The following is a 56,843-nucleotide window of genomic DNA, read 5'->3' as shown; positions in this document are numbered from 1 at the left end:
TTGTGGCTTGTCGCGCGGTTCCCCGCGCCCCTCAAATGGGCCCTTCGGGCCCTCCTAGGGGCGCGGGGCTGTATCGATTTGCGGCTCCGCCGCGTGGGCACGAGCAACCCAGCACGGTCCGCAGCCGAACCGCTCAGCTCAGGTGGAGCTGCTGACCGGGGAAGATCAGGTTCGCGTCCTTCACGACGTCCTTGTTCAGCTCGAACAGCTTCTGCCAGCCGCCCTTGACGCCGTGCGCGTCCGCGATGGAGCCGAGGGTGTCGCCGGACACGACCTTGTACTCGCCGTCGCCCGTCTTGACCGGCGCCGGGCGGGACTCGCCACGGGACGCGGGGGCCGACTCGCGCTGCGGGGCCGGTGCGGCCTTCGGCGCGGCCTTCTTCGGGGCGGCCTTCGGAGCCGCCTGCTTCGAAGAAGAGGACGAGCCCGACGTGTCGACGTTCGGGGACGCGCCACCGGACGTCAGGTTGCCCGCGCCCGCGCAGCCCCAGGCGCCCGGACCCTGCATCGCGAGCAGCTTCTCGGCGGTGGCTATCTGCTGGCCCTTGGTGGCCAGGTCGGCGCGCGAGGCGTACTGGGTGCCGCCGGCGGCCGCCCAGGAGGACTGCGAGAACTGCAGGCCGCCGTAGTAGCCGTTGCCGGTGTTGATGGACCAGTTGCCGCCGGACTCGCACTGGGCGACCGCGTCCCAGGTGGCGACGGAGGCGGCGGAGGCCGAGCCGGTCGCCATCAGCGGGGCGGCGACGGCCGCGCCGGTGACACCGGCGAGCGTGGCGATACGGGTGGCCTTGCTGGGGCGACGGTGCTTGCCCTTGCCGGAAAGCAGCATGGAGTGTCTCCTCACCGACGCCTGCGAGGTGAGCTGTCGGGTTCGGGCGAGTGAGTGGCCCGGTCGCGCCTTTCGGCACGTCTTCACCCCAAGCCGGTCCATGGCCGTCTCGTACGTCGCGCCGTATGGCGTGCGTCCTTCAACGGCCGGGCCCGGCACTTACCTTGGGTCCCCCGCTCCTGCCTACGGCGCGTCAAGCGTCGACTGTTCCCCCGCGACCGACGGCAGGATTCGGCGTTTCCGGTCGGAGGGGCTCGTGGTGACGAGCGCTCCGACCGTAAACACACCAACCCCCGATGTTCAAAGGGGCACATCGGGGAGAAATCGCCCGCGGCCACCCTTCCGTATCGCCTGTTTCCGCAGGTGAGGGGCGTCCCGTACGTACCGGACGTACGGGGCACACCAGTTGGCGGAAAGAGACTCATGTCTCACTTGCGCAGAAGTGGACATACGCCCCTGAACTACCCGTGAGTGATGGTCGGGTTGTCCGTCTTTGTCGGGTTCAGGTCAAGGCTCTGGCCGGGCAGGATGAGGTCCGGGTCGGAGCCGATCGTCTTCTGGTTCGCCTTGTAGAGCGCCGACCAGCCGCCCTCGACCTTGTGCGAGCGCGAGATGTCCCACAGGCTGTCGCCGGCGCGGACGGTGTAGTCGCCGGGCGCCGTCGTGGCGTCGCCCGCCGTACGTGAGTCGGCGTCACCTCGCGAGGCGCGGGGCTGCGACTCATGGGTGTCGTCCGTGGTGCCCGGGACGGTGGTCGCGGGCGCGCCGGTCTCGGCCGGGTCGGGAGCGCCGCGGTGCTTGCCGGGCGTCGAGCCGGAGGGCGTGGTGGGCGCCGGGGTCTTCTTGGCGGGCGCGGACGGCGTCGAGCCCGTCTTGCCGTCCTTGTCCGTCGACGGGGTCGTGGACGGCTTCGGCGCGGTGGAGGCGGAGTCGGAGGGCGTGCTCGGCGCCGGAGTCTTCTTCGCGGGCGCGGACGGCGTCGCGTCGTCGTCCGGGGTCGTGGGCGCCGGGGAGGGCGTCGCGCCCGGGTCGACGGCCGGCGTACCGCCGCCGCTGGTGAGCCCGGAGACCTCGGTGCAGCTGGTGAACGCCTTCGGGCCCTTGGCCGCGAGCACCTTCTCGCCGATGGCTATCTGCTGCGCGCGGCTGGCCATGTCGGGCCGCTCGGCGTACGCGGTGCCGCCGTACGTCTCCCAGGTCTCCTGCGAGAGCTGGAGCCCGCCATACAGGCCGTTGCCGAAGTCGGCGCTCCACGAGCCACCGCTCTCGCACTCGGCGACCCGGTCCCAGGTAGTCGCCGAGGCCGCGTTCGCGCCGCTGGCCGCGAAGAGCGGCAGCGCGAGGGCGGAGCCCGTCACCCCTGCCGCGACGACGAGGGCGGGAGCCTGGCGAGGTCGTCGGTGACGTCCGTTCCCGGAGCGCATGCTGTGGCCTTCCGTGTGACTACGTCGGTGACTGCGGAGCCGGTTGGTGAACCGGTTGCCGAGTCGAGGGGTGAACGTAGCCCTACTCGAACGCTTGTCACAAGTCGATGCACCCGCGATAACGCGAAAGTCACAGTTTTGACGGACCGTCAGGTTACCGGCGGTGCGACGGGGGTGTGAACTCGACCGGGAGTGTGCGCAGTCCGCGCATGATGAGTCCGCCGCGCCAGCGCAAATCGGCAGGATCCGCCCCTAGCTGCAGGTCAGGAAGGCGCCGCAGCAACGTCGCGAGCGCCGCCTTCGCCTCAAGCCGGGCCAGCGGCGCACCCAGGCAGTAGTGGATGCCGTGCCCGTATCCGAGGTGCTGGTTGTCGCGGCGGCCGAGGTCGAGCCTGTCCGGATCCTCGAACCGGTCCGGGTCGCGGTCGGCGGAGGCGAGGACGACGAGCACCGGGTCGCCCGCCGCGATGTCCTGGCCGCCGATCCGCAGCGGACTCGTGGCGAACCGCCAGGTGGCGAGCTCCACCGGGCCGTCATAGCGCAGCAGTTCCTCGACGCCGGTGTCCAGCAGGTCCGACTCGCCCGCCGCGAGCGAGGCTTGCAGCCGCTCGCGCTGGTCGGGGTTGCGCAGCAGCGCGTACATCCCGTTGCCGATGAGGTTCACGGTCGTCTCGAAACCGGCGAACAGGAGGATGAAGGCCATCGCGGCGGCCTCGTTCTCGGTGAGGTGCTCGCCGTGGTCGCTCGCCCGGATCAGACCCGAGATGAGGTCGTCGCCGGGATTCTCCCTTTTACGGTGGATGAGTTCCAGCAGATAGCCGCGCATCTTCTTCACCGAGCGGGCGACACCGCCGCGCGGGCCCCCGCCGTGGCGGATCATCATGCCCGCCCAGTCGCGGAAGTCGTCCTGGTCCTCGCGGGGCACGCCGAGCAGGTCGCAGATCGCGTAGATGGGGAGCGGGAACGCGAACTCATGGATGAGGTCGGCCTCCCCCTTCTCCGCGAACCGGCCGATCAGACCATCCGTCAGTTCCTGTACCCGGGGCGCGAATTCGGCGACCGTACGGGGAGTGAACGCCTTCGACACGAGGCGGCGCAGCCGGGTGTGGTCCGGCGGGTCGATGTTCAGCAGATGGGTCATCAGGTCGGCCTTGCGCTCGCCCGGGATGCCCGTCTTGCCCTTGGCGTGCGCGGGCTCATCGTGGTGCGCGGGGTTCTTGGAGAGCCGCTGGTCGGCGAGCGCCTGCTTGGCGTCCGCGTACCGGGTCACCAGCCACGCCTCCACACCGCTGGGCAGCTTGGTGCGATGCACCGGCGAGTGCTCGCGCAGCCAGCCGTACGCGGGGTAGGGGTCGGTGGCGAACTCCCAGGTGAACATTTCCGGAGCGGGGTCCTCGCCGGACGGGCAGGAACGAGGAGCGGCATCCGGGGCCGAGCCATGAGCGGGCGCGACCGGGTCCTGGCCGGACGAGCCGGGGTTCTGGTCGGCCGAGGCCGGATCCTGGCCGGGCGGAGTCGAGGGCTGCACAGCCGTCAGGCCTTTTCCGCCGTGCGGATCGCGTCCCGGTACGCGCGGGCCGCCGCGCGCAGGGCCGCCTCCGGGTCCGTGCCGTCGGCCTCGGCCGCGACCGCGAGGGCGAGCAGGCGGTAGCCGATGCCCTCGCCGGTGGGCAGCGGGACGTCCAGGCCCGCCATGCGCACCCGGGACGCCAGCTTCGCGGCGAGCGCGAGGCCGGGCTGGCCGACGGGGACGCCGTCGGTCACCGACTCGCGCTGCTTCTCCGCCGCCTTCTGCCGCAGCCAGTGCTCCTTGACCTCCTCGGGCGTCTCGGCGCGCTCGTCGCCGAAGACGTGCGGGTGGCGGTGGATCAGCTTCTCGACGATGGTCCCGGCCACGTCGTCGACCGAGAACGGCTCCTCTTCGTCCTCTTCCGCGATACGCGCGTGGAAGACGACCTGGAGCAGCACGTCCCCCAGCTCCTCGCGCAGCTCGTCGCGGTCGCCCTCCTCGACGGCCTCGACCAGTTCGTACGCCTCCTCAAGCGCGTACTTCGCCAGCCCCTTGTGGGTCTGCTGCGCCGACCACGGGCACTCGCGGCGGATGCGGTCCATGACCTGGACCAGGTCGAGCAGCCGGGCGCCCGGCAGGTCGTACGAGCCGGGCAGCAGCTCCAGGTCCGGCATGGAGACCCGGCCCGAACCGGCGAGCCGGGCCAGGCCGTCGGTGAGCCGCCGGTCGCCCTCGCCGGACTGCAGGACCACCACGGTCCGACCCCCGGCGCACTCCTCCACCAGCTCCTGCGCGGCGGGCGCGGCCGTGGTGACCTCGACGCCCGCCTCGCGCAGATACGGCAGCTGAGGGTGCGCGGGGTCGGCGCAGAGCACCCGGTCGGCGGCGCGCAGCGTCTGCCACGCGGGCCAGGACAGCAGCCCGGGCGCCACGCGGTGGCTGGCGGTGAGCAGGACGACGCGGCCGGGTTCTTCGAGAGTCACCTCTCGAACCTACCCCGACCCGTCCGGCCCCGATCCGTCACCCGGTGGCGGCGGCGTCCTGGGCCGGCTGGTCCGGCTTGGTCTTGGTGACCTGGGTCAGCCACGGCGTCTTGTAGTCGGTGAGCTGGATCGCCTTGTTGTCCCAGGTGCCGTACCGCGGGTTGACGTCGATCTTCAGCGCCTTCGACGCGTCCGCGAGCGTCTTGGTGACGGCCGCCTGGCCCTGCGGGGTGCCGAGGTCCGCGCCGGTCGCGGCGGCCAGCTTGGTCAGCTGGACCTGCTCGCGCACCGCGTCGTCGATCTGGTCGGGGGCGACCCCCCGCTGCTGGAGGAGCATGTCGGCGAACGCCTGCGCGCCGCCGGCCTGCTGGGCCATCGCGGCCCGGGCGTCCTGGAGCTCCTTGCGGCTGACACCGACCCCGGCGTCGGCGGCGGCCCGGTCGAGCACCTTGTCGAAGATCAGCCCGTGCAGCTTGGCGCGGCTGAGCTGGCCGGTGTTCTTGATCAGCTGCGCGGCCTGGGGCGAGGCCTGCTGTGCCGTACGGACGTCCTTGACCTGGTCCTGGAGCGCGGAGACGGCGATCCGGTCGCCTCCGACGACGGCCGCGGCGCCCGGGTGGGCCTCGCTGCCGCAGGCGGTGAGAAGTGGGCCCGCGCCGAGGAGCGCGACGGAGAGGGCGAGTGCGGTGCGACGGCGGCGGTGCAAAGGAGCCTCCCGGCGGATCGTGCGACAGTGCAGCGACCTGATGACCTTGCGGTGATCGATGTTAGGGCCTGTCCGGTGGATCTGGCCGCCTTCCGTCCGGAATGCCTTTCGGCGCTGGTGAGCGGGGGCGCGGTGCGTCCAGCTGCAAGGCGGAGGAGGGCGGCATGGCGGAGCCATGGCAACCGACGACAACGCCGCAGATGGGCGTGCCACGCCCCCGCGTCCCAGGCCAGATCCACCGGACAGGCCCTAGGCAGTCTCAGTGGCCCGGGCCACTGATTCGCCCAACGATTCGGCCGCCCCGGGGGTCTCGGGCCGCAGCATGATCGTCCGGGAGAGGACGAAGGTGACCGGAATCGCGGCCGCCGCGGCGATCAGCGGCGCCCAGGTGCTGCTCATGCCAAGCACGCCGACCAGCACGTACATCCCGGTCGTGGTGATCACGAAGTTGGCCGCGTTGGTGAGCGGGAAGAGCAGGAACTTCCGCCAGGTGGGCCGGGTGCGGTAGGTGAAGTACGAGTTGAGGAAGAACGAGCCGACCATGGCGAGCAGGAACGCCGTGACATGGGCCACGACGTACGGCACCCAGGACAGGAAGAGCAGGTAAAGCACGTAGTACGTACCGGTGTTGACCACCCCGACGAGGGCGAAGCGGACTATCTGGGTGGCGGTTCCCGGCTTCATCGGCGGGCGAACTCCCGGTCGGGGTGCTGGCGGTCGGGCTGCTGCGGGACGGCAGGGGTCTGGGCCTGGGTGTTCGTCGCCTGGACCAGGAAGTGCGGACGGCGCTTGACCTCGTAATAGATACGGCCGACATATTCGCCGACCACGCCGAGCATGACCATCTGGACTCCGGCGAGCGCGGTGACCACCACGAGCAGGGTGACATATCCGGGGGTGTCGACGCCGTTCACCATGGCGACACCGACGATCCACGCGGAATACGCCGTGGCGATCCCGAGCAGCAGCATGCCCAGATAGACGGCTGCCCGCAACGGCTTGTTGTTGAACGAGATCACCCCGTCCAGGCCGTAGTTCAGCAGCTTTCCGAACGTCCAGGCGGAACGCCCCTGTTCCCGTACCGCATTCTCGTAACCGAACGTGACGGTGGGGAATCCGACCCAGGCGAAGAGCCCCTTGGAGAAGCGGTTGTACTCCGTGAGTTCGAGTACCGCGTCGACCGTCCTGCGCGAGAGCATGCGGAAGTCTCCCACGCCGTCGACCAGTTCCACATCGACCAGGCGGTTGATCAGCCGGTAGTAAAGGCGCGCGGTGAGCGTGCGGGTGACGCGGTCGCCCTTGCGGGTGCGCTGGGCGATCACCTGGTCGTGGCCCTGGTCGTGCAGCTCCATCATGCGGCCGATCAGCTCCGGCGGGTGCTGGAGGTCGGCGTCCATGATCACCACGGCGTCGCCGGTGGCGTGCCGCAGCCCGGCGAGCATCGCCGCCTCCTTGCCGAAGTTCCGGCTGAACGAGACATAGCGGGCGCGCGGATCGCGGGCGGCGATCTCCTGGAGCAGCGGGAACGTACGGTCAGCGCTGCCGTCGTCGACATAGAGAAGTTCGAATTCCGCGTCCAGCCGGGAGATTTCCTTGGTCACCTGATCATGGAAGCGGCCGATGATCTCCTCTTCGTTGAAGCAGGGCACGACAATCGAGATGAGCACGGTTCTCCCCCGTCGATACGGAGTACGGCTGTGGCAGTCAACGAAGAACAGCGGGGCCAGACGTCGGGGGCGGATTCACCGAATGACGACGACGCGTCGATTAAGTGAACTGAACCTCTGGACCGCTGATTTACGTGCACCGGTCCGGCATATTCGAGGGCAGCGAACAGCAGAGGATCCCGAAGACGATGCCGACTCTCGAAGCCGTCCAGCTTCCCCACGCCGCCCCGGCCGTGCCCGCCGGGCCGGGCCGCCCCCGTGCGCGGGCCGCCGGGCTCGCCGCGCTGATCACCGTGGTCGCGGTCTGCGCCGCCGACGCCGTCGCCCGGACCTTCCCCTTCGGGCGGCACACACGCAGCGTCAACGACCTGGGCAACCAGTTCGTGCCGTTCCACGCCCACCTGTGGGACCTGCTGCACGGCCGCGCCCACGGCGGCGCCCTGGTCAACTGGCAGTCCGGCTACGGGACGTCGTTCCTGCCCGACGTCGGTACGTATCTGGGCAGCCCGTTCGCCCTGCTCGTCGGCCTCTTCCCGCGCGACGAGATCGACCTCGCGGTGTACGTGATCACGGTCCTGAAGATGGCGGCGGCGGCCGTCGCCATGACCGTGCTGCTGCTCGCGCTGCGGCCGGGGGCGGGGCGGCGCTGGGTCGCCGGGGTGCTCGGGGCCTCGTACGCGCTGTGCGGCTGGTCGGTCGTCGAGGCCACGTACAACACGATGTGGCTGGACGGGCTGATCGCGTTCCCGATGCTCTGCCTGGTCGGCGAGTGGGCGAGGACCCGGACGCGGTGGCACTGGCTCATCGGCCCGGTCGTGGTGGCGCTGGCCTGGATCGCGAACTTCTACACCGCGTACATGGCGACCATCGGGGCCGGTCTGGTCCTGCTCCTTCGGCTCTTCCTGGAGGAGACGGAGGTACGCGCGCGGGTGGGGGCGCTGGTGCGCGCGGGCCTTTCGACCGCGCTCGGCATCGGGCTCTCGGCGCCCATCCTGTTCACCGTGTTCCTGGGCACGAAGCACGCGTATCCGGGCTGGAGCAAGGAGTTCGCGCCGGTCCCGTGGAGCGACTTCCTGGCCCGGTGGCTGCCCGCCACCTACAGCTTCTCCAGCCCCGCGCTCTTCCTCGGCACCGGCGCCCTGCTGCTCGCCTGCACCCTCGCCTTCAACTCCAGGGTGGAGAGCCGGGAGCGGTACGCGTGGACGGGGCTCGCGCTGCTCGTCGCGCTCTCCTTCCAGTGGAAGCCGACGCACCTGGCCTGGCACGCCTTCCAGACCCCCAACGGCAGCCCGTACCGCCAGACGTTCGTGCTCAGCGGCATCCTGGTGATCGCCGCCTGGCTGTCGGTCGCCAACGGGCTGCCCGGGCGGCGCGCGCTGCTCGGCGGCGGCGGGGTGCTCGCGGTGATCGCGCTCGGCGCGGCCTTCAGCGATCTGGTCTCGGCCTGGTCGTATCCGATGTTCGCGGGCGGGCTCGCGCTCGCGCTCGGCGGTCTGCTGCTCGCCGCGCGGGCCCGGGGGCGGCGGGGTGTGGTCCTGGTCGCGGTGCTGCTGATGGCCGGGGCCCAGACCGCGCAGGCCGCGGTGACCGTGGCGTACGGCGACCGGGAGCGGCTGCACCGGCTCGACAGCTACCCGGCGTGGGGCACCGCCCACGACCAGCGCGAGGCGGCGGTGAGCAGGGCCGACGGCTGGCCCGCCTACCGCACCGACCCGGGCCGACGGCAGATCACCGGCAACGACCCGCTCCTCATCGGCGGCGAGGGCTCCTCGTACTACAGCAGCCTCACCCCGGACGTCCTGACGAAGACGATGACCGCGCTCGGCGGCGGCTGGACCTCGCGCGGCCGGTCCGTGCAGAGCCTGGACAACCCGGTCACCGATGCGATCTTCGCGGTGGGGGCGCGGGTGCACACGGAGAAGGGGCATGCGCCGACGCTCACCCGCGCCCCGGTGCCGCCGCTGGTGACGGTTCGGGGCGCCAACAGGAGCCCGAAGTACGGGAGTTCACCGTTCCGGAATCAGGAGATGCTGCTCGGGGCGCGGGTGTACTCGCTGCCGCGTACGGTCGCGCAGGGGTGTGCGGCCGGGCAGGAGGTGTTCCTGTGGGCGCCCGAGTACACCGGCTGGGCACGGCTCGGCACCGGCAAGTGGGTCGAGTTCCGGGGCGGCGCCCCCAAGCGCCGCGCGGCCCTCGCCCCGCTGGGTGTCTCCACGGGTGCGTCGTCCGGGGTGGCCCTGAAGCCCGCGTACAAGAAGGCCAAGATCGGCTGCCTGGACCGGAGCGCGCTGACGGCGGCGGTGGACCACCTCCGTGCGACCGGGGCCACGGAGGTGAAGGTCACGGACAGCGGCGTCCGGGCCACGCTGCCCGCCGGGGCGCGCGGCACGGCGGTGTTCGCGATGCCGCGCGTCGCGGGCTGGCGGTGTGCCGCCGACGGGGGCGCGTCGAAGCCCGCGAAGTCGTATCTCGGCCTGGTGTCGGTCGAGTTGACGGGCAAGGCGTCCCCCTCCACCGTCTCCTGCACCTTCCGCCCGCCGGGCCTGAAGGCCGGGTCGGCGGCGGGGGCGGCGGCGCTGGTGGGACTGATGGGGGTGGGGGCGTTCACGGTCGTACGCAGGCGGCGGTCCACCTCCTGATCGGTACGCGAAAAACGGCGGGTCGGGGACGGATATCCGCCCCTGACCCGCCGCGTCCCGCCCGCTACTTGGCGACGACCGCCACGAGCGAGTCCCACGCGTTGTGGTCGACGGTGAGCGTCACGCCGCCGTACGTCTCCTTCTTCTCCACCGCGTACTGGTGGCCCCGGCGGTGGCCCGCCCACTTCGTGCCGAACGGGTAGTCGGTGGTCGTCGACGCCGTGCCGTCGTACGCCGCGTACCAGATCGCGTCCGGCATGTCGGTGCCAGGCGACTCGGCGGCGACGGCGGTCGCGCTGGAGGAGACGAAGCCGTAGAAGCCTGTGCGGTACGCCTTGGCGTGCAGGGCCTTGTTCCAGGCGCGGGTGTAGGTGAGCACGGTCTGCTTGCAGGAGGTGTTCGTCTTGTCGAAGCCCTCCATGTCCAGATAGACCGCGCCGCCCGGGCGCATGCCGAGCGCGGACGCCTTGGCGGCGGCGTCCGCACCGTCGGCGGCGCCCAGCGAGGCAGCACTGGCGGCGGTCATCTTCTCCGGGTTGCTCCCGGACTTGCACGGCGGCTGGGCGCCCACGTACAGCGGGATCAGCTTCCAGCCCGCCGCCGAGACCGACTTCGTCCAGGAGGCGGTGAGCTGCGGCTGGGCGCAGCCGCGGTTCTTACCGCCGATGTAGACGGCGGCGGCCCCGTACGGCGAGGCCGTCTTCCACGCCTTCATCTGCGCGAGCGTGGGCGCGGTGCAGGTGTCGAAGGCGCGGCCGGTGAAGGCGGCGGGCTTGGCGAGCGCCACCGGCCGGGCGGGGGCGGCGGGCGCGGCGGCTCCGCTCGACGAGGAGGCCTGGGCGGTGAGCGCGCCGGCCCCGAGCAGGAGGACGCCGCCCGCAGCCATGGCGAGGGTGCGGTGCTTCTTGGATATGCGGTGCTTGGGCAACGGATCCCCCGGTTCCTGTCTGCGATACGGCGATGCCCGGGCCGCCGCCGGGAGTTCCGGGTGAAGGCCGGGCACCGGGGAGAAGACTACGTTCCGAAGGCGCAGGTCAGGAGCGGGTCGCAAGCCCCGAAACCCGGACCAACTGGTCGATCCGGTGGCGGATCTCGGCCGCCCTGGCCGGGTCGCCGGTGCCGTACGGGCTCTCGAAGTACGGCAGGACCGCGCGGTATTCGGCCAGCGCGGCGGCGGGGTCGCCGAGCTGTTCCAGGCAGAGCGCCGCGTCATGGCGGAACGCCAGGGCCTGTGTGTCGGCCGGGCCCGCCTCGGCGGCGCGCTCCTCGGCGAGGCGGCGCAGCGCGGGCAGCGCGCGGCCGTACTGGCCGTCGTCCATCAGCGTCGCCGCGTACTGCTTGCGCAGGATCCGCACCACCGGGGAGCCCTCGCCGTGCCGTTCGGCGGCGGCCGGGAGGATCGCGCCGAGGATGTCCACGGCCTGGGTGATCCGTCCCTCGCCGAGGAGCCGCTTGGCCTCGTCGACCGCGCCCGCGACATCGGGCTGGGCGGGACGGGGCGCGGGCGCCGGGGGCGGGACCGGGGTCGCCGCGCGGTCGGGCCAGGGGGCGTGCGGGCGCAGGAACGGGCGGGTCGGGTCGAGCGGGCGCCCGGACGGCGCCCCGCGCATCGGCAGCAGCGGGGCCAGCGCCTCGTACACCTCCTGCGCGGAGCCGGGCCGGTGCGCCGGGTCCTTGGCGAGCAGCCGCAGCACCAGCGCCTCCAGCGGCTCGGGCACCTCGGGCCGCACCTGGCGGACCGGCAGCGGCGGCTCGTACAGATGGCGGTGCAGCACACCGAGCGCCGTGGAACCCGCGAACGGCACGTTTCCGCTGAGCAGTTCATGGAGCAGCACACCGAGTGCGTACAGATCGGTGTACGGGCCCACCGCGCCGCCCATCGCCTGCTCGGGCGCCATGTACGCCGGGGAGCCGATGGGCGAGCCGGTGCGGGTGAGGCGGGTGGTGTCATGGTCGAGGACGGCGGCGACGCCGAGGTCGAGCACGGTGACTGTGCCGTCGGGCCGCACCATCACATTGCGGGGCTTGAGGTCCCGGTGCACGATCGGCACCGCGTGCACCGCCGAGAGCACCGCGCACAGTTGCGCCGCGACCGCCACCGCCCACGGCCAGGGGTACGGCTCGTGCTCGGCCAGATGGTCGGCGAGGTCGGCGCCCTCGACGTGCTGCATGACGAGATAGAGGTCGTCCCCGTCGCTGCCCGCGTCATGCACGGTGACCAGGCCCGGGTGGTCGACCTGCGCGGTCACCCGGCACTCGCGCACGAACCGGCGCCGCGTCTCGTCGGCGGCGCTCGCGCCCGCCACCACGTCGGGCCGGAGCAGCTTCACCGCGACCCGCCGGTCCAGACGCTGGTCGTACGCGGTCCACACCTGGCCCATCCCGCCCTGGCCGAGCAGCCCCGCCAGCTCGTACCGCCCGGCGATCACGCGCCCGGCGATCACCTGCCCTCCTCCTGGCGCAGCAGGCTGCTCAACTCGTCGAGCTCGGCCTGGACCTGGTGGATGCGCGGGGACGGCGGCATCGGGGGGTAGGACGGCGGCGGCTCCGGGACACGGCGCTGGTGGAAGTGGATGTCGGCGATCAGGTAGTAGACGACCACCGCGAGGCCCTGGAGCAGCAGGACCGCCATGCCCAGGTTGGAGACCCAGGTGTCCTTGAAGTGGGTGTGCAGCATCGACAGACAGCCGAGGTTGACCGTCAACTGGGCCCAGAACAGGGCCCAGTCGCGCCGGGTGCGCCGCACGATGGCGAGCCGCAGCATCGCCGTCCACGCCAGCAGCCCGAGGGTGAGCACCACCAGCACGGAGAAGACCACCCGAACGGTGATCACCTTCACGCTCGCGGGGCTCTGCATCTGTGCTCCTGACAGGGCGGTACGTACATGGCTGACCAGAGCGTAAAGGTGACGCCCGGTCAGGTCCACCCAGGTCAGAGGGCCTGGGGCGGAACTGATCGGTCCGGATCTACTCGGGCCGTACGACCCCGTCCGTGAGCCCGTCGTGCAGCCCCTGCACCAGTTGCTCGCCGAGCCTGCCGGCGAGCCGCAGCGCGTCCTCGAACGCGGCCAGGGCGCGGAACCGCTCGCCGTAGCCGCGCTGTTCGGCCAGCGGCAGGCGGGGCAGCTGGAGGCGGCGCACATCGAGCCGGGACGCGGTCGTCATATAGCTGCTGGCCTGCCGGTTGTTGGCGGTGGAGCGCAGGAACCCGACGAGGAACCAGGGGTCGAGGGCCGCCGGTTCGGGCCGCAGCAGCTGGAGCCCCCGGCCGAGCGCGGCCCCGGCGGTGGCCTCGTCGACGACGCGGGCGACGGCGCCGCCGCCGAGCACCGGGACGACGACGTCGCCGGGTGCGGTGAGGACCGGCTCCTCGGCGGGGCCGTCGGGCAGGGTGCCGGAGGGGGCGGTGCCGTTGAGGACGTCGTACTCGGTGAGGACCGGCACGCCGGACACGGAGGTGCCCGCGCCACCCGAGCGCAGCACCAGGGCGCCCGCGCGGGCGAGTTCACCGACCGTGGTCAGCGGAAGCCGGGCGCCCGGGTGCGGGGCTGCGGGTGCGGGCGGGGGCGTGAGCTCGGCGGTGCGCCGCAGCGTCGCGCCCAGCTCCTCGCGTACGGCGTCCAGCGCGTCGGCGCCGCCCGCCGCGGCCGGGGGCGGCAGATGGCGTGCGGGGGCCAAGTCGACGTCGTCGTCGAGGAGTTCGAGCACCGGGACCGACCGGCTCAGCCCGGGCTGCTCCCCGGCGGTGCCGTCCCGCTCAAACGGCGCCCAGGCGTCCAGGACCGCGCTCTGCACGGCCTGCCAGGGCAGCTTGTCGCGGCCCGCCTCGGCCGCGCCCGGCAGCCCGGCGGCGTCGACGAGCAGCAGCTCGGGCGCGGGCGGGCTGCCCGCACCGGGCCTGCGCAGCACCCAGAGGTGGAGCGGGATGCCGTACGGGGGTGCGGCTCCGGCGGGCAGCGCGATCACCGCACGCAGCGCGCCCCTGCGCAGCAGCCCGGCGCGGATACGGCGGCCCGAGCGGCGGGAGGCGGCGGCCGGGGGCATCAGGAGCACGGCGGTGCCGCCCTCGCGCAGCCGCGCCAACGCATGCTGCACCCAGGCGAGTTCGGACTCGGTGCGGGCGGGCAGTCCGTACTCCCAGCGCGGGTCGTACGCGAGCTCGTCGTGGCCCCAGTTGCGCTCGTTGAACGGCGGGTGGCACAGGACCGCGTCGACGGCGAGGCCGCTGAAGGCGTCGGCGCGCAGCGAGTCGGCTGCGGCGGTGCGCACTTCGGCGCGGCCGTGCAGGGCGAGCCGCAGCCCGGTGAGCGCGGCGAGATCGGGGTCGGCGTCCTGCCCATACACCGCGTCGGCGTGCTCGACCGCACGCAGCAACGTGCCGGTGCCGCACGCGGGGTCGAGCACGGAGCCCGCCGCCGAGCCGAGCGCGAGCGCGGCCATCAGCTCGGCGGGGCCGGGCGGGGTGAGGGTGTACTGGCGCGGGTTGGCGTCGAGATGGCGGCCGAGCAGGAACTCGAAGGTCTGCCGGGCCCCCAGCTCGGCGGCGAGCTCCCCGACCCCGCGCAGCAGCGGGACCGAGGGGGCGAGATCGGCGGCGCTCAGGGTGTTCACAGCATCCGGGGTCGTCATGGCACCCGAGGTGTTCACAGACAGGCCGTGAACCGCGACCTCCGTCAGGAGGTGCGCGAGGAGCTCCGTCATCTGCTGATCCGGGAGCGCGGTCAGCTGGAACCACTGCTCGGGCCGTTCCCGTACGACAAGAAGCGCGCAGCCCGCGTGGACCAGGCCCGCGACGGCGCCGGCGGGGTGACCGGAAAGCTGCTGCCAGACGCGTTCACGGAGCGGGACCTCGGCGAGTTTTCCCTGGTCGCGCAGCCACTGTTCGACCTCGCCGAGCGCGAAGGCCGGGCTGGTCTCGGTGCCGCCGACGGGCTTGGGGAAGTCGGCGTGGCGGCGCCGCCAGTTGCTGACCGCCGCCCGGCCCACCCCGGCGAGCCGGGCGATTCCGGCAGCGGTCACCTCTGCTGCGTTGTCCGGCACGGGCCCGACTCCCCTCGTCTGTTGTGGCGTCCAGCATAGCGAGCACCGAACAAGCGATCCATACACGGAAGTGAACACGCGGAACCTTGTGAATCATGTTGACTCGGTTCACAGTCTCTGTTGTGATTAACCCATCGGTTCGAACGGCCCATCGGGCCCGTCGGAAAGGCTCCGCCATGTCTCAGCAGAAGCAGCGCAACTGGTTCGCCCGCCACAAGGTCCTCACGGGCGTCGGCGCGGTCGTCGCGGTGATCGCGATAGGCGGCGCGGTCGGCTCCGGCGGCGGCTCGGACGACAAGTCCTCGACGAGCGCGACCACGCAGGACGCGGCCAAGAAGGCGGACACGCCCAAGAAGGCGGAGGCCAAGAAGCCGAAGGGCATCGGCGGCGACGGCAGCTACCAGGTCGGCTCGGACATCAAGCCCGGTACCTATGCGAGCAGCGGCAACAAGGACGGCTGCTACTGGGAGCGCGCCAAGGACGCCTCGGGCAGCACGGACGCGATCATCGCCAACGACAATGTGACGGGCACCAGTTACGTCACCGTCGCGGCGGGCGACAAGATCTTCAAGACGAGCGGATGCAAGGACTGGCAGCTCGTCGACCCCAAGGCCACGGGCACCCCGAAGACCACCCTCAAGGGCGCCGGGGGCATGTTCAAGGTGGGCGTCGACATCGCGCCCGGGACGTACAAGTCGACGGGGAACACGGACGACAAGTGCTACTGGGAGCGTGCCAAGGACGCGTCGCACGGCATGGACTCGATCGTCGCGAACGACAACGTGACGGGCACGGCGATCGTGACGATCGACGCCGGCGACGCGTACTTCAAGAGCAACGGCTGCCAGGACTGGGTGAAGACGGGCTGAGGCGGCAGCCCGGCCCGCGCGGGACCGGGCCCGTCACCCCCTCACGCACTCAGCCCGTCGGCCCTCACCCCGTGGGCACCTTCTGCTGCGGGCACTCGGTGAGCACCTTCTTCATCGCGGCCTTCTCCGCGTCCGTCACCCACAGCTGGTACTTGACCTTGACCGCCACCTGGTCGGCCACGTACGGGCAGCGGCCGCCGGCGAACGTGGGCAGCCAGGTCGCCGCGTCCCCGTCGCTCTTGCGCCGGTTGGCGCTCGCGTCGACGGCCAGCAGGTTCAGCGGGTCATTGGCGAAGGCCACCCGCTTCGTCTTGTCCCACTGCTGGGCGCCCTTCTGCCAGGCGTCCGAGAGCGCCACCACATGGTCGATGTCGACCTTGCTGGCGCCGCGCACGAACTTGATGCTCTGGCCGGTGTACAGGTCCTGGTTGAGTGTCCCGGACGCGACGTCGCACTTGTCCTTCAGCTTCACGTCCTTGAGGTCCCGCTTGAGTATGTCTTCGCGGGTGCCGCAGCCGTTGGAGTCGTTGGTCCAGCCCTTGCCGAACTGGTCACGGGAGTAGCCGGTCTTGGCAGCGCGTCCCTTGACGGGCAGCGAGTCGACGGCGGCGAGCGCCGTCCCCTTGGCGGCGGGCCCGGCGGGCGCGGGCGCACCGGACTTGTCCTTACCGGAGTCGGACTTGGAATCGGAGCAGCCGGTGAGAGCGAGTGCCGTCGCGAGCAGCGCGGCGGGCAGGGCAATTCGGTACGTACGCAACACAGCGGGCCGTCCTCACAGGAGTTGGCGGAACCCGGCAATCCTATGAAGTCCTACCCGGCGATCCGGCGGCCAGAGCGGCGCGAAGGCGTATTCCGATCGGGGCGGTGGCCGCCCGCGCACAGCACGGGCGGCCACCGCCCCGACTACGACCCCAGGATGGTGGTGAGGAACTCCCCGGTCCACGCGAGCAGTTCGCGGCCCACCACCGGCTTGCCGCCGATCCTGCCCGCCGTCGGGCGCGGCACCAGGATCTGGCGCGTGGGCGCCTTGATCACCGTGCGCGGGTACAGCCGCTTCAGGCGCAGCTCCTGGGACTCGCGCAGCTCCACCGGGGCGAAGCGGATGTTGGAACCCTGGAGCACGATCTCGCCGACCCCGCAGGCCCGCGCCAGCATCCGCAGCCCCGCGACGAGCAGCAGGTTCTCGACCGGCTCGGGCAGCTTGCCGTAGCGGTCGGTGAGCTCCTCGCGTACGGCCTTGATGTCCTCCTCGGAGTTGGCCGAGGCGATCGCGCGGTAGGCCTGGAGGCGCAGGCGCTCGCCCGGCGCGTAGTCGTGCGGGACGTGCGCGTCGACCGGGAGCTCGATCTTGACCTCCAGCGGCGCCTCCTCCTCGGCGCCGCCCTCCATCTGGGCCCGGTAGTCGGCGACGGCCTCGCCCACCATGCGTACGTACAGGTCGAAGCCGACGCCCGCGATGTGGCCGGACTGCTCGCCGCCCAGCAGGTTTCCGGCGCCGCGGATCTCCAGGTCCTTCATCGCCACGTACATGCCCGCGCCCATCTCGGTGTGCTGGGCGATGGTCGCCAGGCGCTCGTGGGCGGTCTCGGTGAGGGGCTTCTCCGGCGGGTAGAGGAAGTAGGCGTAGCCGCGCTCGCGGCCACGGCCCACACGGCCGCGCAGCTGGTGCAGCTGGGAGAGGCCGAAGTTGTCGCCGCGCTCGACGATCAGCGTGTTGGCGTTGGAGATGTCGATGCCGGACTCGACGATCGTGGTCGAGACGAGCACGTCGAACTTCTTCTCCCAGAAGTCGACGACGACCTGCTCCAGCTGGCTCTCGCCCATCTGGCCGTGGGCGGTGGCGATCCGCGCCTCGGGGACGATCTCGCGCAGCCGCGCGGCCGCCCGGTCGATGGACTCGACCCGGTTGTGGATGTAGAAGACCTGGCCCTCGCGCAGCAGCTCGCGGCGGATCGCGGCGCCGATCTGCTTCTCCTCGTACGGGCCCACGAAGGTGAGCACCGGGTGGCGCTCCTCCGGCGGGGTGGTGATCGTCGACATCTCGCGGATGCCGGTGACCGCCATCTCCAACGTACGGGGAATGGGCGTCGCGGACATGGTCAGCACGTCGACGTTGGCGCGGAGCTTCTTCAGCTGCTCCTTGTGCTCCACGCCGAAGCGCTGCTCCTCGTCGACGATGACCAGGCCGAGGTCCTTGAACTTGGTCTCGGAGGAGAAGAGGCGGTGGGTGCCGATGACGACGTCGACGGCGCCGTCCTTCAGCCCTTCCAGGGTCGCCTTCGCCTCGGTGTCCGTCTGGAAGCGGCTCAACGCCCGTACGTTGACCGGGAATTGCGAGTACCGCTCGGAGAACGTGCCGAAGTGCTGCTGGACCAGGAGCGTGGTGGGCACCAGGACCGCGACCTGCTTGCCGTCCTGGACGGCCTTGAAGGCGGCGCGGACCGCGATCTCGGTCTTGCCGTAGCCGACGTCGCCGCAGATCAGGCGGTCCATCGGGACCGTCTTCTCCATGTCCTCCTTGACCTCGGCGATGGTGGAGAGCTGGTCGGGCGTCTCCGCGTACGGGAACGCGTCCTCCAGCTCGCGCTGCCAGGGGGTGTCCGAGCCGAAGGCGTGGCCGGGCGCGGCCATGCGCGCCGAGTACAGCCTGATCAGGTCGGCGGCGATCTCCTTGACCGCCTTCTTGGCGCGCTGCTTGGTCTTGGTCCAGTCGGCGCCGCCGAGCCGGTGCAGCGTGGGGGCCTCGCCGCCGACGTACTTGGTGACCTGCTCCAGCTGGTCGGTGGGGATGTAGAGCCGGTCGCCGGGCTGGCCGCGCTTGGCGGGCGCGTACTCCACGAGCAGATACTCGCGGGTGGCGCCCTGCACGGTGCGCTGCACCATTTCGAGGTAGCGGCCCACGCCGTGCTGCTCGTGCACGATGTAGTCGCCGACTTCGAGGGTGAGCGGGTCGATGGTCTTGCGGCGCCGGGCCGGCATCCGGCCCAGGTCCTTGACGGCGGTACGCTGGCCGGTGAGGTCGGTCTCGGTGAGCACGGCGAGCTTGAGGGCCGCGTCCACGAACCCGTGGTCGATGGCGCCGCAGGCGACATGGACGACCGAGGGGCTGATTTCGGCCAGATCCGCGTCCAGTCGCGCGGCGATGCCCTCACCGCCCAGGACCTCGACGGTGCGGGACGCCGGGCCGTGGCCCTCCGTGACATACACCGCACGCCAGCCGTCGGCGAGCCACTGCTTGGTGTCGGCCAGCGCCCGCTGGGTGTCGCCCCGGTAGGTCTCGGGCGCGTGCATGCCGAGCTTGAGCGTCTCGTCGTCCAGGTCGGTGTCGTCGGCCGCGAACGGCGAGACCGACCACCACATCATGCCGAGCTCGCGGGCCCGGTCGCGGACGTCCGCGATGCCCCACAGCGAGGCCGCGCCGACGTCGATGGGCGCGTCCCCGCCCCCGGCCGTCGCCGCCCAGGAGGCCTGGAGGAACTCCTGGCTGGTCGCCACCAGGTCGGTGGCCCGGGTGCGCACCCGCTCGGGGTCGCAGACGACGGCCATCGCTCCCTTGGGCAGTACGTCGAGCAGCAGCTCCATGTCGTCGACGAGGACCGGCGCGAGGGACTCCATGCCCTCGACCGCGATCCCCTCGGCGATCTTGCCGAGCAGTTCGCCCAGCTCCGGGTGCGCCTCGGCGAGCGCGGCGGCTCTGGTCCGTACGTCGTCGGTGAGCAGCAGCTCACGGCAGGGCGGCGCCCACAGGCCGTGCTCGGCGACTTCGAGGGAGCGCTGGTCGGCGATCTTGAAGTACCGGATCTCCTCGACGTCGTCGCCCCAGAACTCGACGCGGAGCGGGTGCTCCTCGGTCGGCGGGAAGACGTCCAGGATGCCGCCGCGGACCGCGAACTCGCCGCGTTTCTCGACCAGTTCGACCCGCGAGTACGCGGCGGCCGCGAGCCCTTCCACGATCTCGTTCAGATCCGCCGACTGCCCGCTGCGCAGCGCCACAGGCTCCAGGTCGCCGAGCCCCTTGACCTGCGGCTGCAGTACGGAACGGATCGGCGCGACCACCACGCTCACCGGGCCCGCCGCCGGGTCGTCGTCCCGGGGGTGCGCCAGGCGCCGCAGCACGGCGAGCCGGCGGCCCACGGTGTCGCTGCGGGGCGAGAGGCGCTCGTGCGGCAGCGTCTCCCACGACGGGTACTCCGCGACCTCGTCCGGCGGCAGCAGCGAGCGCAGCGCCGCCGCCAGGTCCTCGGCCTCCCGGCCGGTAGCGGTCACGGCGAGCACCGGGCGCCCGCTCTCGCGGGCGAGGGCGGCCACCGCGAAGGGGCGCGCGGCGGGCGGGCCCACCAGGTCGACATGCATCCGGTGGCCGTCGGTGGCGGCCTTCACCGCTTCGGCGAGCGCCGGGTCTCGTACCACCGCGTCCAGCAGGCCGTGCAGGCTCATGAAGGGCATCCATCCCGGGGAGAGGGCAACGCGAACCACCCGACACGTCACACGGGCCGGGGGTCTCCAGCGTACGACGCACCACCGACAGTCGCCCGCGTACACCTCTCGACCAGCTCAGGTGGGCCGAATCACTCCGCTCGTGATAGTCCTGAGCAAAGGGTGAGCCTTTGCAAATCTTGTGGAACGCCATAGGCTCCGGCGGACGTGCCTTTCGCCCCGAGCCAGACGGCGGCGTCGCGGCGCAGGCCATGACATCAGTGCCCGAGGGGAACCCGCTCGACATGCCCGACCAGGCGCGGACAGCGCTCCTTCAGCCCGAGCCGGCGCTCCCGAGCACCGGCACCCAGCAACGCACCGGCCCCGCCGTCGAGGGGGCCCGGCCGAGCCGTATCTACGCGCTCGACGGACTGCGTCTCCTCGCCGCCCTCACCGTGGTGATGTTCCACTACATGGCGCTCAGCGGACGATGGCCGGAAACAGACTCCAGGGCCCGGTTCCCGGCCACTTACGCGGTCTCCGCCTACGGCTGGCTCGGCGTACAGCTCTTCTTCCTCATCAGTGGCTTCGTCATCTGTATGAGCACGTGGGGCAAACCACTGCAGTCGTTCTTCGTCTCGCGCGTGGTGCGGCTCTACCCGGCGTACTGGTTCGCGGTGATCGCGACCACGATCGTGGTGGCGGCGGTTCCGGGCGGGATGAGGCCGCTCTCGCTCTCCGACGTCGCCACGAATCTGACGATGTTCCAGGAGCCGCTCGGCGTCGAGCACGTGGACAGCGTCTACTGGACCCTCTTCGCCGAACTCCGGTTCTATTTGCTGTTCGCAGTGGTCGCCTGGCGCGGGCTCACCTACCGCCGCCTGCTCGTCTTCTGCTCCGTCTGGGCGGTGGCCAGCGCGCTCACCTACCAGTCCGACGACAGCACGCTCCGGATGATCGTGATGCCGGACAACAGCTGGTACTTCATCGCCGGTGTCGCGTTCTATCTGATGTACCGGTTCCGGCCGAACCTGATGCTCACCGGCATCGTGCTGTTCTGCGCCGCCGCCGCGCTGCCCGCCGCCCATGCCACGTGGCACCACTCGCAGCAGCGCCTGGCGCACCCCATGCCGTACTGGCCGGTGCCCCTGGTGATCGCCGCGTGCTTCGCGATCATGGGCCTGGTCGCGACGGGGAAGCTGAACCGGATCCAGTGGCGCTGGCTGCCGTACGCGGGCGCGCTGACCTATCCCCTCTATCTGCTCCACGAGTACATCGGCTGGGAGATCATCGGCTCGCTCTCCCCGTATGTGCGGCCGATCCCGCTGGTCAGCGGCCTGATCGTGTTCATGCTGCTGATGGCCTGGCTGGTCCACCGGTTCGTGGAGCGCCCGCTCGCCAAGCGGCTCAAGCGGGGGCTCCAGCAGCTCTGACGCCCCTCTGAAGAACTTCCGAAAAAAATGACGGCGGCCTGTCAACCGGACGGCCGCCGTCAGGCGTACATCCCGTGAGACCTGTCCGCCGACAGGTCTGTCCAGCCGACGGGAGCCGCTTTGACCGACGACGAGTTCGAGGAGTTCTACGCTCACTCGGTCACCCGGCTTGTCGGGCAGCTCTACCTCATGACCGGCGACCTCCACGAGGCCCAGGACGTCGTCCAGGAGGCGTTCGTACGGGCCTGGGGGCGCCGCGCGAAGCTGCTGCGCGAGGCCGGGCCCGAGGCGTGGATCCGCACCGTCGCCTGGCGGCTCGCGGTGAGCCGCTGGCGGCGCGGCCGCCGCGCCGGTGAGGCCTGGCTGCTGCACAGCGGCGGCCGCCCCGAGGCCGAGCGCGGCCCCGACCCCTCCTCGGTCGCCCTCGTCGACGCGCTGCGGCTGCTCTCCGAGCGCCAGCGGCGCGTCGCCGTCCTGCACTACGTCTGCGATCTCACCGTCGAGCAGGTGGCCGCCGAGACCGGCCTGTCCACCGGCACCGTGAAGACGCATCTCTCCCGTGCGCGCGCCGCGCTGCGGCCCCACCTCACCTCCGAGGAGGAGCAAGGTGTCTGAGAACAGGCCGGTCCCGCCCGGCGACGGCCCCGAGCGCGATCCGGCGCTGGCCCGGGCCCTGAAGCGGGCCGCCGACGACGGCGGGCGGCGCGCGGTGCCGCAGCCGCCCGCCAAGGTCGCCGAGCGCGGGCTGCGCCGGCGCCGCCGCAATCTGGCCGCGACCGCCGCGTGTGTCGTGTGCGTGGTCGCCGGTACGGGTGCGTTGGCGGCGGTACGGCTCCAGAGCGGGCCGGACACGACGGTTCCGGCCAATCCGTCGACCCCGACCCGGCAGGTCACTGAGTCGCCCGCGCCGCCGTCGGAGTCACCGTCGTGGTCCGAGTCGAACCGGCCGGGGTCCCGGCGCCCGGACCTGTCCGCCACCCCTCCCGCCACGACCGGCCACGCCACCCCGTCCGCGTCGAACCCGCCGCCGATGACACCGAGCGGCTCGCCCGGCCGGACCTCGACGGGCACCACGACCGCCACCCCCACCCCGAAGAACTCGCCCCGCATCCGCTGACCCAAGGACCTCACCGTGCACGGAGCTCTCCTCACGCTGCCCGAAAACAGGGTTCAGCACGCCGATATATCCGACGAAGCAGGATCAAAAGGGCGCCGCCGTATACCCGGTGCCCGTGACCCGTACCTCCTCGCCGCCGCGCTGTTCGCCGCGTACGCGACCGTCTCCGTGCTCCGGTTCCGGCGGATGGAGACGCTCTCCTGGGACCTCGGGATCTTCGAGCAGGCCATACGCGGCTATGCCCATCTGCGGGCGCCCGTCGCCGACTTGAAGGGGCCGGGCGCGAACATCCTCGGTGACCACTTCAGCCCGGTCACCGCGCTGCTCGCCCCCGCCTACCGGCTCTTCCCCACCCCCGTCACGCTGCTGATCGCCCAGTCCGCGCTCTTCGCGCTGTCGGCGGTGCCGGTGACCCGGGCCGCCGCGCGGCTGCTCGGGCGGGGCGCCGGGCTCGCGCTCGGCGTCGCCTACGGACTGTCGTGGGGCCTTCAGCGCGCCGCCGATTTCGACTTCCACGAGATCTGCTTCGCGGTGCCGCTGATCGCCTTCTCGCTCGAAGCGGTCCTCGCCCGGCGCTGGCGGGCCGCGCTCTGCTGGGCGCTGCCGCTCGTCCTGGTCAAGGAGGACCTGGGTCTTACGGTGGCGGCCCTCGCGGCCGTGGTCGCGCTGCGCGCCCGGCGGACCTCGCGGCGCACCGCCGCGTACGCGGCCGGGGTCGCCGCCTTCGGGATCGCCGCCGTCGCGGTGACCCTCACGGTGGTGATACCGGCCTTCAACTCGACCGGCGCGTACGACTATTGGAGCAAGACCAGCGGCGCCGGGCCGTTCACCGCCTCCGGCACCAAGCTGCGCACCCTGCTGTGGCTGCTGCTGCCCACCGGGCTGCTCGCGCTGCGCTCACCGCTGATGCTCGCCGCCGTGCCGACGATCGGCTGGCGTTTCCTCTCCTCCGACGACCACTACTGGTCGACCGACTGGCACTACAGCGCGGTCCTGATGCCGATCCTGGCGCTGGCGCTGGCCGACGCCGTGGACAGCGGCCGCCGCAGCCCGCGCCCATGGCTGCGCACCTACGCCCGGCAGCTGCCCGCCGCCGCGGCCGCCGCCGCCCTCGCGCTGACCACCGCGCTGCCGCTGGCCGCCCTCACCGAGTCGGCCACGTACACCAAGAGCACCGAAGTGAGCGCGCGCGAGCGGATGTTGGACCGGATCCCGGACGGCGCCACCGTCGAGGCGAACGTCGGGCCGATCTCCCGGCTCACCTCCCGCTGCCGGGTCCTGTGGGTCGGCGACGCCCGGCGGGTGATCCCGGAGTACATCGCGCTCGACAACACCTCGGGCTGGGCGGGCGACCCGCTGGAGTACGCGCGTCAGCTGCACCCGTCCGCCCGGTACGCGATGACGGGTGTCGCGTACGGATACGTACTCCTCGAACGCCAGACGTGACCCGGCCCCGGACATGAAGCGGCCCCGGGGAGTTCGCGGTGAACTCCCCGGGGCGCGCCCCGCCGACCCCCGTACGGCGGCTCAGTCGCTCGCGATCGCTCCGAGCACATTCATGCGGCCCGCCCGGAAGGCCGGGACCAGGGCGGCGAACAGGCCCACGAACGCCGAGGCGATGAAGACCGTGATGATCGTCGGCCACGGGATGTCGAGGACACCCATGCCCTCCAGGGCCAGCAGCTTCTGCGCGGTCGTTCCCCAGCCCATGCCGAGGCCGAGGCCGAGCAGCGCGCCGAAGAGCGCGATCACCACCGACTCCAGGCGGATCATCCGGCGCAGCTGGCGGCGCGAGAGGCCGATGGCGCGCATCAGGCCGATCTCCCGGGTCCGCTCGACCACCGACAGGGCCAGGGTGTTCACCACACCGAGGACGGCGACGATGATCGCGAGGGCCAGCAGGCCGTAGACGATGTTCAGGAGCTGGCCGATCTGGTCCTTCAGGTCCTTCTTGAAGTCCGTCTGGTCCTGCACCTTGTACTGCGGGTAGGGCTTGAGGGCGTCCTTCAGGGAGGCGTACGCCTCCTTGGCCTTGCCGTCCTGCGCCTTGGCGAACATGATCATGTTCTTCGGCACCCGGTCGGCGGGCAGATAGCGCTCGGCGGTCGTGACGTTGGTGTACATCGCGCCCTTGTCGACATTGGTGTCGTCCGAGGTGATCGCCGCGACCTTCAGCTTCGCCGTCCTGCCGCCCTTGAAGGCGACGGTGAGCGAGTCGCCCACCTTCACGTTGTGGTCCTTGGCGAACTTGTCGCCGACCGACATGGCGTCCTTGCCGTACGCGTCGGCCAGCGTGCCGGAGACGATCACGCGCCGCAGGTCCTGGGCGTACGTCGGGCTCGCGGCGGACAGCGTCTCATCGCCGGTCCTGCCGTCGGGCGAGGTGATCTTCGTGTCCACGGCCTTGTAGTCGGTGACATGGGCGATGCCCGGGGTGCGGCGCAGCGCGTCGGCCGCCTGCGGCACGATCGGCTGGCCGTTGCCCGCCTGGACGATGAAGTCCGCGCCGACCGACTTGTCGAGCTCGTCCGTGGCCGAGGCGACCATCGAGGAGCCGACCACCGACAGGCACGCCACCAGGGCGAGACCGATCATCAGGGCGGCGCCGGTCGCTCCCGTACGCCGCGGGTTGCGCAGCGCGTTGCGCTCGGCCATCCGGCCGACCGGGCCGAACATCCGCAGCACCAGCGCGCTGATCACCCGCACCACACCGCCGGCGAGCAGCGGGCCGATGACGACGAAGCCGATGAGGGTCAGGACCACGCCGAGGCCGAGGACGCCCGCACCGGAGCTGGCCTTGTCGGCGTGCGCCGCCGCGTAGAGCGAGGCAGCACCTGCGCCGGTCAGGACCAGGCCGATGATGGCCCGGACCATGCCCGCCTTGCCGTCCGCCGGCGTACCGGCGTCGCGCAGCGCGGCCATCGGGGAGATCTTGCCCGCCCGGCGGGCCGGGAGGTAGGCGGCGAGGACGGTGACGACGATGCCGAGCAGCATGCCGATCGCCGGGGTCGTCCACTTGATGGTGAGGTCCGCGGTGGACAGCTCCAGGCCCATCGAGCCCATCAGCTTCATCAGGCCGACGGCCAGGCCGACGCCCGCGCCCACACCGAGCACCGAGCCGAAGAAGCCGAGCAGCAGCGCCTCGACCAGCACCGAGCGGTTGACCTGCTTGCGGCTGGAGCCGATGGCCCGCATCAGACCGATCTCGCGGGTGCGCTGGGCGACCAGCATCGAGAAGGTGTTGATGATCAGGAAGATGCCGACGAGGAAGGCGATTCCGGCGAAGCCGAGCATCGCGTACTTCATGACGTCGAGGAAGGAGCCGACCGAGTCGCGGCCGGAGTCCTTGGCCTCGGCGGCCGTCTCCAGCTTGTACGTCCCGGCGCCGAGCTTGGCGGTGACGTTCTGCTTCAGCTGCTCGTCACTGACGCCGGGGGCGGCGGTGAGCGAGATGTTGGTGAACAGGCCGGTGCGGCCGAGCAGTTCACGCTGGGCGGTGGGCGTGTCCAGGTAGACGATCGCCGCGCCCGGGTTGGTGACCTTGAAGGAGGCGATGCCGGTGATCTTCGCGGTGAAGTCGCCGGTCACCGCGATGGTGCGCAGCTCGTCGCCGATCTTCAGGTGGTGCTTGTCGGCGGTGTCCGCGTCGACCATCACCTCGGTCGGCCCGCGCGGGGCGTGGCCGGAGGTGATCTCCATGGCCTTGAGGTCGTTCTGCGTCCAGTTGCCCGCGATGGTGGGGCCTCCGTTGGAGGAACCCATGTTCTCGTTCTTGGAGTTGACGACCGTCACGCTCATGCTGGAGACGCCGCCCTCGGCGGACTTCACCCCGGCCGCGCCGCGCGCCTGCTCCAGGGCCGAGGCCGGCAGCGTCTCGGGCTTGCCGGTCTGCGGCCGGTCGTCGTCCTTCGCGTTCTTCGGCTTGACGGTGACGTCGGCCGAGGTGGCGGCGAAGAGCTTGTCGAAGGTGGTGTTCATGGTGTCGGTGAAGACGAGCGTGCCGCACACGAACGCCACCGAGAGCAGGACCGCGACGGCCGAGAGGGCCATCCGTCCCTTGTGCGCGAAGAAGTTGCGCATCGAGGTCTTGAGCACGGTCACGACGTCCGCCCCCGCGCGTCGAAGTCCTTCATGCGGTCGAGCACGGCGTCGGCGGTCGGGCGGAACATCTCGTCGACGATCCGGCCGTCCGCGAGGTAGAGCACGCGGTCCGCGTATGAGGCGGCGACCGGGTCGTGGGTGACCATCACGATGGTCTGGCCCAGCTCGTCGACCGAGCGGCGCAGGAAGCCCAGTACCTCGGCGCCCGCACGGGAGTCCAGGTTTCCGGTCGGCTCGTCGCCGAAGATGATCTCGGGGCGGGCCGCGAGGGCGCGGGCCACCGCGACACGCTGCTGCTGGCCGCCGGAGAGCTGGGTCGGGCGGTGCTTGAGGCGGCCGGCCAGGCCGACGGTCTCGACCACGCGGTCCAGCCACTCCCGGTCGGGCTTGCGGCCCGCGATGTCCATCGGGAGCGTGATGTTCTCCAGCGCGTTGAGCGTCGGGAGCAGGTTGAACGCCTGGAATATGAAGCCGATCCGGTCCCGGCGCAGCTTGGTGAGCTTCTTGTCCTTGAGGCCGGTGATCTCGGTCTCGTCCAGGTAGATCTGCCCGCCGGTGACGGTGTCGAGCCCGGCCAGGCAGTGCATCAGCGTGGACTTGCCGGAGCCGGACGGGCCCATGATCGCGGTGAACTGCCCGCGGGCGATGTCCACATCGACGTGGTCGAGCGCGACGACCTTGGTCTCCCCCGACCCGTACGCCTTGACGACCTGGCGCGCCCGAGCCGCGACAGCGGTCCGCCCCTCAGTACCCCCGTGCCTGGGAATGGTCACAGCCGTTGTCACGGTTCTTCTCCTCGGTGCGAGTCAGTTCGGTACGCGTCGTACGTACGCCCTGATCGCGTTCGTACGGCTTGATCGCGTCGTACGTCGTCGTGGCGTACGTCGTTTCGTCTACGTCTTGAGTCTGTCGAGCGCGGGAGTCCGGCGCCCTGGTGCCCGGCGGTGTCTTCCACCGGGGGTTTTCCCTACCCCGTCCACCGCGCCCCCCGTGGCCGCGGTGTAGGACCACGTTAAAGAACCGCGCCCCCGCTTCTCGTCCTCCGCCAGGACGAACGGCACCCGACCCCAAGTAGGGAGTGACCCCTAGGGGCTCTCCACCCAAGGGCGGAGATCAGTAAGGGTCTTCTCCACCCTCTTCCGGAGACCCCTCCACCCGCCCCGGTCTCTGTCGCCGCTCAGGGCCCGGATGAGAAGGTGGACCCGGCCCAATACGTGCACCATGAAGGGATCTTGGGGTGACCACTCGGGGCGGGAGATCCGGCGGGTCCGGCGGGAGTACGCACGCGATACCCGGCGCGACGGCCTCCGCCGTCCCCGCCAAGGGGCGCGGCCCGGTCGTCGCGGCCCTGATGCTGGGCATGGCGCTCGCCGCGCTCGACGGGACCATCGTGTCGACCGCCGTCCCGCAGATCGTCGGCGACCTCGGCGGCTTCTCCGTCTTCTCCTGGCTCTTCTCCGGCTATCTGCTCGCCGTCACGGTCACCCTGCCGGTGTACGGCAAGCTCTCCGACACCTTCGGCCGCAAGCCCGTGCTGATCGCGGGCATCATCCTGTTCCTCACCGGATCGGTGCTCTGCTCGGTCGCCTGGAACATGGCCGCGCTGATCGCCTTCCGGGTCTTCCAGGGCCTGGGCGGCGGCGCCCTCCAGGGCACGGTCCAGACGGTCGCGGCCGATCTGTACCCGCTCAAGGAACGCCCCAAGATCCAGGCGAAGTTGTCGACGGTCTGGGCGGTGTCGGCGGTGGCCGGACCGGCTATCGGCGGCGCCCTCGCCTCGTACGCGGACTGGCGCTGGATCTTCCTGATCAACCTGCCGGTGGGGGTGGTGGCGCTGTGGCTGATCGTCCGTCACCTCGTCGAGCCCGTAAGGGACAAGCCCGCCGAGCGGCCCCGGATCGACTGGGCGGGCGCGCTGTGCGTGTTCGCGACGGGCGCGCTGCTGCTGACGGCACTGGTCCAGGGCGGGGTGGCCTGGTCGTGGCTGTCGGCGCCTTCACTCGGTCTGTTCGCCGCGAGCGCCGCTCTTGGTGTGGTCACGGTGGTCGTCGAGCGGCGGGCCGCCGAGCCCGTCATTCCCGGGTGGGTGTGGCGGCGGCGCAGTATCGCGGCGGTCAATCTGGCGCTGGGGGCGCTGGGGCTGCTGATGGTGGCGCCGACCGTCTTCCTGCCGACGTACGCGCAGTCGGTGCTCGGCCTCAGCCCCATCGCGGCGGGCTTCGTCCTCTCGGTGATGACGCTCAGCTGGCCGGTGTCGGCCGCGCTCTCCAATCGCGTGTACACGCGGATCGGGTTCCGTGACTCGGCCGTCATCGGCATCGCGCTGGCGGCGCTGATCCTGGCGGCGTTCCCACTGCTGCCGTTCCCGGGGCATGCGTGGCAGCCCGCGCTGATCATGCTGGCCCTTGGTGGGGCGCTGGGGCTGTTCCAACTCCCGCTGATCATCGCGGTGCAGTCGTCTGTGGGTTGGTCGGAGCGGGGCACCGCAACGGCGTCCGTGCTGTTCTGCCGACAGGTGGGGCAGTCGGTCGGCGCCGCGCTGTTCGGGGCGGTGGCGAACGCGACGATCACCGGGCGTCTGGCCTCCGCGCCCGTGGCCGGGCTGCCCACCGACCTCGACTCGGCCTCGCGGGCGCTGGCGCATCCCTCTGGGCTGAGCGAGTCGGCCGTCGACTATCTGCGGCGGTCTGTCGCGACGGCGGTGGATCACGTGTACGTGGGTGCGGCGCTGGCCGCCGTAGTGGCGCTGCTGATTTTGCTGCTGCTGGCGCCTCGGCGGTTCCCGGTGCTCGCGGAGCACGAGGCGGAGTTGTAGGCGGCGCTTTCGACTGCGGGCCGGTGGGGGCTTGTCGCGCAGTTCCCCGCGCCCCTATAGGGCCCCAGCACCGAGACGCGCGGGCCCCAACCCCCTTAGGGGCGCGGGGAACTGCGCGAGCAACCCGCCACGGTCCGCAGGCGAACCTCGAACCTTACCCAGGGTAACCACAAGTCCTTGCCGAAAACTTCACGCCGAGGGCTCCCCATCACTCCATACCGACCGGTAAGTTCGCCGCCATTCCCCAGCGCTCGCCGCCCCCCTGCAAGGAGCAGCCGATGTCGCATCACCGGTCGTCCCCCGACATCCGCCAACTGCGCACCGCCTACCGTCTGTTGCGGCGCGTCTCCACGTTCACCGCCCTCGGGTACTTCGTGCTCTTCCTCGTCCTCTCCGCGTACGAGCCCGGGCTGCTCGGGCATCAGGTCAGTGGTGGGCTCACCGCCGGGCTGCTGCTCGGGCTCTGCCAGTTGCCGGTGATGATCGCCGCGATAGCCGTGTACGAGTGGACCGCGCAGCGGACCGTCGATCCGCTCGCCGCCGCGATCCGGCACCAGGCCGAGCGGCCCGTGCCGAACGCCCGGCGGTACACGGACGGAGCCGCCCGATGATCGGATCCGACTCCCAGGCCATGTCGCTGATCGCGTTCATCACGGTGATCAGCGTGACGCTGCTGCTCTGTGTGATGACCGCGCCCGACCGCGACGACCTCACCGAGTACTACACCGGCGCCCGCTCGCTCTCCCCACTCCGTAACGGACTCGCCATCGCCGGGGACTACATCTCGGCGGCCACCGTGCTCAGTACGGTCGGGGTCATCGCGCTCACCGGGTACGACGGGATCGTGCTCACCCTGAGCACCGCGCTCTCGCTGGTGCTGCTGATGTTCCTGCTGGCCGAACCGCTGCGCAACGCGGGGCAGTTCACCATGGGCGACGTGCTCACCCGGCGCACCCCCGGCCCCGCCGTGCGGATCACCGCGTGCCTGGTCACGCTCGCCGCGCTGCTGCCGCTGATGGTGGTGCAACTGGCGGGCGCGGGCGACCTCATCGCGTTCGTGCTCGGCTTCGACGCGTCCGCGTTCAAGACCGGCATCATCGTGATGCTCGGGCTGCTGATGATCGGGTACGCGGCGATCGGCGGCATGAAGGGGACCGCCTTCATCCAGGCCGTCAAGACTGTGGTCCTGGCCGCCGCCTCGCTCGCCGTCGCCGGTCTGATCCTGCACCGGTACGGCTGGAGCCCCGGGCGGCTGCTCGGCCAGGCCGCGCGGGGCAGCGGCGCGGGGCCTGCGTACCTCTCCTCCGGGCTCCAATTCGGCGGCGACAAGCTGGACATGATCAGCTCCGAGCTGACGGTGGTGCTCGGCGGGGGCTGTCTGCCGCACATCACCATGCGCATGTACAGCGCGCCCAACGCCCGCGCGGTGCGGCGCTCGCTGTCCTGGGCGGTGTCGGCGGTCGCGGTGATCTGCCTGGCGCTGATCGTCATCGGCGTCGGCGCGGCGGCCGTGGTGGGGCGCCACGCCATCACGGCGGCGGATCCGCAGGGCAAGACGTCCATGCTGCTCACCAGCCAGGCGCTGATCGGGCCGCACGCCTCGACGGCGGGGGCCGTGCTGTTCACCGCCGTGGCCACGGCGATCTTCCTGACCCTGCTCGCCTCGATCTCCGGGATGACCCTGGCGTGCGCCAACACGCTCGCCCACGACCTGATCGCGCACGGGCTGCGCGGGCGGTCGGGGGTGCGGGGGACGACCGAGACGAACACGGCCCGGCTCGCCGCGCTCGCCGTCGGCATCCCGGCGCTCCTGCTCGCGGCGACGACGCAGCACCACAACCTCCAGCCGCTGGTCACCGTCTCGTTCTGCCTCGGCGCGTCCGCGCTCGCCCCGGCGCTGGTGCTCACGCTGTTCTGGCGGCGCTATACGCGGGCGGGGCTGCTGTGGACGCTGATCGGCGGGACGGTGTTCACGCTGGTGGTGATGTCCGGGACGAAGCTGGTGTCCGGGTCGCCCCAGTCCGTCTTCCCCACCCATGACTTCAACTGGTTCCCGTTCACCACGACGGGCATCGTGTCCATCCCGTTCGGCTTCGTGGCGGGGTGGCTGGGGACGGTCCTGAGCCGGCGCGATGTGTATGCGCAGCGGCAGCGGTACGAGGCGGTGGAGGGGTGGATCCTGGCGGGAGCCCGCCGATGATCCACCCTGGGCTGTAAGGCGGTTCGTCTGCGGACCGTGCTGGGCTTGTCGCGCAGTTCCCCGCGCCCCTTAAGGCGTCCGGGGCGTCAGGCCCGCCAGGCTGTTGCGTACGTGGGCCATGTGCTCGACCGTTTCCTCTCGGGTCTCCGCGTGCTCGCGGAGGATGCGGTCCGTCTCTCGGGCAATGCGTTCGGCCCGTACCCCCGCTGCCGCGATCAGTTCCGCGCCGCGCGCCTCCGCGTCCTCCTGGCCGTGGCGGGCATGCTCCTCGGACTGGGTCAGGACCCGCTCGGCCTCGGCCAGTTCCGCCTCGGCCAGGGCGAGGAGTTCGGCGTGGCGGGTGTCCAACTCGGCCTCTCGCGCGGCCACTTCGCGGGCCAGGGCCTCGATGCGCTCGGCGTGGTCCCTCGCCTGGTCCGCCAGGGTGCTGGCGGCTCGGTCGCGGACCTCGCGTAGCGCGTCCGTCGCCTCGGCGCGGCGCTCGGTCGCCTCGGCGCGGGCCTCGCTGGTGTGGTCGTCGGCGGTGGTGCGGGCGGCCAGGAGCGTCTGCTGGGCGCGGGCCTCGGCCTCGGCGAGGACCGCCTCCGCGTACGTACGGGCTTCGTCGCGCGCCAGGCGGCCGGTCGCGTCCGCCGTGTCACGCAAGGACGCCGCCTCCTCGTGAGCCGTCGCGCGTACCGCGTCGGACTCTTCGACCGCGAGCGCGTACAGCGTGCGGGCGCGGCGGCCCAGCGCCTCGTACGACTGCGGCGCGAGGGCGGCGACGCGGTCGCGCAGGGCGGTCGCCTCGGCCTCCATCCGCTTGGCGAGGACGGTGAGCCGGGCAGTCCGCTCCCACGCGGCGTCGCGTTCGGCGCCGACGGCGGCGAGGCGGCGCTCGACCTGGTCGGGCCGGTAGCCGCGGCCGCCGCGCGCGACGGCGAAGCCCTGCGGTGACTGCGGTGACCCAGGCGCTGCACTCATCCTTGCCGTCCCTCTCCGAGCTCTGCGGCCTCTCCGGCGCACATCCTGCTGGATCGAAGCGAAGTGGTCATAACGCGACACTCCGCCCATACGTAACGGTCAAGCATGCGCCAATAAGCAGCAGAACCGGAAACGGCGACGAGGCGCCCACCGCTCGGTGCGGTGAACGCCTCGTCGTACCAACCTCTTTACGTACTACGTACGTATCAGAGCAGGCCGTCCCAGAACTGCTCCAGGAGCACCGACCACCAGCTCTCCGGCGACGCGAGCGCCGCCGGGTCGAGGGCGGCCAGCTGGGCCTGGAAGTCGACCGTCCAGCGGCCCGCCTGCTCGGGGTTGAGCCCGTACCGAAGGCGCCACATGTTGCCGAGCAGCGCCATGCACCGTACGAACTCGGGCAGTCCCGAGTTCACGAACTGCGGCGGCACCGACTGGCCGCCCGGGCCCGCCTCCACCGGCACCGCGACGATGTTCGCCGTGCCGTACTGGACGCAGATCGCGCGGCCGAAGTCGGAGCCCATGACGAGGTACGAGCCGGCGTCCGGCGCGGGCTGCACCTGGCGCTGCACGGCGAGTTCGGCGAGCGTCGGGACCGGCTGGCCGGGCACGGCCTGCGCCCAGAAGAACGGTCCGAAGTCCACCGGCAGGCCCGCCCACATCAGCGTCATCGCGACGACCTCGGGCACGCCCTGGCGGGACACCGCCCGCTGGTCGAAGCGGAAGACGCCCTGCGGGCCGAAGGCGGCGCCCAGTTCGTGCGCGACACCCTCCGGCGGGAGCGGCGGCGCGGGCTGCACCTGCGGCAGCGGCGCGCGCACCGGCTGCGGCCGGGCCGGGCCGTCCGCGACCTGCGCCAGCTCGCCCTGGTGGGTGAGCAGATGCTGGACGCCCTGGCGGCGCGAGGCGTGGTCGGTGCCGTACGGGGCGACGGAGGTGATCCGCACCTGCGGCCAGGTCTCCCGGATCATCCGGGCGCAGTAGCCGCCGGGCAGTTCGCACGACGCGAGCTCGGTGTGCAGCTCCAGGACGTGGTCCGGGGGCACGTTCATCCCGCGCAGCTCGTGGAAGATCTGCCACTCGGGGTGCGGGATGCCGGGCGCGGAGCGCCGGATGAGCTGCTGCTCGGACCCGTCGGCCGCGCGGTAGCGCAGCACGGCCTGGTAGCCGGGCCCGACCGTCGGCAGCCCGGTGGGCTGCTGCTGCGGATAGCCGTACGCGGGCGGCGGCGACGGTACGGGACCGGGCGCCTGCGGGACGGGGCCGGGCGGCTGCGGCGCGCCGGGGCCCATCTGGGCGGGACCGGCCAGCATGGTCGCGGCCTGGTGCACCGCGCCACCGGGAGCACCGGGAGCGGGTGCGCCGGGCGCACCGGGAGCGCCCGGCGGGGCGGGCGGCTGGGGCGCGCCGGGGCGGCCGCCGAGCTTGCTGGGGTCGGCGAGCATGGTCGCGGCGTAGTGGGCGTCGCCACCGGGCGGGGTACCGGGAGCCGCGGGCGGCTGCGGGGCGCCGGGCACACCGGGAGGACCGGGCGGCTGGGGCGCGCCGGGACGACCGGCACCGGGGGCGCCGGGCGGGCCGGGCGGCTGCGGGGCACCCGGTCCGGCCGGGCCCAGCTGGCTGGGGTCGGCGAGCATCGTCGCGGCGTGGTGGACCCCGCCCCCGGGCGGAGGCGGCGCCGGCGGCCCGGGCGGCTGCGGTCCGTCGGGCCCGAGCTGCGAGACCAGCTGCGTCGCCACGTACGGAGGCGCCGCGGCCGGAGCCCCGGGCACACCGGGCGCACCGGGAGGCGGCGGAGTGGCACCCCGGGCCGCACGCGGCGGCGGCGCCTTGCTGGTGGCGGCCTCGGCGATGTCGGCGGCGGAGACGGGGGCGGGGGTCGCGGGATTGGCGGGGACGACCGGATTGACGGGCGCACCCGGGCCGACCGGCGCACCGGGAACAGCCGCGCCCGGGACGCCCGCAGGCGGCTGGCCGACCGGCGCGCCCGGGCGGGGCGCGTGCGGGTCCAGGGCCGGGGCCACCGCCGTCGGCGGAAGCTGGCTGCCGCCCTGGAGCAGGGCGGTCTTCGCCTCGGGCAACGCCCTCGGCGGCGGGGTGTCGTCCGCGTCCGAGCCCGACAGCGGCGGCGCGAACACGGTCGCGGGCAGCGGTACGGAACCGTCGTCCGACCCGGCGTTGGTGTCCGTCCCGGCCCACGGGGTCGCCCCGGCAGGCGCCTCGCCAACCGGCGCGGGCCACGCGGGAGCCGACGCGGACGACGGCGCCGGCACAGGAGCGGGCGCGGCGGGCACGGGCGCGGGCGCCGACTGCGGCCCAGGCACGGGCGCGGCGGGCGCGGGCGTCGACTGCGGCCCAGCCACAGAAGCCCCCGGGGCCTCGGCCCGGGCAGGCCCGACCGGCGCACCGGCACCGACACCGGCACCCCCGCCCACCGACTCCCCACGCCGGTCCGGAATCCCGATCCGGTCCGCCGCCTCCTGCAACCACTCCGGCGGCGTCAGCAGGAACGACGTCTGGTTCAGGTCGATGCGTTCGGGCGGCGGCGCGGGCACCGCGTCCCCGGCGTCGGACGGCACCCCGTACTCCTCCTCGTAACGGCGGATCACCTCACCCACCGGCAGGCCCGGCCACAGCGTGGCCTCCCCGCTGTCTCGGGCGATGACGAGCCGCTGGCGGCCGCCGTCCGAGGACGGGCCGTCGGCGCGGTCCTCGGCCCACACCACGAACCCCAGCTCGAACTCCCGCACCCGCACCTCACGGTGCTGATACGCGGGCACATCGCCGTTGATCCACTCTTCCGCGCGCTCCTGCGCCTGGGCGAAGGTCACCATCACACTCACTCCCCCACCGGCACGGCGCGCGCGAAGCCGCCGTCCACCATCAGGTTCGCCACGGTCTCCAGCTCCGGCGGGTTGCCCGCGAGCCGTGCCAGGAATTCGTCGAAGTCGGCCCCGCAGGGCAGCAGCAGGCGCTCCACGCGCTCCTGCACGGTCCAGCCGTCCCGGTCGCGCGCGTCGTCGTACGCGCAGAACCAGACCGAGCCGACCGCCTGGCCCCGGACCTTCACCGCGAGGATGCCGCCCTGGACGAAGGCGACGCCCAGGTAGTCCTTGGTGAGGTGGTCGCGCAGGCACTTGTTGATGTAGACGAGGTCGTTGACCGCCGCCTCGTCCCGCACCGTGAAGAACGGCTGGTCCACCAGGAGCCCGAGCTCCGCGTCGAGCGCCGCGCCGACGGGGGCGCAGCCGCCCGCCGCCTTCAGGAAGGATCGGTAGGCGCCCGGCAGCCGGTAGCCCAAGTCCTCCTCGACGCCGAGGAGTTGGGACTCGGTGACCGAGACCAGGTGCTTGGGCACCCCGAAGTGCGCCGGGCGCGTCTCCTGGAGCGGGCGGGTGCCGTGCTTGTCCTGGTCGACGTCGGCCGTCGCCAGACCGCCGTGGTGGCGCAGCAGGGCCTTCACCTCGACCGGGACCAGTTCGAGCCGGCGGGTGCCGGGCACGTGGTGCCAGGTCCAGCCGTGCGGGGTGGCGACCGCCGGGATGGTGTCCCACAGCTCGTGGCCGTCGGCGGCGAGCGCCGCGTTGGCCGACACGTAGTCGGTCAGCCGCAGCTCGTCCACGCCGAAGCCCTCCGGCGGCTCGGCGATCTCGGCGACCGCGCGCGCGTACGCGGAGAAGTCCGGGTGCCCGTTCCCGTCCACCCGCACCCCTCTGGGGTGCCGGGCGGCGCGGACCGGGTCCGGGAAGTTCACGACCTGCCCGGCATAGGCCGCGTTGGGTGGCGCGGCGTGCCCGAGCCGACCTGTCGTCATGGCGGATGCCCCCTGCGTGCGTCCTGCTGCGTCTGGCTGGTGAGGACCAGACTATGCGGTGGGGCAATACCGGGTCCCTGCCCCGCACCTCTGTCCCCGCCCCACTGTGACCAGCTGTCACAAGCAGGTCACCGAGCGACGACCGTGACGACACGGACCTTCTCGTAGCAGTGCCCCAGCTTCCGTACCACTGGGCACATTTGGCAGTCTGTTCCCTCAACGGGGCGTTAACGGGGGCGTTGACAACCGGCGGCCGAACCCGTCGGCAACGGGGAGGGACAACCAGCACCATGCACGGAACGACCGACATATCGGGTACGGCCACGGGCGACCCGCGCACCGGCGACCCACGCCTTCAGTGGAGCGCCACCACCGCGTCCGCGCCCGTGCTCCGGCACCGCCGCGACGGCATCCTCCCCGCCGTCGCCGCCGCACTGAGCGTCCGGGGCGAGACGCTGACCTGCACCGCGGGCAAGGGCGACGCACCGCCCGCCCTCCACCCGCTCGTACAGGACTTCCACGACACCCTCACCAGCGGCCAGCGCGAACGGTTCACCGGCCGCTGCCCGGAGGCGATCCTGCTCTCGCGCCGGCTCGCCGCGCTCGAATCCGGCCGCTCCAAGCGCGCCGCCCGCAAGCCGCTCACGCACGGCGAGGCCCGCCGCGCGCTCAAGCACGCCAAGCTGACGGCCCGCCGCATCCGCGAGGACGGCGACCCGCTGCACGGCAGCTACGCGCCGCCCTGCCGCTCCTGTACCGCGCTCCTCGCCCACTTCGGGGTGCGTGCCGTCGACCCCGCCGAGAAGGGCTGAACCGACCGCGATGCCGGACGTCTCCACCACCCGCTTCCCCGTCCCCGTCGACGCGGCCCTGCGCGCCGCCGGGTGGCACCCCGGCCGCTGGGACATCAGGCAGGCCGAGGCCTGGGCCGACGTCCTGCGCTCGCACGCCTCGCCCGCCGGGCACCGGCACACGGTGTTCCCGGCCGCCGTCGAGGCGTGGGCGGAGTTCGGCGGGCTGCGGCTGACCTCGCCGGGGCCCGGGCGCCACAACGCCCCCGCGACCGTCCGCTTCGACCCCGTCGCGGGCCTCCACCTCGCCCGCACGTTCGCGGACCTGGGCCGCGCCCTGGGGACGGAACTCGCCCCGCTCGGCGAGGAGGGCGAGCAGCAGGCCGTCCTCGCCATCGACGCCGAGGGCCGCGTCTACAGCATCGACCACACCGGCGACTGGTACCTCGGCGCGGATCTGGACGTGGCCCTGAACACCCTGGTCACCGGCGTCCAGCCGGTCCGCCTGACGTCGGCGGGCTGAGTACGTACGGAAGCGGTTCAGTCCGGGCAGCCCGCCCGGTCCGGCAGCACTGCCGAGACCCGCCAGCCGCCCGCGTCCGTCACACCGGACACGAACACACCGCCCAGGCCCATCACGCGCTCGCGCATCCCGACCAGGCCGTTGCCGCCGCTGGGCAGCCCGGCGTCGGCCGTGGCGCCGTCGGCCGGGCCGTTCTCGATCTGCATGGCGACCTCGTCCTCGCGGTGGGCCAGGCGCACCATCACCTTGGCGCCCGCCGCGTGCTTGTGGACGTTGGTCAGTGCTTCCTGGACGACCCGGTACGCGGTCTGCTCCACCAGCGCGTCATACGCGCGCCCCTCTCCGTGGACCGCCAGCTCGACCACCATCCCGGCCTCCCGGGACTGGCCGACCAGCGCCTCGATGTCCGCCAGGCACGGCCCCTCCTCGGCAGCGGCGGCGGCAGCGGCGGCCGCCGAGGCCACGGCCGCCAGCGGGACAGGCGCCTCGGCCCGCCGCACCGGCTCGCCGGTACGCAGCACCCCGAGCATCTCGCGCAGTTCGGTGAGCGCCTGGCGGCCCATGTCGCCGACCAGGACCGCGTTCTTGACCGCCTTCTCCGGGTCCTTGCGGGCCACCGCCTGGAGGGCTGCCGCGTGCACCACCATCAGCGAGACCCGGTGGGCCACCACGTCGTGCATCTCGCGGGCGATCCGGGTGCGTTCCTCCGTACGGGCCCACTCGGCGCGCTCCTCGGCGCGGTCGGCGAGCAGCGAGAGCTCTCGCTCCAGTGAGTCGGCGCGCTCGCGCAGCGACTCCATCAGCCGTCTGCGGGCGCCTATGTAGAGCCCGAGGAGCAGCGGCGGCCCGGTCAGGCCGAGCGACATCACGCCGGAGAAGAGCGGCACCAGCCAGCGCCCGCCGCTGAAGGCGCCGTCGTCGACGCTCTGGTTCATCCGGACGAAGGTGACGATGAACGTCCCCGCCAGGCACATTCCGGCCAGCGTCGCGGTGATCCGGCGCGGCACCTCGGAGGCGGCGAGCGTGTAGAGCCCGACGATGCCGAGCAGGAAGCCCATGTTGGCCGGGGTCACCGCGATCGACACCAGGACGACCGCGACCGGCCATCGCCGCCGCGCGGCCAGCGTGGCCCCGGCGAACAGGCCGAACAGCACCCCGACCGGAACGGGAACCCCCGCGTCCCCGGCGAACTTCACACCCTCCAGTGCGCACTCGAACGCGGACGCCAGCCCGAGCCCTATGTCCAGGACGGCACTGCGCCGCCGCTCCCACCACCACCAGCCGCGGGAGGTCGTCCCCGCGGCGACGTGGTCTGCCCCCGTTGCGGTCATACCTCCCAGCCTACGGGCGCCCGCCAGCGATTTTCCGGCGACTTCGGCCGCCTTCGCGGCGATCGGGCGGTGATCAAGGTGATCGACACCGTCGCACGGAAGGCGCTTGGTACGGCATAGTGTGGGGTGCCGATCCGGTGACCTGACGTAATGTCCGGCCGATCCGGTTTCCATCCCCCGTGGTGTAATTGGCAGCACTGAGGCTTTTGGTGCCTTATGTCCGGGTTCGAGTCCTGGCGGGGGAGCCAGCGCAGTTCGGGTCCTGACCTAAGAGGTCGGGACCCGGTTGTTTTTCCGGCCCACGGCCCCCACCCGGATTTCCGCCTACGAACCCCCCGGTATCCTGCGGATGTCCACCACCCAAAGCCGAAGGGCATACCCGTGAGCGCCATTCGCCCGGCCGCCGTAGTCGTCCTCGCAGCGGGTGAGGGCACCCGCATGAAGTCGGCCACCCCCAAGGTCCTGCACGAGATCTGCGGGCGCTCGCTCGTCGGCCACGTCGTCGCGGCCGCCCGCGAGCTCGACCCCGAGCACCTGGTCGTGGTCGTCGGCCATGCCCGCGAGCAGGTCACCGCCCACCTCGGCGCGATCGACGCCTCGGTGCGCACCGCCGTCCAGTACGAGCAGAACGGCACCGGCCACGCGGTCCGGATGGCGCTGGAGGAGCTCGGCCAGTCCATCGAGGGCACGGTCGTGGTGGTCTGCGGCGACACCCCGCTGCTCACCGGCGCCACGCTGGCGGAGCTGACGCGTACGCACGAGGCGGACGGCAACGCCGTCACCGTGCTGACCGCCGAGGTCCCGGACTCCACCGGCTACGGCCGGATCGTGCGCGACGGCGAGTCGGGCGCGGTCACCGCGATCGTCGAGCACAAGGACGCCACCGACGCCCAGCGGGCCATCAAGGAGATCAACTCCGGCGTCTTCGCCTTCGACGGCGCGCTGCTCGCGGACGCGCTCGGCAAGGTGCGCACCGACAACAGCCAGGGCGAGGAGTACCTCACCGACGTCCTCGGCATCCTGCGCGAGGCCGGGCACCGCGTCGGCGCCTCGGTCGGCGGGGACCACCGCGAGATCCTGGGCATCAACAACCGCGTCCAGCTCGCCGAGGCGCGCCGCCTGCTCAACGACCGCCTGCTTGAGCGCGCGATGCTCGCGGGCGTCACCGTCGTGGACCCGGCGACCACCTTCGTCGACGTCACCGTCACCTTCGAGCAGGACTCGCTCGTCCACCCGGGCACCCAGCTGCTCGGCACGACGCACCTGGGCTCCGGCGCCGAGGTCGGCCCCAACTCCCGCCTGACCAACACCAAGGTGGGCGCGGGCGCGCGCGTGGACAACGCCGTCTCGTACGACTCCGAGGTCGGCGAGGGCGCGTCCGTGGGCCCGTACGCCTACCTTCGCCCGGGCACCCGCCTCGGCGTGAAGGCGAAGATCGGCACGTACGTCGAGACCAAGAACGCGACGATCGGCGAGGGCACCAAGGTGCCGCACCTGTCGTACGTGGGCGACGCGACCATCGGCGAGTTCACCAACATCGGCGCCGCGAGCGTCTTCGTGAACTACGACGGCGAGGCCAAGCACCACACCACGATCGGCTCGCACTGCAAGACGGGTTCGGACAACATGTTTGTTGCTCCTGTCACAGTCGGGGACGGCGCGTACACCGCCGCGGGCTCCGTCATCACCAAGGACGTACCGGCCGGTTCGCTGGCCGTCGCCCGGGGCCAGCAGCGGAATATCGAGGGCTGGGTGGCCCGCAAGCGTCCGGGCAGCGCGGCCGCGCAGGCGGCTTCGGCCGCCTCCGAAGACGTCGCCCAGGAAAACTGACCGGAAACACCTACGCCTGGCACGGCGTACCGTGATAGACGCACACGATTCGGCTGGCTCGTCGCCAAGGGACCGCGCGGGCTCAGCAGCAGATGACACCTCTGAGGAGACAGTGCTGTGACCGGGATCAAGACGACCGGCGAGAAGAAGCTGATGCTCTTCTCCGGCCGCGCCCACCCCGAGCTGGCCGAGGAGGTCGCGCACCAGCTGGGTGTCGGCCTCGTGCCGACGAAGGCCTTCGACTTCGCCAACGGTGAGATCTACGTCCGCTTCCAGGAGTCGGCGCGCGGCGCCGACTGCTTCCTGATCCAGAGTCACACGGCTCCGATCAACAAGTGGATCATGGAGCAGCTGATCATGATCGACGCGCTGAAGCGCGCGTCGGCCCGCTCCATCACGGTGATCGTGCCGTCCTACGGGTACGCCCGCCAGGACAAGAAGCACAAGGGCCGCGAGCCGATCTCGGCCCGCCTGATCGCCGACCTCCTGAAGACCGCCGGCGCCGACCGCATCCTCACGGTCGACCTGCACACCGACCAGATCCAGGGCTTCTTCGACGGCCCGGTCGACCACCTCACCGCCCTGCCGGTCCTCGCGGACTACGTGGGCGCCAAGGTCGACCGCTCCAAGCTGACGATCGTCTCCCCGGACGCCGGCCGCGTGCGCGTCGCCGACCGCTGGTGCGACCGCCTGGACGCGCCGCTGGCGATCGTCCACAAGCGCCGCGACAAGGACGTCGCCAACCAGGTGACCGTCCACGAGGTCGTCGGTGACGTCAAGGGCCGCGTCTGCGTGCTCGTCGACGACATGATCGACACCGGTGGCACCATCTGCGCCGCCGCCGACGCCCTGTTCGCGCACGGCGCCGAGGACGTCATCGTGACGGCCACGCACGGCATCCTGTCGGGCCCGGCCGCCGACCGCCTGAAGAACTCCAAGGTCAGCGAGTTCGTGTTCACCAACACGCTGCCCGACCCGAGCGACCTGGAGCTCGACAAGATCACGGTCCTGTCGATCGCCCCGTCGATCGCCCGCGCGATCCGCGAGGTCTTCGAGGACGGCTCGGTCACGAGCCTCTTCGAGGAGCAGTAGGCACCGGGATCCTCCGGGGTCCAAGAAGATCCTTTTGGGTGCGGCCTCCCGGCCGGGTAGACTCATCGAGTTGCTCGGCGAGGGAGGCCGTACCCGTATCGGTACGGCGGTCCGTTATCGACGCGCTCTTCGTAGCAGGCCAGTCGTGGCCGGGTAACCGCCACATCTTTATCCACCTGCTTATACGAGGAGTGCACATGTCCGAGGTCAAGCTCGCCGCTGAGGTCCGTAACAGCTTCGGCAAGGGCGCCGCCCGCAGCATCCGCCGTGAGAACAAGGTTCCCGCGGTCGTCTACGGCCACGGCTCCGAGCCGGTCCACGTCACCCTGCCGGGCCACGAGCTGCTGCTCGCCCTGCGTACCCCGAACGTCCTGCTCTCCCTGGACATCGAGGGCAAGAACGAGCTGGCGATCCCGAAGGCCGTCCAGCGCGACGCCATCAAGGGCTACCTCGTCCACGTCGACCTGCTGCTCGTCAAGCGCGGCGAGAAGGTCACCGTCGAGATCCCGGTCGAGACCGAGGGCGAGCTCGCCCCGGGCAGCTTCCTGGTCGAGAACGTGCTGAACACGCTGACCGTCGAGGCCGAGGCCACCCACATCCCGACCGGCGTCACCGTCTCCATCGCGGGCCTGGAGGCCGGCGCCTCCATCCACGCCAAGGACATCGCGCTGCCCAAGGGCACCACGCTGGCCATCGACCCCGAGGCCGTCGTCATCCAGATCCTGGCCGCGCAGGCCGAGGAGCCGGCTGCCGAGGGCGAGGGCGACGAGGCCGCCGAGGCCTGAGCCGTACGCTCTGCCTGACGGGGTGGCGGGCCACTGCGGCCCGCCACCCCGTTTTTCTTGTCGTCACGCGAGGAGAGACGCAGCACAGATGACCACGGAAGCGAACGCCCCCTGGCTGGTCGTGGGGCTCGGCAACCCCGGCCCCGAGTACGCGGGCAACCGGCACAACGTCGGCTTCATGGTGGCCGACCTGCTCGCCTCCCGCATCGGCGGCAAGTTCAAGGCGCACAAGGCCCGCGCGCAGGTCGTCGAGGGCCGCATCGGCCCGGCGGGCCCGCTGAACCGCCGGGTGATCCTGGCCAAGCCGCTCTCGTACATGAACCTGTCGGGCGGTCCGGTCACCGCGCTGCGCGACTTCTACAAGGTGCCGGTCGAGAACATCGTCGCCGTCCACGACGAACTCGACATCGACTACGGCGTGCTGCGCCTGAAGCTCGGCGGCGGCGACAACGGCCACAACGGCCTCAAGTCGATGACCAAGTCGTTCGGCCCCGACTACCACCGCGTCCGCTTCGGCATCGGCCGCCCGCCCGGCCGTATGCAGGTCGCCGACTTCGTCCTCAAGGACTTCTCGTCGACCGAACGCAAGGAACTCGACTACTTCGTGGACCGCGCGGCCGACGCCGTGGAGGCGCTGGTGATCGAGGGCCTTGAGCGGGCGCAGTCGACGTACAACTCGTAGGGCTAGAAGTGCCGGACCCGGGTGAGGTCGATGTCCGCGTCGAAGGGGGCGCCGACCTTCAGCCGGTTCCGGTGGATCCCCGCGTGAACGTACCTACGGGTCACGGGGTCCAGTTCGTAGACGTGTGCCAGGACCTCGTCCTTGCCGACCTTCTCGACCCGCCAGAAGTGCGGGATGCCCGCAGCCGCATACTTGTGGGGCTTGGTGTCCCGGTCCCGCGACTCCGACTCTGGGGACACCACCTCGACCGCGAGCAAGAGGTCGGAGGCGGCGAAGCTGGTCTGGTCCAGGCTTTTGACGGAGTCGGCCCGCACCACGCAGATGTCCGGCTCCGGACCGTTGCGCCGGTCCAGCACCACGGTCATCTCCCGGGCGATCCGCAGTTCCTCGGGCAGCACCGGCCGGATGGCACTGACGAGCAGATCGATCACAGCAGAGCGGAACAGTCGCTGTGCGCTCACGAAAACCAGGCTCCCGTCGATCAGCTCAGTGTGGCGCGGGAGGTCCGGCAACGTCAGAAGGTCGTCCACGGTGTACCCGTCCAGCGGGGGCCGCGACCAGTCGTGTGCGGGCTCGGCGGTCATGGTTGCTCCCATGGACGGCATTCTGGTCTTGGAGCACAACGGTAGCGGCCGGTATCCGCGCCCGTCATCACATCGTGTGATGGGCGCGGATACCGGCCGTTCGTTCGACCGTCCGGGTCAGCCCGTGTTACGGAGCCCCGCCGCAACCCCGTTCACCGTCAGCAGCAGTGCCCGGGCGAGCAGCGGGTCCGGGGTTTCGCCGCGCTCTGCCTCTCCTCGCTGGCGGGCCAGGAGCGCTACCTGGAGGTAGGAGATCGGGTCCAGGTAGGCGTCGCGGATCGCGAACGTCTGCTGGAGGACCGGATGGGAGCCGAGGAGCGTGTCGCCGCCGGTGATGCGCAGGACCTCGCTCACGGTGAGCGCGTGCTCCTCCTCGATGTCCGCGAAGACGTGCTTGAGGTCGTCGGGGACGAGCGTGTCGACGTAGTGGCGGGCGATCCGCAGGTCCGTCTTGGCCAGCGTCATCTCGACGTTGGAGATGAAGTTCTGGAAGAAGTGCCAGCGCTCGTGCATCTCGTCGAGCACCGTGTCCAGGCCCGCCTCGCGCAGCGCCTTCAGGCCCGAGCCCACGCCGTACCAGCCCGGCACGATCTGCCGCGACTGCGTCCAGCCGAACACCCAGGGGATCGCCCGCAGGCCGTCCAGGCCCGCGCCGGAGTCCGGGCGGCGCGACGGGCGCGAGCCCAGGTGCAGCTCGGCGAGCTGGTCGACCGGCGTGGAGGCGAAGAAGTACGCGGGCAGGTCCGGGTCCTCGACCAGCTTGCGGTAGGCCGCGTGCGCCGCGTCGGACACCGTGTCCATCGCCGCGTCCCAGCGCGCCAGCGCCTCGTCGGACTGGCGCGGGGCGGTGTGCAGCGCGGACGCCTGAAGCGTGGCCGCCACCGTCAGCTCCAGGTTCTCCCTGGCCAGCGACGGGATGAGGTACTTGTCGGAGATGACCTCGCCCTGCTCGGTCACCTTGATCTCGCCCTCAAGGGTGCCCCACGGCTGCGCCAGGATCGCGTCGTGCGAGGGGCCGCCGCCACGGCCGACGGTGCCGCCGCGGCCGTGGAAGAGCCGCAGCCGTACGCCGTAGCGGTGCGCCACATCGCGCAGACGGCGCTGGGCGCGGTGGATCTCCCACTGCGACGTGGTGATGCCGCCGAACTTGGAGGAGTCGGAGTAGCCGAGCATGACCTCCTGGACGTCGCCGCGCAGCGACACCAGACGGCGGTACGACGGATCCGCCAGCATCTCGTCGAGGATCACGTCGGCCGCGCGCAGCTCGTCCGTGGTCTCCAGGAGCGGCACGATGCCGATCTTCGCCCAGCCCGCGTGCAGATCGACGAGCCCGGCCTCACGGGCCAGCACGGCCGCCGCGAACACGTCGTCGGCGCCCTGGCACATCGAGATGATGTACGACTCGATCACCTCGGGCCCGAACCGCTCGAACGCCTCCGTGATCGTGCCGAAGACGCCGAGCGTCTTCTGCCCGGCCTCGTCCAGCGGGGCGGGCGTCGGGGCCAGCGGGCGCCGCGAGCGGAGCTCCTTGGCGAGCAGCTTCTGGCGGTACTCGCGCGGCATGTCGGCGTAGCGCCAGGACTCCTCGCCGAGCCGGTCGAAGAGCTGCCCGAGCGCGTGGTGGTGCGCGTCGGCGTGCTCGCGTACGTCCATGGTGGCCAGCTGGAGGCCGAACGCGGCGAGCGTGCGGATCGTGCGGTCCATGCGGCCGTCGGCGAACAGACCGCCCCGGTGCTCGCGCAGCGACGTCTGGATCAGGGTGAGGTCCGCGAGCAGCTCGGAGGTGCCCAGGTAGTCGCGGCCCGGCTGGTGCGGGGTGCCCTTGGCCAGGCGCTCCTTGGTGTTCACCAGCTTCTGGCGCACGCAGGTGGCCTTGAGCCGGTAGGGCTCCTCGGCGTTGAGCCGCTTGTAGCGGGGGCTGATCTCGGGCAGCGTCTCCAGGTCGGCCTGGAGCGAGGAGAGCAGTTCCTCGGTGGCGCCCGCGTACCGGATCGAGTTGGAGAGCAGTCCGCGCAGGAAGTCGATCAGTTCGAGCGCGTCGTTGATGCCGTGCTCGTGCTGGAGGATCAGCACGTCCCAGGTGACCTGCGGGGTCACATTGGGGTTGCCGTCGCGGTCGCCGCCGATCCAGGTGCCGAAGGTGAGCGGCCGGGTTCCGGCGGGCAGCTCGACGCCGACCCGCTCCAGCTCGGCCGCCAGGTCCTCCAGGACGTCGCCGACCGCGTTCGCGTGCAGCTCGTCCAGGTAGTAGATGGCGTTGCGCGCCTCGTCGGCGGGCTCGGGGCGGACCACCCGCAGCTCGTCGGTCTGCCAGATGAGGTCGATGTTCTCGGCGAGCCGCAGGTCCAGGCGGCGCCGGTCGGCCTCGGTGACCGGCGTCTCCAGGAGGGCCGCGATCCGGCGCAGCTTGTTCAGCACGGAGCGGCGGGCCGCCTCCGTGGGGTGCGCGGTGAAGACCGGGCGCACATTGAGGTTCTTGACCGTCTCGCGCAGGTGCTCGGGGTCGGCGTCCTTGAGCATGTCGGCGGTACGGGCGAGCAGCCCGCCCTCGGCGGCCCGGTGGGCGCGCAGCTCACGGCCGCGGTGCACCTGCTCGGTGACGTTGGCGAGGTGGAAGTAGGTGGAGAAGGCCCGCACCAGCTTGGCGGCGGTCTCCACCTCGGTGCCGCCGAGCAGCTCGGCGGCGGCCTCACCGTCCGTACGGGTGAGCGCGCGGACGCGCTCGACGAGCTCCAGGAGCTCGGGGCCTTCCTGGCGCACCAGGGCCTCTCCGAGGAGGTCACCCAGTCGGCGGATGTCGGCGCGAAGCTCGGGGCTGGCGGCGGGGGTCTGGTCGGCACTGCTCACAGGTGCGGCTCCTTGCAGTGTTTGAGCACGTCTGGAGGGGTACTGGAGGCTTGCGGACCGCGCTGTCCGACGACACCCAGGATAGGTGTCCCTCCGCGCGGCGCAGTCCACTGCCCTCTTGTACGGGGCCGGGTCACTGCCATACTTACGTCGCCGTAGGTTACGCATCCGTAGCCAGGCGTCTCGTCTTCTTCACTTAACCCCCCGGGGGGACGCCCCATGACCACCAGCCCCGACCTGATCGAGCCGGCCACCGAGCCGCCGGACTCCTCCGCGACCCGCGGGGGCGAGAGCAAACGGTCCGTCGAGCAGATCGCGCTGCTGCTCTTCATCGTCGTGCCGTTCGTGGCGCTGCTCGCGGCCGTGCCGCTGGCCTGGGGCTGGGGTGTGAGCTGGCTGGACCTGGGCCTGATGGTGTTCATGTACTACCTGGGCTGCCACGGCATCACCATCGGCTTCCACCGCTACTTCACCCATGGCTCGTTCAAGGCGAAGCGCCCGCTGCGCATCGCGCTGGCCGTCGCCGGGTCGATGGCCGTCGAGGGCCCGCTGGTGCGCTGGGTGGCCGACCACCGCAAGCACCACAAGTTCTCCGACGCGGAGGGCGACCCGCACTCTCCGTGGCGGTTCGGCGAGACGCTGCCCGCGCTGATGAAGGGCCTGTGGTGGGCCCACATCGCCTGGATGTTCGACGAGGAGCAGACCTCGCAGGAGAAGTACGCGCCCGACCTGATCAAGGACCCGGCGATCCGCCGGATCTCGCGCGACTTCGTCTACTACACGATCCTCTCCCTTGCCATTCCGCCGATCGTGGGCGGTCTGGTGACGATGTCGTGGTGGGGCGCGTTCACCGCGTTCTTCTGGGGCTCGATGGTCCGCGTCGCGCTGCTGCACCACGTCACCTGGTCGATCAACTCCATCTGCCACGCGGTCGGCAAGCGCCCCTTCAAGTCCCGTGACCGCTCCGGGAACGTGTGGTGGCTGGCGGTCCTCTCGTGCGGCGAGTCCTGGCACAACCTGCACCACGCCGACCCCACCTCGGCCCGCCACGGTGTGATGCGCGGCCAGATCGACTCCAGCGCGCGCATCATCCGCTGGTGCGAGCAGCTGGGCTGGGCGTACGACGTGCGCTGGCCCACCGAGGCCCGCCTGGAGTCCAAGCGCAGCGAGCCCGGCGCCCCCTCGCGGCGCATGGAGAAGGCCCACGAGGAGAGCTCCCGTAAGGAGAAGGCCGCAGAGGCGGCATGATGGAGGACGTGGCGACCGACTCCAGCACCACCCGCGCGACCAGCACCAACGGTCCGGCGGGCCCCGACAGACCCAGGCGGACCCGCCGCACCCGGATGACGGGCGCGGAGCGCCGGGAGCAGCTGTTGGACATCGGTCGCACGCTCTTCGCCGAGAAGGGCTTCGAGGGCACCTCGGTCGAGGAGATCGCCGCCAAGGCCGGTGTCTCCAAGCCGGTCGTGTACGAGCACTTCGGCGGCAAGGAGGGCTTGTACGCGGTGGTGGTCGACCGCGAGATGCGCTCGCTCCTGGACGGGGTGACGGGCGCGCTGACCGCCGGGCATCCGCGCGAGCTCCTTGAACAGGCCGCGTTCGCCCTGCTCGACTACATCGAGAAGTACACCGACGGCTTCCGGATCCTGGTGCGCGACTCCCCCGTGGCGCAGTCCACCGGCACCTTCGCGTCCCTGATCTCCGACATCGCGACCCAGGTCGAGGACATCCTCGGCCTGGAGTTCAAGGCGCGCGGCTTCGACCCGAAGCTCGCTCCGCTGTACGCGCAGGCCCTGGTCGGCATGGTCGCGCTCACCGGCCAGTGGTGGCTGGACGTGCGCAAGCCCAAGAAGGCGGAGGTCGCCGCCCATCTGGTGAACCTGGCGTGGCACGGCCTGGACGGCCTGGAGCAGAAGCCGCGGCTGATAGGGCACCGCAAGAACTGAGGCGGCGGCAGCCGGGACGGCAGCGGTTCACGGGGCGGCCATCGGGGGTTTCCTCCATGGCCCATTTTCCTCTTCAACCACACGCGCAACAGCTGTAAGCTTCACGCACATTCCCGGGGGGGAATTCGCATTCCCACGCGAGCGGCTACGCGTGCGCAGAACAGCGCCGTGGATGCCCCGCGAGGAATGTTCCGCGTGCGCCGCTCTTCGACCGCGCCGCGATGAATTTCGACCCGGTTCCACGCATATTCCCTGGGGGGAATTTTGTCTTCTGTGCGCATTCCGCGCGCCGGCCGCCTCGCGGCCTGCACCGCCCTCGCGCTCTCGGCCGGCATGCTGCTCTCCGGCACCGCCACCGCCGACACGAAGCCGGCCGCGCCGCACACCACCACCGAGAGCGCCAGGCCCGCCGCCGCCAAGCCGTCGGCCGCGCTGCCCAAGCACCGCGTACGGGCGTCGGCCCTCGCGGCCGCCCACCCGGCCAAGCCGCGCCTGGACCTCAACAAGGACGGCTATACGGACCTGCTCTACCGGGACCTGAACAGCAAGACGTACCTGGAGACCTGGACGGAGAAGGAGAACGCCGAATTCGCCAACTCCTTCGGCACCTACAAGGACCTCATCACGCCGGGCGACCTGGACGGGAACGGCAGCCCCGAGCTGCTGACCCTGGGCGCGGACGGCACCCTGTCGCTCTACGCCGACGTCTCGAACAACGGCGCCTCGTACCCGACCTGGTCCGGCGGCGGCTGGAACGCCTACAACAAGGTCGTCGGCGCCGCCGACCTCACCGGTGACGGCAAGGGCGACGTGCTGGCGCGTACGCCCGGCGGCGACCTGTACCTCTACCCGGGCACCGGCACCGCCCACGGCGACCCGTTCGGGAGCCGGATCAAGGTCGGCGGCGGCTGGCAGGCCTACGACCAGCTCGTCGGCGTGAACGACATGAACGGCGACGGCTTCGGCGACGTCGTGGCCCGTACGCCCGGCGGCGACCTGTACTTCTACGCGGGCACCGGCGACGCCTCCGCCCCGTTCAAGCCGCGCGTGCGCATCGGCGGCGGCTGGGACGCGTACAACCAGCTCATCTCCATCGACGACGGCAACGGCGACGGCTACGCGGACCTCGTCGCCCGCAGCAACAGCGGCACGCTGTACTTCTACGCCTCCGACGGCAAGGGCAACTTCGCCGGCCCCACCAAGATGGGCACGGGCTGGCAGAGCACCCACGCCTTCAGCGGTTCGGGCGCCAACGCCACCCCGGTCAAGAGCGGCATCATCGGCCGGGACACCAAGGGCACGCTGTACCACTACTACACGATGTACAACGGGCAGCTCTCGCAGCGCTTCCAGTCCAGCCCCACCGGCGACTTCGCGGACGCCGACCACATCGCCTTCGCGGCCTCGCTCAGCGGCTCGATCTACGGCGATGTGCTCCAGTGGGACTCCGGCCACCTCTACATCGGTTCGTCCCACGGCGACGCGGGCGGCGGCTGGGGCCAGTACAACACCCTCGTCGGCGCGGGCGACCTGAACAACGACGGCAAGAACGACCTGCTCGCCCGCGACGGTTCCGGCACGCTGTACCTGTACCGGGGCTACGGCAACGGCTACCAGTTCGCCCAGCGCATCAGGATCGGCGGCGGCTGGAACGCGTACGACAAGATCGTCGGGGCCGGTGACATCAACGGCGACGGGCTCGCGGACATCGTCGCGCGCACCGGCGACGGCCGCCTCTACCTGTACCCCGGCACGGGCAACTCGTCCGCGCCGTTCGCCTCGCGCGTCTACATCGGCGGCGGCTGGCAGCAGTTCAAGAACATCGCCGCCCCGGGTGACATCAACGGCGACGGGCGCGCCGACCTCGTGGCCACCAACTCCCGCGGCGAGGCGTTCCGTTACGAGTCGAACGGCTACGGCGGCTTCAAGTCCCGCGTGAAGCTGGGCGACGGCTGGAACACGTACCGCGATCTGTACTAAGCGATACGAGCGATACGCGTGAGTGCCCCGCTGCCGGGTTTCCGGCGGCGGGGCACTCGTATGCACCCTCTAGAACGGCTCCAGGAACTCCAGCCGGTTACCGACCGGGTCCTCGGAGTAGAACCGCTTGTGCCCGGGCAGGTCGGCGTCCCAGACCACTTTGGCGCCGCGCTCCTCCAGGCGGCGCGCGTACGCCTCGATGTCCGTGACGCGCAGCCCCGGGTGGGCCTTGCGGGCGGGGCGGAAGTCCTCCTCCACACCCAGGTGGAGCTGGACCGGACCGTACGCGAACCAGCAGCCGCCACGGGCCGCGAGGACCGGCGGCTTGGGGACCTCGGTCATGCCGAGCACCCCTTCGTAGTACGTACGGAGCAGGTCCTCGCTGCCTATGGGGGCGGCCAGTTGGACGTGGTCGACAGCGGCGAGCATTCAGGAGTCCTTCCTTCGCGCGACGGCGAAGATGCGGCGGAACGGGAAGACGGTGCCGTGCGGGCCCGGTGGATAGGCCGCGCGCAGCAGGTCGCGGTATTCGCCGAGGAAGGCGGCGACCGCCTCCTCGTCGTCACCGAGTTCGGTGAGGACCGGGCGCAGCGCCGTGCCCTTCACCCAGTCGAGAACGGGGTCCTCACCGGGCAGCAGCTGGGAGTACGTGGTCTCCCAGACGTCGACTTCGCAGCCGAGGTCGTTGAGCCGCAGCAGATAGTCGGCGGGTTCGAGGATGTGGACATAGCGGCGTCCGTGGTCGCCCAGGCGCGTGCGCCAGCGCGGGGACTCGCAGAGCTCGCCGAGCAGGGCGTGGCTGGGCGAGGTGAAGTTGCCGGGCACCTGGAAGGCGAGGGTACCGCCGGGCGTAAGGCCGTCGATCCAGGGGGCGAAGGACTCGGGGTGGTTGGGGACCCATTGCAGGGCGGCGTTGGAGACGATCAGGTCGTACGGCTCCTCGGGCGTCCAGTGGGCGAGGTCGGCCGGGCGGAAGTCCAGCCAGCCGCCGCCCGCCGTGGTGCCCGCGTGGTCCTTGTCGGCCTGGGCGAGCATCTCGGGCGAGAGGTCGAAGCCGGTGATCCGGGCGTCGGGCCAGCGGTCGGCGAGCAGCGCGGTGACATTGCCGGGGCCGCAGCCCAGGTCCGCGATACGGGGCGGGCGCCGGCCCCCGGCGCCGAACGCGCCGCGGCCCTGGCCGGGCACCCATCCGGCCGGGCGGCCGGTCCCGGCGAGACCGGTGCGGCCGAGGCCGAACGGGCCGATCATGGACGGGCCGGTCCCGGCGGCGGCCGTGTCGGCGGCGGCCGCGCCGGGCGTGCCCGCGCCGGGCAGCGCCGGGATACGGGTGAGCAGGTCGAGGAACGGGCGGGTGCGGTGGCCGGAGTGGTGCAGATACTGCTGCGGGTCCCAGACGGGCGCGGGCAGCGGAGTGGATGTCAGGGCCGTCGGCCCCGTGAACTCCCGGGGCGGTGTCTCGACGGACTCCGGGACGAAATCGGAATGCATGTTCGAGCCCCCTTGCAGGTACGGCTGGGCGAAGCGGAACAGGGTCCCGGCCCCTCCATGCCCAATGGTGGGGGTTTATATATCTTGACGTCAAGAGACTTCACATCGACAGACCCTCTACACTGATCGTCATGGAGGACGAGGTCGACCGACTGGTCTCAGCATGGCGCCGCGAGCGCCCGGACCTCGACGTGGAGCCGCTGGAGGTGCTCAGCCGCGTCAGCAGGCTGGCGCGCCATCTCGACCGGGCCCGCAGGCTCGCCTTCGCCGAGCACCAGCTGGAGCCCTGGGAGTTCGACGTCCTGACGTCGCTGCGCCGCGCGGGCGCCCCGTACCAGCTCTCACCTGGGCAGTTGCTGACCCAGACGCTGGTCACCTCCGGCACCATGACCAACCGGATCGACCGGCTCACCAAGAAGGGCCTGGTCGAGCGGCTGCCCGACCCCAGCGACCGGCGCGGGGTGCTGGTCCGCCTCACCCCCGAGGGGCGCGACCGGGCCGACCAGGCGCTGGCCGGGCTCCTGGAGCAGGAGCGGGCCATCCTGGCGCAGCTGTCGCGCGCCCAGCGGGGTGAACTGGCGGGGCTGCTACGCCAGTTGACCGCCCCGTTCGACAACATCCCCGGCTAGGTCGACCGGCCCCACCCCGGCCCGCCGCGCCAGCGCGACGGCGGCGAGCGTGGAGTGCACACCCAGCTTGCCCAGCACGTTCTGCATATGCGTACGGACCGTGTGCGGGGAGAGGAACAGGCGCTCGGCGACCGCCTTGCGGCCGAGCCCGGCGACCATGCAGCGCAGCACCTCGCGCTCGCGCGGAGTCAGCGACTCCACCAGGCGCTCGCTCTCGGTGCGGTGCTTGCGGGCCGCCGTGAGCTCCCGTAGGACACCGGTGAGCAGCGCGGGCGGCAGATGCGTCTCGTCCCGCAGCACCCCCCGGATCACCGCGAGCAAGCGCTGCAGCGAGCAGTCCTTGGCGACCCAGCCGGACGCCCCCGCCTGGAGCGCGAGCGCCGCGCGGCGCGGGTCGTCCTTCTCGGCGAGCACCACCGTACGCACGGCGGGCTGGCCCGAACGGACCCCGGCGACCAGCGAGATGCCGTCCACCAGACCGTCGGCGCCGCCGCCGTCCGGCACGGCGCGGGCCACCGGCGCCCCGGCGAGCGCGCCGAGGTCGGCGTCGACGAGCATCACGTCGAAGCGGCGCCCCTCGGCGGCGCCGCGCTCCAAGCAGCGCAGCGCGGCCGGGCCGCTGCCGGCCGCCGCGACGTCGACGTCCGGCTCGGCCGCCAGGGCCGCGGCCAGCGACTCCGCGAAGATTCGGTGGTCATCCACCACGAGAACCCGGATACGAACCACAACCACCCCCATGCGTCGGGGAACGGACCGGTACGGGCACGGCGCCCGGAAGGGGGAAACGGCAGTCGCGCGGCCGCCGCCGTGGACTGACTGCTACCCCACCCCGGGCGTCGTACCCGACTGTCTCGCCCCCTGATCAACACCGGCCCCCACCGGTGCTGTGCATCAGAGTAGGGCCGTGGGCCGGAAGCGGAAGGTACTTTGCAGAACTGATTGACCGGACCGAGGGACCAGGGTGTTTAGGGTGGGGCGCATGTTTCGTTTCGAGACGGAAGTGGACAAGGCCCGGCGGATTCTGCTGGGTATGCGGCTGCGGGACACCAACACCGAGCGCTCCCCCGTGCTGCGCGCGCTGCGCGGCACCCCCGCCGAGGACGAAGTCCCGCTCCAGGTCTGGGCGCTGGACGAGAAGGGCACTCTGGCGGCGGGCCTGGCGGGCCGTACCTGGGCGGGCTGGCTGCACGTCGAACTGCTCTGGGTCGACGAGGTCCACCGGGGCGCGGGCCTGGGCAGCCAACTCCTGGCCAGGGCCGAGGAGTCGGCCCGCGCCGAACGCGGCTGCACCCACGCCCGCCTGGAGACCTGGGACTTCCAGGCCCCGGGCTTCTACCGCAAGCAGGGCTACGAGGTGGTCGGCGAGGTGCCCGACTACCCGCCCGGGATCACGGAGTTCATCCTGACCAAGCGGCTGGTGTGACGCAGGAGTTCAGAGCAGTCTGCGCGCGCCCGCCGACGGGATCGCCGGGAAGATCCTGGGCGCGGTGTACCCGGCCTGCGCGAACGCCTCCTGGACCGACTTGGCCACCGTGTCCGCGACCGACTCGTCGGTGAGCACGATCGCCGAGCCGCCGAAGCCGCCGCCGGTCATCCGCGCCCCGAGCGCCCCGGCCCGTACGGCGGTGTCCACCACCAGGTCCAACTCGGCGCAGGAGACCCGCAGATCGTCCCGCAGGGACGCGTGACCCTCGGTCAGGACCGGGCCGACCGCACGCGGATCGCCCGCCGCAAGGTGGGCCGCGACGCGCTCGACGCGCTCGTTGTCGCGTACGACATGGCGTACGCACCGGCGGACGGTTTCGGAATCGAGGCTGGCCAGCGCATCCGGGAGGTGCGAGTGGTCAATCGCGCGCAGGGTGGGTACATCGAGCGCCCGCGCGCCCGCTTCACAAGCGGCGCGCCGTTCCGCGTACGCGCCGTCTCCGAGCGCGTGCTTCACGCGGGTGTCCACCACGAGGAGCCGGAGCCCGTGGGCGGCGAGGTCGAAGGGGACCTGGCGGAGGGAGAGGTCCCTGGTGTCCAGGTGGAGCACCTGTCCCTCGGCGCAGCACGCGGACGCCGTCTGGTCCATGATCCCGCAGGGCACGCCCACGAAGGCGTTCTCGGCCCGCTGGGCCAGGCGTGCCAGCTCGGGCCGGGTGAGCCCCAGTTCGTAGAGATCGTTGAGCGCGAGAGCGGTGACCACTTCGAGGGCCGCCGACGAGGAGAGGCCCGCGCCGGTCGGGACGGTGGAGGCGAGGTGGACGTCCGCGCCCGTCACCGGGTGCCCCGCTTCGCGCAGCGCCCACACCACCCCCGCCGGGTACGCGGCCCAGCCGCCGCCGGAAAGGGGTTCCAGACCGGCGGCGTCGAGCCGTACGACTCCGCCGTCCATGTCCGCCGAGTGCAGCCGGACGACCCCGTCGGTGCGCCGGGAGACCGCCGCCACCGCCGTGTGCGGCAGGGCGAGCGGCATCACGAAGCCGTCGTTGAAGTCGGTGTACTCCCCGATGAGGTTGACCCGCCCGGGCGCCGCCCAGACGCCCTGAGGAGCCGATCCGTACAGCTCCTCGAAGTCCCGTACGACCTCGGCCACTTGGGCCCCACTAGTCTCAGTCATCCAGGTCCTCCAGGCTCCGCGCGAACGCCCAGGCGTCCGCGACGATCCCCGCGAGGTCCGCGCGGGACGGCTGCCAGCCGAGGGCTTCGTGGGCGCGGGCGGCCGAGGCCACCAGGACCGCCGGATCACCGGCCCGGCGGGCGGCGGCGACCTCCGGGATCGGGTGCCCGGTCACCTTGCGCACGGTCTCGATCACCTCGCGGACCGAGAAGCCGTTGCCGTTGCCCAGGTTGCAGATGAGGTGCCGGCCTTCGGTGGCCGCGTCAAGGGCGAGCAGATGGGCCTCGGCGAGGTCGGCGACATGGATGTAGTCGCGGACGCAGGTGCCGTCCGGGGTCGGGTAGTCGTCCCCGAACACCGAGATCGCCTCGCGCTTGCCGAGGGCGACCTGGAGCAGCAGCGGAATGAGGTGCGACTCGGGGTCATGGCGCTCGCCGCAACTGCCGTACGCGCCCGCCACATTGAAGTACCGCAGCGAGACCGCCGCGAGGCCGTGGGCCGCCGCCTCGCCCGTGATCATGTGGTCGACGGCGAGCTTGGAGGCGCCGTACGGGCTGGTGGGGGCGGTCGGGTCGGTCTCGGTGAGCAGCGCGGAGACGGGCTCGCCGTAGGTGGCGGCGGTGGAGGAGAACACCAGCCGCCGCACGCCCGCCGCACGCATCGCGTCGAGCAGGGCCAGGGTGCCGCCGACGTTGTTCGACCAGTACTTCTCGGGCCGTACCACCGACTCGCCGACCTGCGAGAACGCGGCGAAGTGCAGCACTCCGTCGTACGAGCCGTCGAGCCAGCGGACCGCGTCCTGGACGCGGCCCTCGATGAACGCGGCGCCCGCCGGGACGGCTTCCCTGAAGCCCGTGGAGAGGTCGTCGAGGACGGTCACCTCGTGGCCCGCGTCGAGCAGATGGCGCGCCACCACGCTGCCGACATAACCGGCGCCACCGGTGACCAGGTATTTCCCGCTCATGAACTCGCTACCTCTCGCAGTCGCCGGGCCGCGGCCTCCGGCGGCACGTCATTGATGAACACACTCATGCCGGACTCGGAACCCGCGAGGAACTTCAGCTTGCCGGAAGTACGGCGAATGGTGAAAAGCTCAAGGTGGAGCGCGAATTCATCCCGGCCGACCCCTTCGGGGAACTCCGTGAACGGAGCCTGGTGCCAGGCCGAGATGTACGGCGTGGGCGATTGCGCGTCCTCGAAGATCCGGTCGA

General features: G+C 71.6%; 46 protein-coding genes, 1 tRNA gene, 1 pseudogene and 1 riboswitch (1 of these 49 only partly in view). Of the genes and pseudogenes, 21 read left to right on the top strand and 27 right to left on the bottom strand.

The genetic code is table 11. From position 1 onward, the window contains the following. Positions 1–133: 133 nt before the first annotated feature. The 7 genes from ACT1U9_RS18690 to ACT1U9_RS18660 all read right to left on the bottom strand — a co-directional run bounded on the left by ACT1U9_RS18690 (position 134) and on the right by ACT1U9_RS18660 (position 7,119). On the bottom strand, positions 134–829 hold the full coding sequence (locus ACT1U9_RS18690) for a transglycosylase family protein (RefSeq protein WP_444533862.1): 696 nt from the start codon (positions 827–829) through the stop codon (positions 134–136). 3 nt (positions 830–832) lie between these two features. Continuing rightward, positions 833–1,030, bottom strand: a riboswitch (cyclic di-AMP (ydaO/yuaA leader). A 260-nt stretch (positions 1,031–1,290) separates the two neighbouring features. Next, positions 1,291–2,253, bottom strand: coding sequence for a transglycosylase family protein (locus tag ACT1U9_RS18685; protein ID WP_444533861.1), 963 nt, complete (start codon positions 2,251–2,253; stop codon positions 1,291–1,293). A 154-nt stretch (positions 2,254–2,407) separates the two neighbouring features. Further along, a complete protein-coding gene (locus ACT1U9_RS18680; protein WP_444539171.1) occupies positions 2,408–3,631 on the bottom strand; it encodes a cytochrome P450 family protein in 1,224 nt (407 codons plus the stop codon). Between the two features lie 155 nt (positions 3,632–3,786). Continuing rightward, positions 3,787–4,746, bottom strand: coding sequence for a nucleoside triphosphate pyrophosphohydrolase (locus tag ACT1U9_RS18675; protein WP_444533860.1), 960 nt, complete (start codon positions 4,744–4,746; stop codon positions 3,787–3,789). A gap of 37 nt (positions 4,747–4,783) precedes the next feature. Continuing rightward, positions 4,784–5,452, bottom strand: coding sequence for a SurA N-terminal domain-containing protein (locus ACT1U9_RS18670; RefSeq protein WP_444533859.1), 669 nt, complete (start codon positions 5,450–5,452; stop codon positions 4,784–4,786). A gap of 249 nt (positions 5,453–5,701) precedes the next feature. Beyond that, positions 5,702–6,136, bottom strand: a complete 435-nt coding sequence (locus tag ACT1U9_RS18665) for a GtrA family protein (RefSeq protein ID WP_444533858.1) — start codon at positions 6,134–6,136, stop codon at positions 5,702–5,704. Next, positions 6,133–7,119 carry a glycosyltransferase family 2 protein gene (locus tag ACT1U9_RS18660; RefSeq protein ID WP_444533857.1) on the bottom strand — a complete coding sequence of 329 codons (987 nt, stop codon included), beginning with the start codon at positions 7,117–7,119 and terminating at the stop codon, positions 6,133–6,135. The genes ACT1U9_RS18665 and ACT1U9_RS18660 overlap by 4 nt, the downstream gene beginning before the upstream one ends. A gap of 188 nt (positions 7,120–7,307) precedes the next feature. On the opposite strand from ACT1U9_RS18660, the gene ACT1U9_RS18655 reads away from it, so the two are divergent. After that, the gene (locus ACT1U9_RS18655; RefSeq protein WP_444533856.1) at positions 7,308–9,758 is read left to right on the top strand and encodes a YfhO family protein; all 2,451 of its coding nucleotides are present in this window, start codon (positions 7,308–7,310) and stop codon (positions 9,756–9,758) included. A gap of 64 nt (positions 9,759–9,822) precedes the next feature. Here the strand turns inward: ACT1U9_RS18655 and ACT1U9_RS18650 are convergent, their stop codons facing one another. The 4 genes and pseudogenes from ACT1U9_RS18650 to ACT1U9_RS18635 all read right to left on the bottom strand — a co-directional run bounded on the left by ACT1U9_RS18650 (position 9,823) and on the right by ACT1U9_RS18635 (position 14,797). Then, complete coding sequence (locus ACT1U9_RS18650) at positions 9,823–10,686, bottom strand: glycoside hydrolase domain-containing protein (protein ID WP_444533855.1); 864 nt, start codon at positions 10,684–10,686, stop codon at positions 9,823–9,825. Positions 10,687–10,810: 124 nt separating this feature from the next. Further along, a pseudogene (locus tag ACT1U9_RS18645) lies at positions 10,811–12,199 on the bottom strand (serine/threonine-protein kinase); the annotation flags it as partial. After that, entirely contained in the window at positions 12,199–12,615 is a 417-nt protein-coding gene (locus ACT1U9_RS18640; protein WP_444533854.1) for a hypothetical protein, read from the bottom strand. The pseudogene ACT1U9_RS18645 and the gene ACT1U9_RS18640, both read right to left, overlap by 1 nt. A gap of 109 nt (positions 12,616–12,724) precedes the next feature. Beyond that, positions 12,725–14,797, bottom strand: a complete 2,073-nt coding sequence (locus ACT1U9_RS18635; RefSeq protein ID WP_444533853.1) for an N-6 DNA methylase — start codon at positions 14,795–14,797, stop codon at positions 12,725–12,727. 176 nt (positions 14,798–14,973) lie between these two features. On the opposite strand from ACT1U9_RS18635, the gene ACT1U9_RS18630 reads away from it, so the two are divergent. Further along, positions 14,974–15,666 carry a hypothetical protein gene (locus ACT1U9_RS18630; protein ID WP_444533852.1) on the top strand — a complete coding sequence of 231 codons (693 nt, stop codon included), beginning with the start codon at positions 14,974–14,976 and terminating at the stop codon, positions 15,664–15,666. A 64-nt stretch (positions 15,667–15,730) separates the two neighbouring features. Here the strand turns inward: ACT1U9_RS18630 and ACT1U9_RS18625 are convergent, their stop codons facing one another. Both ACT1U9_RS18625 and mfd read right to left on the bottom strand, forming a co-directional pair. Continuing rightward, on the bottom strand, positions 15,731–16,423 hold the full coding sequence (locus tag ACT1U9_RS18625) for an HNH endonuclease family protein (RefSeq protein ID WP_444539170.1): 693 nt from the start codon (positions 16,421–16,423) through the stop codon (positions 15,731–15,733). Positions 16,424–16,569: 146 nt separating this feature from the next. Continuing rightward, positions 16,570–20,103 carry a transcription-repair coupling factor gene (gene mfd / locus ACT1U9_RS18620; protein WP_444533851.1) on the bottom strand — a complete coding sequence of 1,178 codons (3,534 nt, stop codon included), beginning with the start codon at positions 20,101–20,103 and terminating at the stop codon, positions 16,570–16,572. Between the two features lie 251 nt (positions 20,104–20,354). On the opposite strand from mfd, the gene ACT1U9_RS18615 reads away from it, so the two are divergent. The 4 genes from ACT1U9_RS18615 to ACT1U9_RS18600 all read left to right on the top strand — a co-directional run bounded on the left by ACT1U9_RS18615 (position 20,355) and on the right by ACT1U9_RS18600 (position 24,078). Next, positions 20,355–21,515, top strand: coding sequence for an acyltransferase family protein (locus ACT1U9_RS18615; protein ID WP_444533850.1), 1,161 nt, complete (start codon positions 20,355–20,357; stop codon positions 21,513–21,515). 120 nt (positions 21,516–21,635) lie between these two features. Next, the gene (locus ACT1U9_RS18610) at positions 21,636–22,130 is read left to right on the top strand and encodes a SigE family RNA polymerase sigma factor (RefSeq protein ID WP_444533849.1); all 495 of its coding nucleotides are present in this window, start codon (positions 21,636–21,638) and stop codon (positions 22,128–22,130) included. Then, positions 22,123–22,632: a hypothetical protein gene (locus tag ACT1U9_RS18605; protein WP_444533848.1), complete on the top strand. Its 510-nt coding sequence runs from the start codon at positions 22,123–22,125 to the stop codon at positions 22,630–22,632. The genes ACT1U9_RS18610 and ACT1U9_RS18605 overlap by 8 nt, the downstream gene beginning before the upstream one ends. 66 nt (positions 22,633–22,698) lie before the next feature. Then, positions 22,699–24,078 (top strand): DUF2079 domain-containing protein, encoded by a 1,380-nt coding sequence (locus ACT1U9_RS18600; protein WP_444539169.1) that lies wholly within the window; start codon positions 22,699–22,701, stop codon positions 24,076–24,078. An 81-nt stretch (positions 24,079–24,159) separates the two neighbouring features. Here ACT1U9_RS18600 and ACT1U9_RS18595 read toward each other — a convergent pair whose 3' ends face one another. Both ACT1U9_RS18595 and ACT1U9_RS18590 read right to left on the bottom strand, forming a co-directional pair. After that, a complete protein-coding gene (locus ACT1U9_RS18595; protein ID WP_444533847.1) occupies positions 24,160–26,733 on the bottom strand; it encodes an ABC transporter permease in 2,574 nt (857 codons plus the stop codon). Next, complete coding sequence (locus tag ACT1U9_RS18590; RefSeq protein ID WP_444533846.1) at positions 26,730–27,518, bottom strand: ABC transporter ATP-binding protein; 789 nt, start codon at positions 27,516–27,518, stop codon at positions 26,730–26,732. The genes ACT1U9_RS18595 and ACT1U9_RS18590 overlap by 4 nt, the downstream gene beginning before the upstream one ends. Positions 27,519–27,970: 452 nt before the next feature. Between ACT1U9_RS18590 and ACT1U9_RS18585 the strand changes: the two genes are divergently transcribed. The 3 genes from ACT1U9_RS18585 to ACT1U9_RS18575 all read left to right on the top strand — a co-directional run bounded on the left by ACT1U9_RS18585 (position 27,971) and on the right by ACT1U9_RS18575 (position 31,748). After that, positions 27,971–29,548 (top strand): MFS transporter, encoded by a 1,578-nt coding sequence (locus ACT1U9_RS18585; protein ID WP_444533845.1) that lies wholly within the window; start codon positions 27,971–27,973, stop codon positions 29,546–29,548. A 278-nt stretch (positions 29,549–29,826) separates the two neighbouring features. Further along, positions 29,827–30,159, top strand: coding sequence for a DUF485 domain-containing protein (locus ACT1U9_RS18580; RefSeq protein WP_444533844.1), 333 nt, complete (start codon positions 29,827–29,829; stop codon positions 30,157–30,159). Further along, entirely contained in the window at positions 30,156–31,748 is a 1,593-nt protein-coding gene (locus tag ACT1U9_RS18575; RefSeq protein WP_444533843.1) for a sodium/solute symporter, read from the top strand. Before ACT1U9_RS18580 ends, ACT1U9_RS18575 begins: the two co-directional genes overlap by 4 nt. 69 nt (positions 31,749–31,817) lie before the next feature. Here the strand turns inward: ACT1U9_RS18575 and ACT1U9_RS18570 are convergent, their stop codons facing one another. From ACT1U9_RS18570 to ACT1U9_RS18560, 3 genes are all read right to left on the bottom strand, one after another. After that, positions 31,818–32,711, bottom strand: coding sequence for a cellulose-binding protein (locus tag ACT1U9_RS18570; protein WP_444533842.1), 894 nt, complete (start codon positions 32,709–32,711; stop codon positions 31,818–31,820). A gap of 206 nt (positions 32,712–32,917) precedes the next feature. Continuing rightward, complete coding sequence (locus ACT1U9_RS18565) at positions 32,918–35,542, bottom strand: SUKH-4 family immunity protein (protein WP_444533841.1); 2,625 nt, start codon at positions 35,540–35,542, stop codon at positions 32,918–32,920. Positions 35,543–35,547: 5 nt separating this feature from the next. Further along, entirely contained in the window at positions 35,548–36,522 is a 975-nt protein-coding gene (locus ACT1U9_RS18560) for an SMI1/KNR4 family protein (RefSeq protein ID WP_444533840.1), read from the bottom strand. Between the two features lie 290 nt (positions 36,523–36,812). On the opposite strand from ACT1U9_RS18560, the gene ACT1U9_RS18555 reads away from it, so the two are divergent. Both ACT1U9_RS18555 and ACT1U9_RS18550 read left to right on the top strand, forming a co-directional pair. Continuing rightward, positions 36,813–37,334: a YwqJ-related putative deaminase gene (locus ACT1U9_RS18555; RefSeq protein WP_444533839.1), complete on the top strand. Its 522-nt coding sequence runs from the start codon at positions 36,813–36,815 to the stop codon at positions 37,332–37,334. A 10-nt stretch (positions 37,335–37,344) separates the two neighbouring features. Then, positions 37,345–37,836: an SUKH-3 domain-containing protein gene (locus tag ACT1U9_RS18550; RefSeq protein ID WP_444533838.1), complete on the top strand. Its 492-nt coding sequence runs from the start codon at positions 37,345–37,347 to the stop codon at positions 37,834–37,836. 17 nt (positions 37,837–37,853) lie between these two features. Here the strand turns inward: ACT1U9_RS18550 and ACT1U9_RS18545 are convergent, their stop codons facing one another. Continuing rightward, on the bottom strand, positions 37,854–39,167 hold the full coding sequence (locus tag ACT1U9_RS18545) for a sensor histidine kinase (protein WP_444533837.1): 1,314 nt from the start codon (positions 39,165–39,167) through the stop codon (positions 37,854–37,856). Between the two features lie 173 nt (positions 39,168–39,340). Between ACT1U9_RS18545 and ACT1U9_RS18540 the strand changes: the two genes are divergently transcribed. From ACT1U9_RS18540 to pth, 5 genes are all read left to right on the top strand, one after another. Beyond that, a tRNA-Gln gene (locus ACT1U9_RS18540) sits at positions 39,341–39,415 on the top strand. A 133-nt stretch (positions 39,416–39,548) separates the two neighbouring features. Next, positions 39,549–40,997, top strand: coding sequence for a bifunctional UDP-N-acetylglucosamine diphosphorylase/glucosamine-1-phosphate N-acetyltransferase GlmU (glmU, locus tag ACT1U9_RS18535; RefSeq protein ID WP_444533836.1), 1,449 nt, complete (start codon positions 39,549–39,551; stop codon positions 40,995–40,997). 117 nt (positions 40,998–41,114) lie between these two features. Beyond that, positions 41,115–42,089 (top strand): ribose-phosphate diphosphokinase, encoded by a 975-nt coding sequence (locus tag ACT1U9_RS18530; RefSeq protein ID WP_361386297.1) that lies wholly within the window; start codon positions 41,115–41,117, stop codon positions 42,087–42,089. A 197-nt stretch (positions 42,090–42,286) separates the two neighbouring features. Then, complete coding sequence (locus ACT1U9_RS18525; RefSeq protein ID WP_444533835.1) at positions 42,287–42,874, top strand: 50S ribosomal protein L25/general stress protein Ctc; 588 nt, start codon at positions 42,287–42,289, stop codon at positions 42,872–42,874. An 88-nt stretch (positions 42,875–42,962) separates the two neighbouring features. Further along, positions 42,963–43,556, top strand: coding sequence for an aminoacyl-tRNA hydrolase (pth, locus tag ACT1U9_RS18520; protein WP_444533834.1), 594 nt, complete (start codon positions 42,963–42,965; stop codon positions 43,554–43,556). A 2-nt stretch (positions 43,557–43,558) separates the two neighbouring features. Here the strand turns inward: pth and ACT1U9_RS18515 are convergent, their stop codons facing one another. Beyond that, positions 43,559–44,152, bottom strand: coding sequence for a Uma2 family endonuclease (locus ACT1U9_RS18515; RefSeq protein ID WP_444533833.1), 594 nt, complete (start codon positions 44,150–44,152; stop codon positions 43,559–43,561). A 105-nt stretch (positions 44,153–44,257) separates the two neighbouring features. After that, positions 44,258–46,987 carry a phosphoenolpyruvate carboxylase gene (gene ppc, locus ACT1U9_RS18510; RefSeq protein ID WP_444533832.1) on the bottom strand — a complete coding sequence of 910 codons (2,730 nt, stop codon included), beginning with the start codon at positions 46,985–46,987 and terminating at the stop codon, positions 44,258–44,260. 219 nt (positions 46,988–47,206) lie between these two features. Here ppc and ACT1U9_RS18505 point away from each other — a divergent pair, with 219 nt between their 5' ends. The 3 genes from ACT1U9_RS18505 (at position 47,207) to ACT1U9_RS18495 (ending at position 50,913) form a co-directional block, all read left to right on the top strand. After that, the gene (locus ACT1U9_RS18505; protein ID WP_444533831.1) at positions 47,207–48,235 is read left to right on the top strand and encodes an acyl-CoA desaturase; all 1,029 of its coding nucleotides are present in this window, start codon (positions 47,207–47,209) and stop codon (positions 48,233–48,235) included. Continuing rightward, positions 48,235–48,933, top strand: coding sequence for a TetR family transcriptional regulator (locus ACT1U9_RS18500; protein ID WP_444539168.1), 699 nt, complete (start codon positions 48,235–48,237; stop codon positions 48,931–48,933). The genes ACT1U9_RS18505 and ACT1U9_RS18500 overlap by 1 nt, the downstream gene beginning before the upstream one ends. Positions 48,934–49,206: 273 nt before the next feature. After that, complete coding sequence (locus ACT1U9_RS18495) at positions 49,207–50,913, top strand: FG-GAP repeat domain-containing protein (RefSeq protein ID WP_444533830.1); 1,707 nt, start codon at positions 49,207–49,209, stop codon at positions 50,911–50,913. A gap of 69 nt (positions 50,914–50,982) precedes the next feature. Here the strand turns inward: ACT1U9_RS18495 and ACT1U9_RS18490 are convergent, their stop codons facing one another. After that, positions 50,983–51,342: a VOC family protein gene (locus ACT1U9_RS18490; protein WP_444533829.1), complete on the bottom strand. Its 360-nt coding sequence runs from the start codon at positions 51,340–51,342 to the stop codon at positions 50,983–50,985. Further along, the gene (locus ACT1U9_RS18485; RefSeq protein ID WP_444539167.1) at positions 51,343–52,335 is read right to left on the bottom strand and encodes a methyltransferase domain-containing protein; all 993 of its coding nucleotides are present in this window, start codon (positions 52,333–52,335) and stop codon (positions 51,343–51,345) included. 197 nt (positions 52,336–52,532) lie between these two features. Between ACT1U9_RS18485 and ACT1U9_RS18480 the strand changes: the two genes are divergently transcribed. Continuing rightward, on the top strand, positions 52,533–53,030 hold the full coding sequence (locus ACT1U9_RS18480; protein ID WP_444533828.1) for a MarR family winged helix-turn-helix transcriptional regulator: 498 nt from the start codon (positions 52,533–52,535) through the stop codon (positions 53,028–53,030). On the opposite strand, the gene ACT1U9_RS18475 is transcribed toward ACT1U9_RS18480, so the two are convergent. Continuing rightward, positions 52,989–53,756 carry a LuxR C-terminal-related transcriptional regulator gene (locus tag ACT1U9_RS18475; protein WP_229848025.1) on the bottom strand — a complete coding sequence of 256 codons (768 nt, stop codon included), beginning with the start codon at positions 53,754–53,756 and terminating at the stop codon, positions 52,989–52,991. The two genes, ACT1U9_RS18480 and ACT1U9_RS18475, sit on opposite strands and share 42 nt — an antisense overlap. 253 nt (positions 53,757–54,009) lie before the next feature. Here ACT1U9_RS18475 and ACT1U9_RS18470 point away from each other — a divergent pair, with 253 nt between their 5' ends. After that, positions 54,010–54,453: a GNAT family N-acetyltransferase gene (locus tag ACT1U9_RS18470; protein WP_444533827.1), complete on the top strand. Its 444-nt coding sequence runs from the start codon at positions 54,010–54,012 to the stop codon at positions 54,451–54,453. 9 nt (positions 54,454–54,462) lie between these two features. Here ACT1U9_RS18470 and galK read toward each other — a convergent pair whose 3' ends face one another. The 3 genes in view from galK to galT are tightly spaced (each overlapping or abutting the next) and all read right to left on the bottom strand, a layout consistent with a single transcriptional unit that may run on beyond the window. Then, positions 54,463–55,632, bottom strand: coding sequence for a galactokinase (gene galK / locus ACT1U9_RS18465; protein ID WP_444533826.1), 1,170 nt, complete (start codon positions 55,630–55,632; stop codon positions 54,463–54,465). Continuing rightward, positions 55,625–56,596, bottom strand: a complete 972-nt coding sequence (gene galE, locus ACT1U9_RS18460; protein WP_444533825.1) for a UDP-glucose 4-epimerase GalE — start codon at positions 56,594–56,596, stop codon at positions 55,625–55,627. The genes galK and galE overlap by 8 nt, the downstream gene beginning before the upstream one ends. Then, a protein-coding gene (gene galT, locus ACT1U9_RS18455) for a galactose-1-phosphate uridylyltransferase (RefSeq protein WP_444533824.1) crosses the window boundary here: on the bottom strand, positions 56,593–56,843 show its 3' portion. It continues 808 nt past the right edge of the window; 251 of the gene's 1,059 nt are visible here — the last part of the coding sequence; the start codon falls outside the window, past its right edge; the stop codon is at positions 56,593–56,595. The genes galE and galT overlap by 4 nt, the downstream gene beginning before the upstream one ends.

This window comes from Streptomyces sp. BR1, assembly GCF_052373795.1.
Lineage (GTDB): Bacteria > Actinomycetota > Actinomycetes > Streptomycetales > Streptomycetaceae > Streptomyces.
The sequence above is the reverse complement of the archived record's forward strand: the minus strand, read 5'-3'. Positions and strand labels throughout refer to the sequence as shown.

What these genes read in the sequence shown, in the direction of transcription:
- ACT1U9_RS18470 (WP_444533827.1), top strand. Translation starts at nt 54,010, where the DNA reads ATGTTTCGTTTCGAGACGGAAGTGGACAAGGCCCGGCGGATTCTGCTG.
- ACT1U9_RS18570 (WP_444533842.1), bottom strand. Translation starts at nt 32,711, where the DNA reads ATGAGTGCAGCGCCTGGGTCACCGCAGTCACCGCAGGGCTTCGCCGTC.
- ACT1U9_RS18565 (WP_444533841.1), bottom strand. Translation starts at nt 35,542, where the DNA reads ATGGTGACCTTCGCCCAGGCGCAGGAGCGCGCGGAAGAGTGGATCAAC.
- ACT1U9_RS18515 (WP_444533833.1), bottom strand. Translation starts at nt 44,152, where the DNA reads ATGGGAGCAACCATGACCGCCGAGCCCGCACACGACTGGTCGCGGCCC.
- ACT1U9_RS18680 (WP_444539171.1), bottom strand. Translation starts at nt 3,631, where the DNA reads ATGTTCACCTGGGAGTTCGCCACCGACCCCTACCCCGCGTACGGCTGG.
- mfd (WP_444533851.1), bottom strand. Translation starts at nt 20,103, where the DNA reads ATGAGCCTGCACGGCCTGCTGGACGCGGTGGTACGAGACCCGGCGCTC.
- pth (WP_444533834.1), top strand. Translation starts at nt 42,963, where the DNA reads ATGACCACGGAAGCGAACGCCCCCTGGCTGGTCGTGGGGCTCGGCAAC.
- ACT1U9_RS18480 (WP_444533828.1), top strand. Translation starts at nt 52,533, where the DNA reads ATGGAGGACGAGGTCGACCGACTGGTCTCAGCATGGCGCCGCGAGCGC.
- ACT1U9_RS18640 (WP_444533854.1), bottom strand. Translation starts at nt 12,615, where the DNA reads ATGCAGAGCCCCGCGAGCGTGAAGGTGATCACCGTTCGGGTGGTCTTC.
- ACT1U9_RS18545 (WP_444533837.1), bottom strand. Translation starts at nt 39,167, where the DNA reads ATGACCGCAACGGGGGCAGACCACGTCGCCGCGGGGACGACCTCCCGC.
- ACT1U9_RS18555 (WP_444533839.1), top strand. Translation starts at nt 36,813, where the DNA reads ATGCACGGAACGACCGACATATCGGGTACGGCCACGGGCGACCCGCGC.
- ACT1U9_RS18490 (WP_444533829.1), bottom strand. Translation starts at nt 51,342, where the DNA reads ATGCTCGCCGCTGTCGACCACGTCCAACTGGCCGCCCCCATAGGCAGC.
- ACT1U9_RS18500 (WP_444539168.1), top strand. Translation starts at nt 48,235, where the DNA reads ATGGAGGACGTGGCGACCGACTCCAGCACCACCCGCGCGACCAGCACC.
- ACT1U9_RS18525 (WP_444533835.1), top strand. Translation starts at nt 42,287, where the DNA reads ATGTCCGAGGTCAAGCTCGCCGCTGAGGTCCGTAACAGCTTCGGCAAG.
- galE (WP_444533825.1), bottom strand. Translation starts at nt 56,596, where the DNA reads ATGAGCGGGAAATACCTGGTCACCGGTGGCGCCGGTTATGTCGGCAGC.
- ACT1U9_RS18615 (WP_444533850.1), top strand. Translation starts at nt 20,355, where the DNA reads ATGACATCAGTGCCCGAGGGGAACCCGCTCGACATGCCCGACCAGGCG.
- ACT1U9_RS18505 (WP_444533831.1), top strand. Translation starts at nt 47,207, where the DNA reads ATGACCACCAGCCCCGACCTGATCGAGCCGGCCACCGAGCCGCCGGAC.
- ACT1U9_RS18550 (WP_444533838.1), top strand. Translation starts at nt 37,345, where the DNA reads ATGCCGGACGTCTCCACCACCCGCTTCCCCGTCCCCGTCGACGCGGCC.
- ACT1U9_RS18690 (WP_444533862.1), bottom strand. Translation starts at nt 829, where the DNA reads ATGCTGCTTTCCGGCAAGGGCAAGCACCGTCGCCCCAGCAAGGCCACC.
- ACT1U9_RS18665 (WP_444533858.1), bottom strand. Translation starts at nt 6,136, where the DNA reads ATGAAGCCGGGAACCGCCACCCAGATAGTCCGCTTCGCCCTCGTCGGG.
- ACT1U9_RS18575 (WP_444533843.1), top strand. Translation starts at nt 30,156, where the DNA reads ATGATCGGATCCGACTCCCAGGCCATGTCGCTGATCGCGTTCATCACG.
- ACT1U9_RS18685 (WP_444533861.1), bottom strand. Translation starts at nt 2,253, where the DNA reads ATGCGCTCCGGGAACGGACGTCACCGACGACCTCGCCAGGCTCCCGCC.
- ACT1U9_RS18560 (WP_444533840.1), bottom strand. Translation starts at nt 36,522, where the DNA reads ATGACGACAGGTCGGCTCGGGCACGCCGCGCCACCCAACGCGGCCTAT.
- galK (WP_444533826.1), bottom strand. Translation starts at nt 55,632, where the DNA reads ATGACTGAGACTAGTGGGGCCCAAGTGGCCGAGGTCGTACGGGACTTC.
- ACT1U9_RS18630 (WP_444533852.1), top strand. Translation starts at nt 14,974, where the DNA reads ATGTCTCAGCAGAAGCAGCGCAACTGGTTCGCCCGCCACAAGGTCCTC.
- ACT1U9_RS18580 (WP_444533844.1), top strand. Translation starts at nt 29,827, where the DNA reads ATGTCGCATCACCGGTCGTCCCCCGACATCCGCCAACTGCGCACCGCC.
- ACT1U9_RS18655 (WP_444533856.1), top strand. Translation starts at nt 7,308, where the DNA reads ATGCCGACTCTCGAAGCCGTCCAGCTTCCCCACGCCGCCCCGGCCGTG.